A 55,748-nucleotide genomic window follows, 5' to 3' on the forward strand; every position below is an offset into this window, starting at 1 on the left:
CGGAGCTTTTGAAGCGGAACTGCGCGGGCTCACTGAGGCGCTGAACCAGCCGCTGGGGCGGATCTATCAGACGCCCTGCACGGCGGTTCTGGGCGACGGGGCCTGCCAATTCGATCTGGAGACGCCCGGGTATGCCACAGAACTGGAGGCAGTGGAGATTGGCCGCAGTGAGGAGTTTCTCTGGGGCGCGCTGCCGGGGTTTGAGCCGGGCTGGTTTGCCGGCGGGCGCCTGACGGTGCTGAGCGGCGGCGCCCAAGGTCTCTGGTCGGCGGTAAAGGCGGATCAGAGCGATGCCGCCGGGCGCAGGATCACTTTGTGGGAACCGGTCCGCGCTGAAGTGCAGCGGGGCGATTTGGTGCGGCTGGAGGCCGGCTGCGACAAGCGCATGGAAACCTGCCGGCTGAAGTTCAACAACCTTCTGAATTTCCAGGGATTCCCCGACATTCCGGGGGAGGATTGGATCATGGCGGTGCCGCGGCAGTCCGGCATGAACACCGGGGGCAGCCGCAGATGAGCCGGGTGGTCGAGGCTGCGCGGGGCTGGATCGGCACGCCCTATGTGCACCAGGCGTCCTGCAAGGGCGCGGGCTGCGACTGCCTGGGGCTGATCCGGGGCCTGTGGCGCGAGCTTTACGGCTCTGAGCCCGAGGCGCCGCCCGCCTATACGATGGACTGGTCCGAACCGCAGAGCGCCGAGGCGCTTTGGCAGGCCGCGGCACGGTATCTGCTGACGAAACCTTTGGCCGAGGCTGCGCCCGGCGATGTGATCCTGTTCCGGATGCGCCAGGGATCGGTGGCGAAGCATCTGGGAGTGCAATCGGGGGTAACAGGCTTGAGGGCAGCGCCCGGCCCGGTGGAAGTCCCAGCGTTCATCCACGCCTATGCCGGCCACGGGGTTGTCGAAAGCCCGTTGAGCCCGCCCTGGCAGCGCCGAATCGTGGCGCGCTTTCTTTTCCCGAAGGAGCTGATCTGATGGCAACCATACTTCTCTCTGCCGCCGGCGCGGCGGTTGGCGGCGCAATCGGCGGCACCGTGGCGGGGCTGTCCTCGGCGGTGATCGGCCGCGCGGTGGGCGCCACCCTGGGCCGGATGATCGACGAACGGCTTCTCGGTTCCGGCGCCGATCCGGTGGAGACCGGCAAGGTGGACCGCTTCCGCCTGACCCAGGCCAGCGAAGGGGCGCCGGTGGCGCAGGTCTATGGCCGGATGCGGCTGGGCGGGCAGGTGATCTGGTCCTCGCGCTTTCTAGAAACTTCCCAGACCAGCGGCGGCGGCGGCAAGGGGCGGCCAAGCCAGCCGCAGGTGACCAGCTACAGCTATTCGGTGTCCTTGGCGGTGGCGCTGTGCGAGGGCGAGATCGCCAGCGTTTCGCGCGTTTGGGCCGATGGTGAGGAAATGGCGCCGAAGGATCTGAACATGACCGTTTACCGCGGCACCGCGGATCAGCTGCCGGACCCGGTGATGGAGGCGATCGAAGGGCCCGGGCAGGTGCCCGCCTACCGCGGCACCGCCTATGTGGTGATGGAAAATCTCGAGCTGGGACGGTTCGGCAACCGGGTGCCGCAGTTCTCCTTTGATGTACTGCGCCCGGAACAGTCGGCCAGCAGCACCTATGCGCAGGACCTGGGCCAGCTGGTGCAGGGGGTGGCGCTGATGCCCGGCACCGGCGAATACTCCCTTGCCGCGGATGTGGTCCAGTATTCCGGCGGGCCCGGCGATGCCATGGCCGCAAATGAGCATACGCCCAGCGGCCTGAGCGACCTCAAGACCTCGCTGAACGCGCTGGAGGCGGAGCTGCCGGCCTGCGGCGCGGCCTCGCTGATTGTGTCCTGGTTCGGAGATGATCTGCGCTGCGGCAACTGCACGCTGAAGCCCAAGGTGGAGCATAAAGACGCCGAGGGGAACGTGGCCTGGACCGTCAGCGGCGTGACCCGCGCAGGTGCAGAGGAGGTGCTGAAGGCGGACGGCGAACCGCTTTATGGCGGCACCCCGGCGGATGCCTCGGTGATCCAAGCGATCCGCGAAATGCAGGGACGGGGCCTGCGGGTGATGTTCTACCCGTTCATCCTGATGGAGCAGGCCGAAGGCAACGCGCTGCCCGACCCCTGGACCGGCGGCGCCAGCCAGCCGCATCTGCCCTGGCGCGGACGGATCACCCTGTCCGCGGCGCCGGGCCAGCCGGGATCGCCGGATGGGACCGCGGCGGCGGATGCGGAGGTGGCGGCGTTTTTCGGAACCGTCACTGCGGCGGATTTCACTGTGGCTGATGGCACCGTGGCCTATAGCGGCCCGGACGAATGGAGCCTCAGCCGCTTCATCCTGCACAATGCGGCGCTGTGCGCGGCGGCGGGCGGGGTGGAGGCGTTTTGCATCAGCTCCGAGATGCGGGCGCTGACCCAGATCCGCGGCGCCGGCGGTTTCCCTGCTGTTCAAAGGCTGAAGGCGCTGGCGTCGGAGGTGCGGGCGCTGCTGGGTGCGGAGACCAAGATCGGCTATGCCGCCGATTGGTCGGAATACTGGGGGTATCAGTCGCCGGAGGGTGACCGCTACTTCCACCTCGATCCGCTGTGGGCGGATGAAAACATCGACTTCATCGGCATCGACAACTACATGCCTCTGTCCGACTGGCGCGAGGGCGAGGAACACCTGGACGCGCAAGCGGGCGTGCCTGCGGTCTATGACCTCGATTACCTGCGCGGTAATGTCGAGGGCGGCGAGGGGTTTGAGTGGTATTACCATTCCCCTGAAGCGCGGGAGGCGCAGATCAGGACGCCGATCACCGACGGCGCGCATGATGAGGCCTGGGTGTGGCGTTACAAGGATATCCGCAGCTGGTGGATGCAGGAGCACCACGAACGCATCGGCGGGGTTAGGCAGGCCGTGCCGACCGACTGGGTGCCGCAATCGAAGCCGATCTGGTTCACCGAACTGGGCTGCGCCGCGATCGACAGGGGCACAAATCAGCCCAACAAGTTTCTGGATCCGAAAAGCTCTGAATCGAAACTGCCGCGTTATTCCAACGGGTTGCGGGACGATCTGATGCAGATCGCCTATCTGCGCGCCTTTCTGGGATATTGGCGAGAGACCGCCAATAACCCGGTGTCCGAGGAATACGGCGGGCCAATGCTGGATATGTACAACGCCTATGTCTGGGCCTGGGACGCGCGTCCGTTTCCGGTCTTCCCGAGCCGGCTGGAGATCTGGAACGACGGCGAGAATTACCTGCGCGGCCATTGGCTGAACGGGCGCGCCGGGCAGCGCACGCTGGCCTCGGTGGTGGAGGAAATCTGCCGCAGTGCAGGCCTTTATGACATTGATGTCACCGGGCTCTACGGTGTGGTGCATGGGTTTGTGAACCCGGATGTCGCGGATGCCCGTGCGGTGCTGCAGCCGCTGATGCTGCGGTACGGGTTTGACGCGGTGGAACGCGACGGTGTGCTGAGGTTCCGGATGCGCAAGGGGACCGGGGCAGAGGCGCTGAGCCTTGAGCATCTGGCCGACAGCGATGAGTTGGACGGAAGCCTGGAGCTGAGCCGCGCCAGCGAAGCGGAACTGGCGGGCCGGGTGCGGCTGCGGTTCACGGAATGGGGCGGCGACCATGCGGTAGGTTCGGTCGAGGCGGTGCTGCCGGATGAGGAAACGCATAGCGTCAGCCAGAACGAGCTGCCGCTGGCGCTGACCCGGGCCGAGGCGCGCCAGACCGTCGCCCGCTGGCTGGCGGAGGCGCGGATTTCGCGCGACACCGCGCGGTTCATGCTGCCGCCCTCGCTGCTGCATCTTGGGGCGGGGGATGTGGTGTCGCTGCCTGTTGAAGGCAAGGAACAGCTCTACCGCATCGATAGGGTGGAGCAGGCGGAGGCGCAGATGGTGGAGGCGGTCAGGATCGAGCCGGGCACCTATGATCTGGCTGAGGTGGCGGAGGAGCTGCCGGGGGTCAACGCCTTTGCCGCGCCGGGGCCGGTGCTGCCGCTGTTCCTGGATCTGCCCTTGATGCGCGGCGATGAGGTGCCGCACGCGCCGCATCTGGCGCTGACCGCGGCGGCCTGGCCGGGGAGCGTGGCGGTTTACGGTTCCGAGGCGGATGAGAATTACGCGCTGGAACACGTGGTTGCGGCGCGGCAGGTGGTCGGGGTCACGGAAACACCGCTGTTTGCCGCCGGGGCCGGGCGCTGGGACCTGGGCGCGGACCTGCAGGTGAAGCTGATCTCCGGTTCCCTGGAGAGCCGCACGGCGGAGGCGGTGCTGAACGGGGCCAATGCGACTGCCATCGGCGACGGCACGCCGGGCAACTGGGAGCTGTTCCAGTTCCGCGACGCAGAGCTGATTGCGCCGCAGACCTACCTGCTGCGGGGCCGCCTGCGCGGCCAGCAGGGCACCGATGCTCTGATGCCGGATGTCTGGCCTGCGGGCTCATACATGGTGCTGCTGGACGGCACCCCGGTGCAGATGGACCTGGCGCCGGAACAGCGCCGACGCCTGCGGCATTACCGGATCGGCCCGGCCCGGCGGGCGCTGGAGGATCCCTCCTACGTGCATCAGCAGGAGGCGTTCGAGGGCATTGGCCTGCGCCCCTATGCGCCGGCGCATCTGCGGCTGGAGGGGGCTTTGGGCGCGGACATCACAGCCGGCTGGGTGCGGCGCACCCGGATCGAGGGCGACAGCTGGGAGCTGGAAGAGTTGCCTCTGGGCGAGGAGTTTGAATCCTACCGCATCCGGGTGATGCGCGGCTCCACTGTCCTGCGGGAGGAAGCCTCTGCAATGCCGTCCTGGAGCTATCCGGCGGCCGCCCAGGCAGCGGACGCGGTGCAAGCGGGGGATGTGCTGGAAGTGGCGCAGCGCTCGGCCCGTTTCGGCGCCGGGCCAGCGGCGCGGCTGGTGCTGGGATGATCCGCCCGGTGCTGCCCGGCGATGTGTCTGCGGTGGCGCGGGCCTTGCTGGCGGTGCCGGAGGGCGGGCGCCAGCAGCTGTGCCGCCGCATATTCGGCGGTGCCGAGGAGGCAGCGGTGCATTGCCGCCTGTTCGGCCGTCCTCACCCGCACTGGGGCGACGGGAGCTTAAGCGCAGCAGCCCGGCAGTACCTGCTGGCGGTGGAACCGTTTCTGGATGATGCTGAGTATCTCATTTGCACCCGGCTGGTGCTGCGGGAACTGGCGGCAGCGCTTGAGGCGGACGCAGCTTGCCCCGCCCGCTGAACAGAGCCGGGAACCTGTCCATCCAGCAGTTGGGCGTGGTGCCTGCGGCTCGATTCCGGGCAGGGTGCAGTATCAGCCCGAAGCGCAGCTGATGCATTTGAGCGCCGCCGGGTCCAGTTCCAGCCTCTTCAGGGCGATTTCCTCGCCGCAGTCCTCGCAGTAACCGTATTCGCCGTCCGCCATGCGGGCCAGCGCCGCGTGCAGGCGCTGGGTTTCAAGCTGGCGGCGGGCTGCTTGCGCCTTGGCCATCGCCTGCATCTGCAGCGCATCCATGCGCGACAGGCGGCCGACCATCTGCTGGTCCAGCTCCACCACGCCCTGGGCCTCTTCGCCCAAGGCATCTTCTGCCGCCAGTTCCGCCAGTCGGGCGGTGATCTGCACTCGCAGGCGCTGCTGATCCGGGTCATTCATATTGGAAATATACCCCATCACGGGTTTGCGTTTGCCGAAAAAGACCTTAGATGGCTATCTTGAGCGGAGAAAGGATGCATCGCCATGTTCAAAACGCAGCAAGCCGTCGCCTCTCTGGATCCCGTCTGGGACCGGATTACCAAGGAAGCCCAGGAGGCCGTGGACTCGCAGCCGCTGATGGGCGGGCTGATCCATGCCTGTATCCTGCACCACAAGTCGCTGGACAAGGCGCTGTCCTACCGGATTTCGGCCAAGCTGTGCTCGAACGAGATGTCGATGACCATTCTGCGGGAAATCGTCGATGCGGCCTATCAGTCTGATCCCGGCATCGTCGAAGCCTCGCGCGCCGACCTGATGGCGGTGTTTGAGCGCGACCCGGCCTGCCACCGGCTGCTGCAGCCGATCCTCTACTTCAAGGGGTATCAGGCGGTGCAGGCCTACCGCATCGGCCATTGGCTGTGGCAGCAGGGCGACTGGGACCTGGCCTATTTCTTCCAGATGCGGATTTCCGAGATCTTCGGCGTCGATATTCATCCGGCGGCGGTGATCGGCAAGGGGATCATGATCGACCACGCCCATTCCATCGTGATCGGCGAAACCGCGGTGGTAGGCGACAACGTGTCGATGCTGCATTCGGTGACCCTGGGCGGCACCGGCAAGGAGGAAGAGGACCGGCATCCGAAAATCGGCGACGGGGTGCTGATCGGTGCCGGCGCCAAGGTGCTGGGCAATATCAAGGTCGGCCAGTGCAGCCGGATTGCCGCCGGGTCGGTGGTGCTGGCGGAGGTACCGCCGTGCAAGACCGTGGCGGGCATCCCGGCGCGCATCGTCGGCGAAGCGGGCTGCGATCAGCCGTCGGTCAGCATGGACCAGCGGTTTCCCAACGGATCGGAGTGAGGCTCCGGCCCGCTGGTCTTGGGATTTTGAGTATTTCTGCAAAGAAGTAGGGGGCGGCAGCGCCCCCTTTTTTGATGCTTGTCCGGTGCCTCAGGCGGCTTGAGGTGGTGCTTGACGCTGTTCCTCTTGCTGGCTGCTGGGCAGCTGGAAGGCAGCGGCCAGGGTGCGGAGCTCGCCGGCATCGCCGCGCAGCTCGCCGACGGACTGGACGGTCTGCGCAACGATGCCGGTGTTTTCCTGCGTTGTTGCCCCCAGCGCGCTGAGGCTGCGGGACAGCCCCTGCAGGTCCTGCGAGTCGCGAGTGAACCCCTCGGCTGAAGTGCTGACGCGGGCAGAGATCTCGTCCATGCGGGCGATGATCCCGGTCAGCACCGCGCCGGTGTTGTTGACCTCGGACACGCCTTTCTGGATGTGGCGGGCGGCGCTGCTGATCAGCTCCTTGATTTCTGTTGCCGCGTGCGAGCTGCGCTGCGCCAGGGCGCGGACCTCGCTGGCGACCACGGCAAAGCCCTTGCCCGCCTCGCCGGCGCGGGCGGCCTCCACCCCGGCATTCAGCGCCAGCAGGTTGGTCTGGAAGGCGATGTCGTCGATCACCCCGGTGATGGTTTCGATCTGCACCGCGCTCTGCTCGATGCCGGTCATCGCCGCAACGGCGTTTTTCACCACGCTGCCGCTGGCGCCGGCCTCCTGCACCGCGCCGGAGGCCAGCCCGTTCACCTCGCGGACGCCGTCCGCGGCGCGGGTGAGTGAGCCGGTCAGGGTGCTGAGCGCCCGGGACAGGGCTTCCAGCTCCTGCGACTGGCTGGTGATTCGGCGCGAGAGGCCTGCTGATCCGGCCTCGATCCGCTCGCTGCGCGCGAGCACCGCGGAGGCGGTGCCCAGCACCTGCGCCAGCAGCCCGGCGATGCTGGACAGCGCGGAGTTGAAGTCGCGGCGCAGCGGTTCATAGGTTTCAGCCAGCGGGTCGTCCATGCGGTAGGAGAGGTCTCTGCGGGCCAGGGCGCCCAGGCCCGCGCGCAACTGCTCAACCGCTTTGGCCTGCTCTGCCCGGTCCGCCTCGCGGGCTTCAGCGGCGGCGCGGCCCTCTGCCAGGGTGTCCTGCAGCATGGCGATGCGGCGGGCGATGCGGCCGAGCTCATCCTGGCGGGCGGCGGCCTGCAGCGCGGTGCCGTAATCGCCGCCGGTGATCCGTTCCAGCGCCGCGGCCAGTTCCTGCATCGGGCGGCCCAGCAGCCGTTTCAGGATCATCAGGCAGGTGATCATCGAAACGGCCAGGATCAGCGCGCCGAGGGCGGCGTCGCGGCGCAACCCCGCGTTGACGGCGGCCAGCGCCGGGGCCGGGTCCCAGGACATGATCAGGGCGCCGCGCAGCTTGCCCTTTTTCGACAGCACCGGGGTGACCAGCGTGTAGCCGTCGGCTGACTGCCAGGGCTCAGCGGTTCCGATGACCTGCAGCGCGGTTTCGTCCAGCGCTGCGAGGCGGTCCGGGGGCAGGCTGCCGGCCTCGGCCATCACCACGCCGTCGGATTTCACCGCCTTGGCGTAGGCAAAGCTGGCACCGGCGCGTTCGATCACATGCTGGATGCGCTTTTCGACGGTGCCGGAGAAACCGAGCTTCATCGGCTGTTCGATTTCCCTGGCGGTGATGGCGGTGAGTTCCTGCTCCAGCACCCGCAGCGCGTCCAGCGCCTGGGATTGCAGGCGCTGTCCGGCCAGGAAGGCCAGCGGCAGCGCGGTGAGCAGGGAAAAGAGGGTGACAAGCAGCGCAATCCGCAAGTTGAGCGAGCGGAAGCGGCGGCGGGGGGAAGGGTTGGTCAAAGCCATTTTCTGTGTCCGCATGTAATCGTTATGGTTGCAGTACGGGCGTAGAAATAAATGCGCGGTAAACCGCGGACTCTGGGCGGCGGATTGTCATGAAAACTTCATCCGCCTGTTACACCGGGCGGGGGCGGGGCAAAGAAAATCCTCCCGTCCTGAGGGCTGCCGCGGCTTGTCTGTCCGGCTGTGCGGCGGCTGCACAGCCTCTGGTTCCGGTTCCGGGCGGGCTGGGCCGATGGTGGTCCTTAAAGCTTCAGGCTGGGCCCAGGGCTGGCTTGATTGACGGCGCCGCAAGGCGCATATGCTTCTGGAAACACATTGAATTCAGACAGTTGAAAAACGGGGGACAGAACATGATTTACACGACCGAAGGCCGCGGGCGGCTGTTTGGCTCGATTCTGGAGACGGTGGGCAACACGCCCGCAATCCGGCTGAACAACATCGCGCCAAGCCACGTCACCATGTATGTGAAGTTCGAGGCATTCAATCCGGCGGGGTCGGTTAAGGACCGGCTGGCGCTGAACATCATCGAGGCGGCCGAACGCGAGGGGCGGCTGAAGCCGGGCCAGACCGTGGTGGAGGCGACCAGCGGTAACACCGGCATCGGCCTGGCGATGGTGTGCGCCGCCAAGGGCTATCCGCTGGTGATCACCATGCATGACGGCTTCTCGGTCGAGCGGCGGCGGCTGATGCGGATGCTGGGCGCCAAGGTGGTGCTGACCCGCAAGGAGGACAAGGCAGTCGGCATGGTGATGAAGGCCCGCGAACTGGCGGAGCAGAACGGCTGGTTCCTGGCGCATCAGTTCGAGACCAAGGACAACGCCGACATCCACGAGGCCACCACCGCGCGGGAAATCCTGGGCGATTTCGAGGGCGCGCGGCTGGATCATGTGGTTCTGGGTTATGGCACCGGCGGCACCGTCTCGGGCCTGGGGCGGGTGCTGAAGGGCGCGCGGCCTGATCTGAAGATCACCCTCAGCGAGCCGTCCAACGCGGCGCTGGTGCAGTCGGGGCAGGGTCAGGAACGCAACGGTGAGGGCGAGCCGGCGGCGACCCATCCGGCGTTCAACCCGCATCCGATCCAGGGCTGGACCCCGGATTTCATCCCGCTGGTGCTGCAGGAGGCGCTGGACAAGGATTATTTTGATGCGCTGGAGCCGGTGAGCGGTGACGAGAGCATCAAGTGGTCCCGGCGGCTGGCGGCGGAGGAAGGCATCCTGGCGGGGATTTCCAGCGGCGGCAGCCTGGCGGCGGCGATGAAGGTGGCGGAGAGCGCGCCGGAGGGCTCGGTGCTGCTGGCGGTGCTGCCGGATACCGGCGAGCGGTATCTGTCGACACCGCTGTTTGAGGATATTCCTGCCGAAATGGATGAGGCGGAGCAGGCGCTGTCGGCCTCGACCCCCGGCTATCAGTACTGATCTGCGCACCGCCGCTGGCGTTATGCTTGCGGCTTACGTTGCGCAGGCGAGTATTTGGACAAAGAAGAAGGGGGCGCGGTTGTGCTCCCTTTCTCCGGCCGGGTTTTTGGCGCTTGTGGGTTGGGCCCCCGCGTGCCTGTGTGATCGCTGTGCGGAGCTTTGCTGCATTGCACGCCCCTTGCCCTTGTGTCCGGGCTGTTGCACACTTCCATGTACAGGAGGGATGTCTGTTTCACCGCTTGGTCCGTTTGCACGGGGGCCAGAGCAGCGTCGTGCTTTGGGAGGAGTGTGCCATGACATCCAATACTGAAGGGTCTCCATCACCGGACAAGCTGAAGCCGCGGCCGCGGAGCGTTCTTGAGGTCAATAGATTGACTGCGGGCGATATCAGCGCGTCGCTGAAGGCCGGGTTTTCCGATTTTCTGGCGCGCCCCGTCATGAGCGGCTTCTTTGGCGTGTTCTATGCGGTTTTCGGCATTCTGTTTGTGTGGTGCCTGGTCTGGCTGGGCAAGATCTGGATGATCATTCCCGCCGCTGTGGGCTTTCCGCTGGTGGCGCCTTTTGCCGCTGCCGGGCTTTATGAGATGTCGCGGCGGATGCAGGCGGGGGAAAACTTCGGCTGGTCTGAAATCCTCACCGTCATGGCCAGGCAGCGCAACCGCGAAATGGGATGGATGGCCTTTGTCACCCTGTTCATCTTCTGGGTGTGGATGTATCAGGTCCGGCTTTGGCTGGCGATCATCCTGCAGGATGCGTCCTTCTCGGATTTCGATGGGTTCCTGCACACGGTCTTCTTTACTCCGCAGGGCTGGGCCTTTCTTGCGGTTGGCACCTGTGCCGGCGCGTTTCTGTCGGCGGTCTTGTTCACGGTAACCGTTGTGGCCATGCCCATGCTGCTCGACCGGGAAACCAATTTCGTGACGGCCATGCTGACGTCGATCCGCGCGGTTGCGGAAAATCCGGTGGTCATGCTGGGCTGGGCGGCGATCATCTCCGCCGCCATGCTGCTGTCGCTGGTGCCGGCGTTTCTGGGCCTGATCATCACGCTGCCGGTTCTGGGGCACACCACGTGGCATCTGTATCGGCGGGCCGTGCCGTCGGCGGAGGAGGGGTCTTTGCAGCCAGAGTCTTGAGCCGGGACCGCACTGGGTGTGAAGCGGACCCTTGAGGCGGGCGGCTGCATCACAAATGAAAAGCCCCGGTCGTGGACCGGGGCTTTTTAGGTTTCTCATGGCGGCGGCCTATCAGGCCAGCATCACCATCGGGTTTTCCAGGTTGTCGACGATCGCCTTCAAGAGGTCCGCGCCGAGGGCGCCGTCGATGACGCGGTGGTCGACCGACATGGTGACGCTCATCACGGTGGCGACCTTCAGTTCGCCGTCGGAACCCACAACCGGCTTCTTGACGCCGGAGCCGACCGCCAGGATGCCCGCGTGCGGCGGGTTCACGATGGCGTCGAAGTTGTCGATGCCGAACATGCCGAGGTTGGAGATCGCAAAGCTGCCGCCCTGGTATTCATGCGGGGCCAGCTTGCGGTCGCGGGCGCGGGAGGCGAGGTCTTTCATCTCTGCCGAGAGCGCCGAGAGGGATTTGGTGTCGCTGTCCTGCAGGACGGGGGTGAACAGGCCGCCCTCGATGGCGACGGCAACCGCCACGTCGGAAGCTTTCATCTTGAGGACCCGGTCGCCGGCCCAGACCGCGTTGGCATCCGGCACAGCTTGCAACGCCAGCGCAACCGCCTTGATGATGAAGTCGTTGACCGAGAGCTTCACGCCGCGGCCCTCGAGCTGCTTGTTCAGCTCGCCCCGGAATTTCAAGAGCGCGTCGAGCTGGATGTCGCGGCGCAGGTAGAAATGCGGGATGGTCTGCTTGGCCTCGGTCAGGCGGGCGGCGATGGTCTTGCGCATGCCGTCCAGTTTGACTTCTTCGTACTCGCGGCCCTCGTACATGCGGGCGACCATGTCTGCGGAGGGGCCGGCGGGTGCTGCGGCAGGAGCGGCAGCTGCGGCCTCCGCCTTGGGCGCTGCGGCTGCAGCAGCCTGCGGCTTCGCATCCATGACGTCGGCCTTGACGATGCGGCCCTTGGGGCCGGAGCCCTTGATTGCGCTCAGGTCCAGGCCCTTGTCGGCGGCGATGCGGCGGGCCAGCGGGGAGGCGAAGATGCGGTTGCCGTCGGCGCCCTGCGGCGCGGCGGGGGCGGCTTTGGCCTGTTCCTTGGGCGCTTCGGACTTGGCTTCGGCAGGCGCCTCTTCCTTGGCTTCCTTGGCTTCCTTGGCCGGGGCGGCGGCAGCGCCGTTGGCGGTGCCGGAGGACTGGATGTCATCGGCACTTTCGCCGTCGTCCAGCAGCACCGCGATGGGGGTGTTGACCTTCACGCCCTCGGAGCCTTCGGCGATCAGGATCTTGCCGACCACGCCTTCGTCCACGGCTTCAAATTCCATGGTGGCCTTGTCGGTTTCGATCTCGGCGATCAGGTCGCCGGAGGCGACGGTGTCGCCCTCCTTGACCAGCCATTTGGCAAGGGTGCCTTCCTCCATGGTGGGAGAAAGCGCGGGCATCAGGATTTCGGTGGGCATGTCAGCGCTCCTCAATCAGAACAATTTGGTCATAGGGCGCCCTGGGGCGCCGGGTGCCGCGGGCCAGTTGGGTAATCGCGGCTTCGATCTTGTCTTTCTTCTCCGCCATCCAGACGTAGGCTTCCTGATGGGAGGGCCGCGCGCCGATCAGCCTCGTGTCCGCTGCCAGCCGTTCGGGAACCAGTGCAGTGACTGTGCGCCCGTCGACGGTCAGTGTGACGCGGTAGCATTCGGTTTCGGGATCGCGGCCCCTGATCTCCATCTTCGTCCTTAGCGGTAGGTGACTTGCTTCACCGCCTCGACCACCTCATCCGTGGTGATCAGCGCGTGGCGTTCCAGGTTGGCGGCATAGGGCATTGGCACGTCCTTGCCGGTGCAGGTCACAACCGGCGCGTCCAGGTAGTCGAACGCCTCGCGCTGCACTTCGGAGGCGATGTAGCTGCCGACGGAGCCCTGCGGCCAGCCTTCCTCGACGGTGACCAGGCGGTTGGTCTTCTTGACCGATTCAATCACCGTGGGCAGGTCCATGGGCCGGAGCGTCCGCAGGTCGATGACCTCAGCCGCGATGCCGTCCTGGGCCAGCTTGTCGGCGGCTTCCAGCGCGTATTGCATGCCGATGCCGAAGGAGACGATGGTGGCGTCGGAGCCTTCGCGCCAGATCCGGGCCTTGCCGAAGGGGATGGTGAAATCATCGAGCTTGGGCACGTCGAAGGCGCGGCCGTAGAGGATTTCGTTCTCCAGGAAGATCACCGGGTTGGGGTCGCGGATCGCGGTTTTCATCAGGCCTTTGGCGTCGGCGGCGGAGTAGGGCATCACCACCTTGAGGCCCGGGATCTGCATGTACCAGGCGGCATAGTCCTGGCTGTGCTGGGCACCGACACGGGCGGCGGCGCCGTTGGGGCCGCGGAACACCATCGGCGCGCCCATCTGGCCGCCGGACATATACAGCGTCTTGGCTGCTGAGTTGATGATCTGGTCAATCGCCTGCATGGCGAAGTTGAAGGTCATGAACTCGACAATCGGCCGCAGACCGCCAAAGGCCGCGCCGGTGGCGATGCCGGTGAAGCCGTGCTCGGTGATCGGGGTGTCGATCACCCGCTTGGCGCCGAATTCGTCCAGCAGGCCCTGGCTGACCTTGTAGGCGCCCTGGTATTCAGCGACTTCCTCGCCCATCAGGAACACGTCCTCGTCGCGGCGCATTTCCTCGGCCATGGCGTCGCGCAGCGCTTCGCGCACGGTGGTCTGCACCATCTCGGTGCATTCCGGGTAGTCCGGTTCGAGAACCTTGGCCGGCATGGCGGGTTCCTTCTGCGGCGCGGCGGCGGCGGGTTTGTCGGTGGGCGCTTCCTCGGCAGGGGCCTCTTCCTTGGCGCTGCTGGCCTCGTAGTCATCGGCGCTTTCGCCGTCTTCGACCAGCACCGCGATGGGGGTGTTCACCTTGACCCCTTCGGTGCCTTCACCGATCAGGATCTTGCCGACGGTGCCTTCGTCGACGGCCTCAAACTCCATCGTCGCCTTGTCGGTTTCGATCTCGGCGAGGATGTCGCCGGAGTTCACGGTATCGCCTTCCTTGACCAGCCATTTGGCCAGGGTGCCTTCCTCCATGGTCGGCGACAGGGCGGGCATAAGAATTTCAGTTGCCATGTCTTTGTCTTCCCTCTCAGGCGGTTTCCTGCGGCACTTCGTCCGCGTAGATGTCGGTCCAGAGTTCTTCGAGGGCCGGTTCCGGGCTTTCCTTGGCAAACTCGGCGGACTTGTTGACGATCTCCTTGATCTCCTTGTCGATCGCCTTGAGGTCTTCCTCGGTCGCGTGTTTGCCGGTCAGCAGCATCTCGCGGACCTGCTCGATCGGGTCGCGCTCCTCGCGCATTTTCTGGACCTCTTCGCGGGTGCGGTACTTGGCCGGGTCCGACATCGAGTGGCCGCGGTAGCGGTAGGTCTTGACCTCGAGGATATAGGGGCCGTCGCCGCTGCGGCAGTGGGCCACGGCGCGCTCGCCGGCTTCCTTCACTGACAGCACGTTCATGCCGTCGACCGCTTCGCCCGGGATGCCGAAGGCCTTGCCGCGTTCCCAGATCTCGGCGCTGGAGGTGGAGCGCTGCTGCGCGGTGCCCATGGCGTACTGGTTGTTCTCGATCACGAAGACCACCGGCAGCTTCCACAGGGCGGCCATGTTGAAGGTCTCATAGACCTGGCCCTGGTTGGCGGCGCCGTCGCCGAAATAGGCGAAGGTGACGCGCCCGTTGCCCTTGTACTTGTCGGCGAACGCAAGGCCGGCGCCGATCGGCACCTGGGCGCCGACGATGCCGTGGCCGCCATAGAAATGCTTCTCTTTCGAGAACATGTGCATCGAGCCGCCCTTGCCCTTGGAGTAGCCGCCCTCGCGGCCGGTGAGCTCGGCCATGACGCCGTCCGGGTCCATGCCGCAGGCCAGCATATGGCCGTGGTCGCGGTAGGAGGTGACGCGCTTGTCGCCTTCCTCTGCTGCCGCCTCAAGACCGACGACAACCGCTTCCTGGCCGATGTACAGGTGGCAGAAGCCCCCGATCAGGCCCATGCCGTAAAGCTGGCCGGATTTCTCTTCGAATCGGCGGATCAGCAGCATCTCGCGGTAGTGTTTTGTCAGTTCTTCGGCAGAAACGTTTGGTTTCTTTGCGCTTTTTCTAGCGGCCATGGTGGTCAGCTCCCCCTGAAGGCTAGATAGTTTAGTGTTAAACAAATTCATAGCGGGTTTTGCCGCGGCTGAATAGTGCTATTCTGACGCGGGGCGGACGCGGGGTAAAGATCCGCCGACGGACGCGCAAAAATGCAACGCTTGCGGGGCCGGTGAAGGGAGAGCCTGTTTGGTGCTGCCCCGCCGGCCCGGATCTTGCGCCTTCCTTTTCGGGGTGCGCGGCAAGCGCAAGAAACGGGTCGCTGCGCACCGGCTTTCCTTTTTTGCTGATTAACGTGCAAAAAGCGAAAGGCATGACCATGGAACTGAAGGACAAGACAATCATCATTACCGGGGCGAGCAGCGGGATCGGCGCGGCCGCGGCGCTCTTGTTTGCCGCCGAGGGGGCGAATGTGGTGCTGGGCGCGCGCAGGGAGGTACGGCTGAAGGCTATTGCCGGGCAGATCGGGAATAGCAATGGGAACGCCGTTTTCCTGGCCGGGGCTGATTGCGACGCGGCTTATGCCAAGGCGCTAGTTGAATTGGCGGAGGAACGCTTTGGCGGTCTGGACGGCGCGTTTAACAATGCAGGCATGATGGGGGATATGGGCCCCATTGCGGAGATGGAGCCGGGCAATTGGCAATCCGTCCTGACGACCAACCTCACCAGCGCATTTCTCTGTGCTAGGGCGCAGATCCCAGCGCTGCAGCGGCAGGGCGGCGGGTCCATTGTCTTTACCGGGACCTTTGTTGGCGTCAGCAACGGCGGCATGCCGGGCATGGCGGCCTATGCAGCGTCAAAAGCCGGGTTGCTGGGGCTGACCCAATCGCTGGCCTCAGACCATGCGGCGGAGGGGATCCGGGTGAATACGATCCTGCCGGGGGGGGCACCAGGACGGACATGGCTGGCGACGATCCAGCGACGCATGAGTTCATCGCCGGTTTGCACCCGCTCAAGCGGATGGCGGAGCCCAAGGAGATCGCCCAGTCGGCGATGTTTCTGCTGTCGGACAGGGCGAGCTTTGTGACCGGCGCTCCGGTCTCCGTTGATGGCGGTATTTCGGTCCGGCTGCTTTGACGGTCGTGCCGCTGGCTGCGGAGCGGCCGACGGCAATCTCTGCTGAATGGATCAGCGGATCACGATCTCGTCCGCGCGGACGAGACCGAGAACCGTGCGTGCCTGTTCGTCGAGGAGGTCGAGGTCGAGGTAATCGTCGGACAGGCGGCGGGTCAGGTTCTCCATCTCGCTGATGCGGGACTGGAGGCGGCTGAGATCCTGCTGAAGTTCTTCCGCTTCGGCCTGGATCTCAACCCGTCTGAACAGCCCGAAGTCGCCCTGTACCGCCGCAAAGGTGAAATACGCGCTGAGCGCGAATGCGATCGCAAAAAAGGCGATGACGCCGAGGGACGGCCGTGTGCTTCGGGTCACTTTGGAGGTGCCTGTATGTTACTGCTAGTCTTGTATTTTGCGCCGTTTGCCGGCGTCTGGAGGGACTATGCCACAGGCGAATCGACTTGGGAATCCCAAAACTGTCCACAGGCGCAGTTTTTACCCTGAGAACAGGAAATGCCCCGACCGGGGCGGTCGGGGCATCAAAACACGGGCAGGCTTTGGTGCGTCGTTACTGGTCCAGCGCTGCGACGCCGGGCAGCACTTTGCCTTCCATCCATTCCAGGAAGGCGCCGCCGGCGGTGGAGATATAGGTGAAGTCGCCGGCAGCACCCGAGGCGTTCAGCGCCGCCACGGTGTCGCCGCCGCCGGCCACGGAGATCAGCTGGCCGGAGCGGGTCATGGCCGCTGCTTTCAACGCGGCAGAGTTGGTGGCGGCATCAAAAGGCTCCAGCTCAAACGCGCCGAGAGGGCCGTTCCAGATCAGGGTCTTGCTGTTGGCAAACACCTCGATGATGCGGGCGACGCTGTCCGGGCCTGCGTCCAGGATCATGCCGTCCTCGGGGCATTGATCGGCGGGCAGGATTTCATGCGGGGCGTTGGATTCGAACTTTTTGGCGACCACGATGTCGGAGGGCAGGATGATCTCGCAGCCCGCGGCTTCGGCCTTGGCGAGGATCTCGGCTGCGGTGTCCTTCATGATGCGCTCGGCCAGCGAAATGCCGACCGGCAGGCCCTTGGCCACCAGGAAGGTGTTGGCCATGCCGCCGCCGATCACCAGGTGGTCGACCTTCTCGATCAGGTTGCCCAGAAGCTCCAGCTTGGTGGAGACCTTGGCGCCGCCAACCACGGCAGTGACCGGGCGCTGCGGCTGGCCCAGGGCGCTTTCCAGCGCTTCCAGTTCGGCCTGCATCAGGCGGCCGGCGCAGGCGGGCAGCAGGCGGGCCAGCGCCTCGGTCGAGCTGTGGGCGCGGTGGGCGGCGGAGAAGGCGTCGTTGCAGTAGACCTCGCCCAGGCGCGCCATGCCGGCCGCCAGGTCCGGGTCGTTCTTGGTCTCAGCGGCGTGGAAGCGGGTGTTTTCCAAGAGGAGAACTTCGCCGGGCTGCAGGGCATCGGCTGCGGCCTCGGCGCCTGCGCCGACGCAATCGGCAGCAAACAGAACCTTGGTTTCAAAGGCGCGCTCCAGCGTCGGAACCAGCTGGTTTAGCGACAGGTTCTCGCGCCGCTCGCCGCCGGGGCGGCCGAAGTGCGCCAGCAGGATCGGCTTGCCGCCTGCGGCCAGGATATCGTGCACGGTGGGGGCGATGCGGCGGATGCGGGTGGAGTCGGTCACCACGCCGTCGACGATCGGCACGTTGATATCCACGCGCACCAGCACGCGCTTGCCGTTCAGATCCATGTCGTCGAGTGTTTTCCAGCCCATCTTTCGAGACCCCTTATGGTGAAAGTGCAGTCAAATCCGCGGGCTGTTTCGGGGGTTTTTGCGCATCAGTCAATGCTCCCTTGGCATTTCCGGGCTCTGGGCTTAGGTATCTGTGCAAATTTCGACGACAGGAGGGCCAGATGGCCGAGATTAAAGATCCCGAAAACACCATCATCATCGAGCTGAAAGACGGCAATGTGGTGATCGAGCTGCTGCCCGACGTGGCGCCGAAGCATTCCGAGCGGATGAAGGAACTGGCCCGCGGCGGCGAATATGACAACGTCTGCTTCCACCGCGTGATCGACGGTTTCATGGCGCAGACCGGCGACGTGGCCAACGGCGACATGGAAGACGGCTTCAACATCCGCATGGCGGGCACCGGCGGCTCCAGCCTGCCGGATCTGCCGGCCGAGTTCTCCAAGCTGCCGCATGACCGCGGCACCCTGGGCGCGGCGCGGTCGCAGAACCCGAACTCCGCAAACTCGCAGTTCTTCATCAACTTCAAGGACAACCACTTCCTGAACGGCCAGTACACCGTTTACGGCCGTGTCATCGAAGGCATGGAGCATGTGGACGCGATCACCCGCGGCGAGCCGCCTGCGAACCCGGACCGGATGATCTCCGTGAAGGTTGCTGCGGATGCGTAAGGCGCTTTCGCTGGTGGCCCTGCTGGCGGCGGGGCCTGCCTTTGCCTCTGGCCTTGAAATCCAGGTCGAAGGCGAGGCCAATGGCACCATCAAAATCGACCTGTTCGAGGATGTGGCGCCCAAGCATGTGGAGCAGATCACCGCGCTGGCGGCGGAAGGCCAATACGATGGCGTGGTGTTCCACCGCGTGATCGAGGGCTTCATGGCGCAGACCGGCGACGTGGAGTTCGGCAAGCTGGAAGGCGGCGACATGAGCTATGCCGGGCGCGGCGGCTCCAGCCGTCCGGACCTGCCGGCCGAGTTCTCTGACCTGGCGTTTGACCGCGGCGTCGTGGGCATGGCGCGCTCGCAAAGCCCGAACAGCGCCAACTCGCAGTTCTTCATCATGTTCGATGCGGGCCATTTCCTGAACGGCCAGTACACGGTTGTCGGCAAGGTGACCGAGGGCATGGATGTGGTCGATGCGATCAAGCGCGGCGCCGGGCAGAACGGGTCGGTGATCGGCCAGCCCGATGCGATGACCAAGGTGACCGTCACCGATTAAGCCATACCGGATTTCCGGAAGGAGAAGGCCCGCGCCCGGGATTCCGGGGGCGGGCCTTTGCTTTTGCAGGGATGACAGCCGGTCACAAGCGCGTGCCGGCCCCTGTTCCGGGCCTGTCTGCCGCCGTCTAATGAGGCAGGGAGACGTTGGTCATGTTTAAGAGTTTGATGGTGTGTCTGGCGCTGCTGCTGCCGTGGAGCGCTGACGCCGATCCGCAGGTCTGGAAGCGGGAGTGGCCGCAGACCGATTTCAGCCGCACCGCTGTGCCTGAGTGGCGCCAGATCCGCTCCGGCGGGGTGCGCAAGGACGGGATACCGGCGCTGGACGCGCCGAAGTTCGTGGCGGCCTCCGATGCGCGGCGGCTCAAGCCGCGGGAGCCGGTGATCACGCTGGAGATGGAGGGTGCCAAGCCGCGGGCCTATCCGCTGCGTTACCTGACCTGGCATGAGATCGTGAACGACGTGGTGGCGGGGGCGCCGGTTGCGGTCACCTATTGCCCGCTGTGCAACTCAGCGATGACATTCGACCGTCGCACCGCTGCGGGTGTGCTGTCCTTCGGGGTCAGCGGCAAGCTGCGGTTTTCCGACATGGTGATGTATGACCGCGAGAGCCAGAGCTGGTGGCAGCAGGCGACCGGCACTGGAATTGTCGGGCGGATGACCGGCACCCGGCTGAAGACGCTGCCGAGCTGGGTCGAGAGCTGGCAGGAGTTCACCGCCCGCAATCCGGACGGGCTGGTGATGGCTGAGCCGCGGTGGAACCGGGATTACGGGCGCAACCCCTACCGCGGCTATGACACCGCGAAATGGCCGTTCCTGTATGACGGCAGCCCGCCGCCGCACGGGCTGGCGCCGATGCAGCGGGTGGTGCGCGTCGGCAGCCGCGCCTGGCCGCTGGCCCGACTGGCGCGGGAGGAGGAGATCCGCGAGGCCGGTCTGGTGCTGAGCTGGCGGGCGGGGCAGGCCTCGGCGCTGGACACTGGGAGGCTGGCACAGGGGCGCGACATCGGCAGTGTCCGCGTGCGCGATGCGCAGGGGCGGGACGTGGCGCATGACGTGATGTTCGCCTTTGCCTTCCACGCCTTCTGGCCGGACGGCACATGGATGCTGAAATAACAAAAGGCGCGCCGGGCTGGCGCGCCTTTATGCGCCCGTGTCTGGCTGGAGCGCTCAGAACAGGAAGTTGTCCGCGTCCTGCAGTTGCGCCACGGTGATGTCCTCGACCAGGATGGTCACATTGGCAAAGGACACCAGCACATCATCGCCCTGCTGTTCAAAATCCAGCTGGCCCAGGCGCGAGGCGCCGCGGCCGATCTGGATGTGGTCCTGGCCGGCGGTGAAATCGGTGATGGTGTCGTTGCCGTGGCCCTTGTGGAACACAAAGGTATCGGCCCGGCCGCCGCCGGTCAGCAGGTCGTCGCCCTTGTGGCCGATCAGAACGTCGCGGCCGTTGCCGCCGTTCATCGTGTCGCTGCCGGTGCCGCCGGACATCGTGTCATTGCCGCCGCCGCCAATCAGGCGGTCATTGCCGTTGCCGCCCTTCATGTTATCGCTGCCGGTGCCGCCGATAAGCTTGTCTTGTCCGCGGCCGCCATCGAGGAGGTCATCGCCCGAGTGGCCCGAGAGAATGTCGGAATCGTCGCCGCCGAACAGCGAATCCAGGCCGTTGCCGCCGTTCAGCTGGTCGAGGCCGGCCCCGCCTTCGAGCCGGTCGGACCCGTCCTCGCCGATCAGCACGTCATTGCCGGAGAGGCCGCGCAGCGTGTCATTGCCGCCCCCGCCCAGCATCAGGTCATGGGTCACGCCGGAAATGGTGTTCCCCTGCAGGCTGTTGCTGCTGGAGCTGCCCACGGTCACGGCAAGCGTCCGGTTGGTGAATTCGAGAATTTCGATGCCGCTGATGCGGTCCAGGCCGTCGGCGCTGTCGATCAGCAGGGTGCTGTAGCTTGAGGTTGCAGTGGCATTGCCGAAATTGTCGCTGATGATCAGCGTGTCGATGCCGCTGCCGCCGTCCAACGTATCGTTGCCGGTGCCGAATTTGAGGGTGTCGTTACCGCCGTAGGAGCTGAAGTTTTGACCGATGGTAATATTGACGTCGATGTTGTCGTTGCCGCTCAGCAAGGAGGAATCGCTGATATAGTCCAATTCGTAGTAATAGTAATCAAACCAGGAAATGGAGAGCCGGGTTGTGCCGTATTGGCTTACGGAAAGCGAATTGACGGTCCAGTAGTAGTAGGACGAACTGGAGAAGTTTCCGGTCAATGTCATAGTCGCGCCGCTGCTGCCGCCAATTACAATGTGCGTGCTGGATTGGGAAACCAGGGTCGGGTTGTCAAAATATCCGGAGGTCAGGAAATCCAGGCTCCAAGTGCCGGATGGATCGTTGATCGTGAGATTCGTCATATGATGAAAAGTCCCCAGTTAACTGTTCTTTGCCGAGTAATTTGCGAAACTAACAAGTCCTTAACGCCGGCAACTTAGAAGGGCAAGGAAAGGAATTCCGGAAAACCCTGACGGTAGCTGCAAGACGTAAGGGAAGGTGTGCGCAACAGAAAACGCCGCAGGGGTGCCCCTGCGGCGCTTCTGGTCCCTGTCAGACCCGGCGGTGCTGAGGTCCTGCCGTGGCGGCTCAGCTTTCGGTTTTGCGGGCCGCGGTGGCGGCCTGAACGGCAGCCGACGGCGCTGCTGCGGCGGCCGGTGCGGACGCAGGGGCGGCAGCAGCTGCCGCCGGGGCGGACTTGCGGCCGCCCGGGTTTAGCGGGTCGTCCTGACGCTGCACGGAGCCTTCGAAATGGGCGCCGCTTTCGATTGCGATAGTCTTGTGGATGATGTCGCCCTCGACCCGTGCGGTGGAGGTCAGGCGCACCTTGAGGCCGCGCACGCGGCCGACGATACGGCCGTTGATCACAACGTCATCGGCAGTGATTTCGCCCTTGATGGTGGCGGTTTCGCCGACGGTCAGCAGATGCGCGCGGATGTCGCCTTCAACGGTGCCTTCGACCTGGATGTCGCCGGTGGTCTTGACGTTGCCGGTGATGTGCAGGTCCGAGCTCAGCAGCGATGCGGCAGGCTTGGCCTTGGGCATGCTGGAAGAGTAGTCGCTGGCGGCAGGCGCAGCTGCCGGTGCTGCCGCGGGTGCCGGGGTTGCTTCGGCCTGCTTCGGCCCGGGCTCGTTGATTTTGCTCTTAGAAAACATTTCTCGCAGCCTTGATGTAGATCATGGGGTTAACAGCTTGCCCGTTGACCCTGACCTCGTAGTGGAGGTGGGTCCCGGTGGACCGTCCGGTGTTACCCATATCAGCAATGTGATCCCCGCGCGAGACCCTTTGGCCCTTTGTCACGCGGATCCTGGAGTTATGGGCGTATCTGGTTTCGATGCCGAAAGCGTGGCGGATGGTGACCATCTTGCCGTAGCCCGATTGCCAGCCGGCATGGGTGACAACACCGTCGGCGGTGGCAAAGATATCGGTGCCGGTGCTGCCGGCGAAATCGGAGCCCTTGTGCAGGCGGCGGCCGCCTGTTTTCGGGTCGCGGCGGTAGCCGAAGCCGGAGGTCTGGCGCACGTGCCCGAGGTTCACCGGAGTGGCAAAGGGCGCCTGCTGGGCGGCCAGCCGGTAGAGGTTCAGCTGATCGAGCTTGGCGAGAATGGCGTTGGCGCGCAGCGCTTCGGGGCTGGGTTCCTCGCCGCGGGTGGACATGGCCAGCGGTTCCAGCGGGCCGCCCTGGCCGCTGTAGCCGCGGCGCACCTGTTCGAGGATGCGGTCGGGCGGCATGCCGGCATTGCGGAACATCTTGTCGAGCGGGGTGACAGAGACCGCGACCGCCTCTTCAAGCTGGCGGAAGATCTGGCTGTTGCGCTCATTCATCAGCTGCAGTTCCAGCTCCAGCTCGTCGCGCTGCTCCAATGCGCCGCGGGCGTCGGCCAGGATCTGGTCGCGTTCGGTCGCGGTGTCAGCCAGCACATCCGCGAGCAGGCCCATCTGCGCCTCGGCGCTGGCCATCACGGCATGGGGGCTGGCGCCGCCCTCGGTTTCTTCCTTCAGCTGCGCCAGGGCTTTGCGGGCGCCGTCGCGCTGAGTCATGGTGTCGCGCAGGGTCGACTGGATTACCTCGATGCCGGTTTCCAGCTCGCGGCGGCGGGTTTCCGAGGCCAGGAGTTCCGACTGCATAACAGAGATCTGTGACAGCGCGGCGTTGAAGCGCTCCTGCGCGGCCAGCGCCTCTTCGGCGCGGGCGTCGCGTTCATCGGAAATGGAATTCAGCCGGGCGCGGTAGGTCTGCTGGTCGCGCTTGGCCAGCTCGCGGAAGTTGCCGGAGCCGATACTGTCCATCAGCACGATGGCGGTGGCGACAATCGACCAGGCCACAAACAGGGTAACACCGCCCACAGCCACCAGCTGGGTCTCGGAGCGCAGACGGATGAACCGGGTGTCGGTGTCGGACTTGAGGAACACCCGCCGCTCCGGGAAGCGGCGTTCGAGAAAGCTGTGAATTCTGATCGCGAGCCGTGTGCGCAATGTGACTTCCCTGTCTGTCCCGTCGTCCGGTCCGGGATGCGCCGCTGCGGGGAGCGTCCGGGGCCTTGGCCGAAGTCAATAGACAGGGCTGGCCATTTGGGCAAGCCTGTTGACCCATTGCAGCGGGCCGTGGCGGTCTGGGGCAGGGGATCGGCGGGAAATTGCCGAGCCGGGCGAGCCGGATTCCGCGGGTGGGATACTGAGGCAGAGGTTACTGACAGAGGCCGGGGCAAAGCCGGCAGAAGCCGGGAGAGTTGTGCGGCCAGGGCAGGCTTGATAGCAAGCCATGGCATTTCCAAGAAAGATCTTCCCATGCCATCCCTTCCTTCCGTAAATGAACAGATGCAGAAGCCGGAAAACTGCCGGACGGTTTACCGTTACAAGCCCGACCTTGGGGACGCTCGGGACTTTCCAGCGGCGTTTGAACCGGATGTTTGCAGCTACAGCCGAAAACGCGCGGGCTTCAGAACTGATGCACATCTTCTGGCGCTGCCGGGGACACCTGAGAAAGCGATGGTTTACCGCCCATCGGACATGAGCGGTTGTCCGGAGCTGTTTGGAAATGTCCGGCTGGCGCGAGACAGAGTGCCTGAGTTTCTTCCGGACTGCCTGTGAATTTCCGGCAATCCGGTGATTAGTGCTTCGTTCAAAATGGCGATCCAGGCGGCGGACCCGGACGGCGCGCATCAGTTCATCCCCTGCATGATGTACAATGCCAAGGGGCAACGCATTTCGAGCCAGGATTATTACCACTTTGTCTGCGGCCGCACGGTGCTCCTGCTGGATCAGGATAGGCAATACAATTGCCTTCGCGGTGATGTGACGCCCGCCTTGTAAACAAAAATGTTCGACTCGCTGGGACGTGCAAGGTTCCTGTCGCATCTGCCCGTGTGGTGCCACAAGGGCAGCAGCGGGCTGCCAATCTACTTCTCGCAGGAGGCTTTCTGTCACATCCAGGCGGCAAAACTTCGGGGATTTGCGGAATTCACCAAGTACAATGGGCGGGACAAGCAGCCAGACGGAACACCGGCAGAGACGGTTGCCCATATCTGGGTGGACATGGATGGCTGAGGCGCTGCCAGAGGCAGTCTTTGCCATCCTGCCGGCGGGTGATGCGCCGTGCCGGATCGGGGCGGGTCAGCCTTGGCGGTCTTCCTGCGCTTCGCTCCAGCCGCTTTCCCAAGCCTGATGGTCGGCGTTGTCGAAGGCGTAGGGATTGGCGGTGATCGGCTGGCCGGTCATGCCGGCACGGAACCCCTCGTCGAAATGGGCGCCGCGCGGGTCCATGCCGCAAGGCTTGTGCGCGGTGTGGCGAAGGTGTTCGGCAAATTCCGGGTATCGGGCGAGGTCGGTCTGGTCGAGGCCCTCGGGGTGCTGTTCCAGCGCCTGGCGGCCGCGGCGGGTCAGCTGCCAGCTGCCTGTCCCCAAGGGTTCGAGAATGCAGGCGGTTTCGAGATCGGCGAGATGCCCGGCAAGCCGTTCCCGAAGCTCCTCCGGCGGCAGGCCCGGGGTTTCATTGGCCTGGTGAAAAAGCGTTGCGAGAGCGGTTTCGCAATTGGTCAATGTCACCGGACCGCTGCCGGCCTTGTGCATGATCAGCGCGACAAGGCTTGCAGTGCTCAGCAATGGAAAGTCGTTCTCGAACATGGGTTCAGCCGGGTTTTCAGGGCCTCCCAGTCTACGCCTGTACGGTCTCCAGGTAAAGACCGGGCCGGTTCACCAGCCCGGCAGCGGCTTCACCTCGTCGGCCAGCGGCCAGTAGAAATCCGGCGGCAGCCCGGCGTCGGCGCGCTTTTTCTCGTTGAAGGGCGGCTTCAGCGCGCCGCGGAAATACTTGCGCACCAGCGCGTGGAATTCCTCCTTGGGATCCAGGTTGTCCCGCCCGCAAAGGAAGTTGAACCATTTGGAGCCATAGGCGACGTGGCTGACCTCTTCGGCATAGATCAGCTCCAGCGCCTCCACCGCCTGGGGGAGGTTCGCCTTGCGGAAGATGCCGATCATGCCGGGGGTCACGTCGAGGCCGCGGGCCTCCAGCACCATCGGCACTACGGCGAGGCGGCCCATCAGGTCGTCTGCCGTGTCCTCGGCAGCGCGCCACATGCCGGCATGCGCAGGCAGGGCGCCGTAATGGCTGCCCAAAGATTCAAGACAGTCGCACATCAGGTTGAAATGCTTGGATTCCTCATCCGCGGCCTTGACCCAGTCGTCGAAGAAACCCAGCGGCATCGGCACATGCGAGAAGCGGGCGATGATGTCCCAGTGCAGGTCGACGGCGTTGAGCTCGATATGGGCCACCGCGTGTAGCAGGGCGATGCGGCCGGCCTCCGACCCAGGCTTGCGCTTCGGCACGTCGCGCGGGTTCAGCAGGTCAGGCTTTTCGGGCCGCGCGGGATGCATCGGCGGGCTGGCGGTGCCGATGGCGATTTCCGGCGCCTCGCCGTTTCGGTAGGCGAACCACTCGGCGGCATGGCGGCGCGACAAGGCGGTCTTGGCGCGCCCGCCGGCGGTGGTCAGCACCTCGGCGGCGCGTTCGGCAAGCGAAAGGGGCTGATCGGCCATGCGGGTCTCCTGAAGCGGCGTGGTACGACGGGTTCATCTGATTTGAGCGGCAGAGTCCAGAGCGGAAAAGGGAGTGCTCCCGCGCCTGCGGGTGATCAGCAGGCTGATCGCCCTGGCAGCCTTGGGCCAGGCAGCGCGCCTTCCGCGCGCTGCGCGCCGCCCCCGCGGGGCGGCGCCGGGCCCAACAGGGAAGCCTGCGCCCGGCAGGGCGCGGGCGGAGCCGGCGGGAGCGCCCCGCGGCGTCTGGGCGGGGTGGCTCAGAGAGCGCGGACCGCTTCCAGCACTTCCTCGGCGTGGCCGTCCACCTTCACCTTGCGCCAGACGCGGGCGATCCTGCCGTCCGCACCGATCAGGAAGGTGGAGCGCTCAATGCCCCAGTGCTTCTTGCCGTACATGCTCTTTTCCTTCCAGACGCCGTAGTCCTCGCAGACGGTGCTGTCCGCATCCGACAGAAGCGGCGTGGTCAGCCCGTGTTTGGCGGTAAAATTCTCATGCTTCTTGAGACTGTCCTTGGAAATCCCGAAAACGTGAGCGCCGGCATCGGCGAAGGACTGCAAAGCCTCTGAAAAGGCGATGGATTCTTTGGTGCAGCCGGGGGTATTATCGCGGGGGTAGAAGAACAGTACCACGGGCGCGCCCCGGAGGCTGGACAACGTGACCTCTCCGCCGCCGCCGCGGGGCAGGGTAAAGGAAGGGGCGGGATCTGAAACGTCGAGCATTGGCCTGTCTCCTGTCTTTTGCGCAAATCACTGCGCGGCGACCATAACCCATGAGCAGCGAAGGGAAAGCTGAGATCAAACCCGCCGGCGAGAATCACCGCGCCGCCGCCGAGGCGGTGCCGGTTTCCGGTCCCGCGCCGGTAACGGACGCGGCTGTGCGGGCTGTGCCGCGGCGGCGGCGCTGGCGGCTGCTGCGCGGGCTGGTCTGGGTGCTGGCGCTGCTGAGTTTTCTGGCTGCCGGCGCGGTCTATTTCGGGATCGGCACACGGCTGGATGCACCGGATTGGGTCAGGGACCGGGTTGAAGCCCGGATCGAGCGGCATCTGAACGGGTTGCAGGTCGAGTTCGGCGCCATCCAAGTTGTGGTTAACAAGGGCTGGCGGCCGCGGGTGAGCCTGCGGGATGTGGTGTTGCGGCACCCGGATGGCAGCGTCTTTGCCCAGTTGGCCGATGCCCAGGCGAGCCTGGCGATGCGGCCCCTGCWGCAGGGGCGGATCCAGCCCAAGCGGATCGCGCTGAGCGGGCTGTTTGCGGCGCTGCGGCGCAATGAGGACGGCAGTCTGGCGCTGAGTTTCGCCAGCGGTGCGGCACCGACACGGCGGGCGGCCAGCCTGGTGGAGCTGGTCGAGCAATGGGACAGCCAGCTGCAAAAGCCGGTGCTGGCCGCGCTGACCGAGGTCGAAACCAGCGAGCTGACGCTGTCCTACACCGATGACAGGCTGGGCCGCGGCTGGACCCTGGATGGCGGCCGGATCGGTTTGCAGCGCGAAGGCGACTCGGTCTCCTTGTCGGCGGCGTTCTCGGTTCTCAGCGGGCGCGGCGAGGTGGGCACTGTGGAGGCCAGCTATGCCTCGGAAATCGGCACCCATGAGGCTGAGTTCGGGGTGCTGGTGTCGGACATCGCCAGTGAGGACATCGCGGCGCAAAGCCCGGCTTTGGGCTGGCTGGGGGTGATGCAAGCGCCGATCTCGGGCTCCTTGCGCGGCGGTGTGGCGGCGGACGGCTTGGTGCAGCCGGTGCAGGCCAGCTTGCGCATCGGCAAGGGGGTGATCCAGCCGGCGGCGCAAACCCGACCGGTGCCGATCCAGGGCGCGCGCAGCTATTTCACCTATGACCCGGCGCGCCAGCTGCTGGCGTTTTCTGAGCTGAGCATAGAAAGCGGCTGGGGCTCCGGGGTGATGCAGGGGCAGGCGAGCCTCGCCGGGGTGCAGAACGGCCAGCTGGCCGGGCTGGTGGGGCAGCTGCGGTTCTCGGATCTGACGCTGAACCCGCGCCGCCTGTTTGAAACCCCGGTGGAGCTTCCCGCGGTGGATGCGGATTTTGATCTGCGGCTCAACCCCTTCAGGCTGCGGCTGGGTGAAATGCTGGTGCGGGACGGGGCCAGCCGCATTCACTTTGACGGTGTGGTCGGGGCCGGCCCGGAGGGCTGGGACTATGACCTGAACGGCAGCGTCGATCAGGTGCGGGTGAAGCGGGTCAAGGAACTGTGGCCCTCGGTGCTGGCGCCCAAGCCTCGGGACTGGGTGGGCGAAAACCTCCTTGCCGGGCTGGTGCGCGATGTCGGTTTCCACCTGCGCGGGCGCGGCAGCGGCAAGCCGTTTGTCAGCCTGGACCTGGCGTTTGAGGATGCCGAGGTGGTGTTTCAGAAATTCATGCCGCCTGTGCGGGGCGGCTCCGGCCAGCTGAGCCTGTACGGCCAGCGGTTTGTGGTCACGGCCTCCGGCGGTGCGGTGATGGCGGATCAGGGCGGTGCGGTGGAGATCGCCGGCACGTCCTTTATCATCCCGGATGTCTCTGCCAAGGAGGGCACCCCGGGGATTGCCCGGATCAAGGCGAAGGGCTCTGCCACGGCGGCGCTGTCGCTATTGAACCGGGAGCCCTTGCGGGTGATGGACAAGGCCAGCCTGCCGGTGGATCTGGCGGAAGGCCAGGTGGAGGCCGAGGGCACGCTGGCGCTGCCGCTGCAGAAGAAGATCCCGGTGGAGCAGATCCTATACCATTACCGCGGCACCGTGCGTGGCGTGGAATCCGGCAAGCTGGTGCCTGGCCATGTTGCGGCGGCACCGCTGTTGCATATCGAGGGCGATCAGGGGCAGGTGCGGATCAGCGGTGATGGCAGCCTGTCCGGCGTGCCGCTGAGTGCCAGCTGGCAGCAGAAGATCGGCAAGGATGCCGCGCCGGACAGCCGGGTCGAAGGGACAATCGAACTGTCGGCGGCGGCAGTGGAGGCTTTCAAAATCGGCCTGCCGCGCGGGGCTGTCACCGGCACGGCGCAGGGGCGCTATGCGGTGGATCTGAAGCCGGGTGCGCCGCCGCGGCTGGACCTGCAGTCGGATCTGCAGGGCGCAGGCCTGCGGATCCCGGAAATCAGCTGGCGCAAGCCGGAAGGCGCAGCCGGAAAGCTGTCGATGACCGCAACGCTGGCAGAAAGCGCCACGGTGGAGCGGCTGGAACTGGAGGCTCCGGGCCTGTCGGCCACGGGCCGGGTCACGACGCTTAAGACCGGCGGGCTGGATCAGGCAGTGTTCACTTCGGCACGGGCGGGCAACTGGTTCCAGGGCGCGGTAACCTTTACAGGCCGTGGCGCCGCGGCGCCGGCTATCGCGGTCACCGGCGGGCGGCTGGATCTGCACCGCTCCCCGTTCTCGGGTACGGCAAGCGGGGGCGGCAGCAGCCGCGGCGGCGATGTACCAGTGACGCTGCGGCTGCAGAATCTGCAAGTGACCGACAGCATCGGGCTGCAGAATTTCCAGGGCCGGTTTTCCACCCGCGGCGGCATGAACGGGGAGTTCACCGCACGTTTGAACGGTCAGACACCGGTGGCCGGCACGGTGGTGCCGCAGAACGGCGGCACCGCCTCGCGCATCCGGTCCAATGATGCGGGCGGGGTGTTCCGCTCTGCCGGGGTGTTCGGGCATGGACGCGGCGGCAGCTTTGATATGACCCTTGTGCCGGCAGCCGGTGCGCCGGGAGAATATGACGGCAGGGTCGCTGTCCGCAATATCCGGGTTCAAAACGCGCCGTCGATGGCGGCGATCCTGAATGCGATCAGCCTGGTGGGCCTGCTGGATGAGATGACCGGCCAAGGCATCCTGTTCACCAGCATGGAGGGGCGGTTCCGGCTGGGGGCCTCGCATCTGATCCTGCACCAGAGCAGCGCGGTCGGCCCGTCGATGGGGCTGTCGGTGGATGGCAACTACGATCTGAACAGCAGCCGTTTGAACATGCGCGGTGTGATCTCGCCGGTTTACCTTTTGAATGCCATCGGGCGGGTTCTGTCGCCGCGGGATGGCGAAGGGCTGTTCGGCTTCACCTTCACCCTGCGCGGCACTGCCGATGATCCCGTGGTAACCGTCAACCCGCTGGCCGGGCTGGCACCGGGGTTCCTGCGCGAGATCTTCCGCGGGCCGGCGCCGGCGGTGCCTGGCGACAACCGTGCTTTCTCTGCCGAGGGAGAGGTGCTGGAGGAGGGCCAGGAACAGGTGCGCGAACCGAGGAGCAGTGACAAGTAAACCTTGCGGCGGGCAAAAAACGCCATAGATTTTCCCCGCTGCACATCCTATAGCGCGCGCCATGAAACTCAGCGATTTTGACTTCGACCTGCCCGACGATCTGATTGCCACCCGGCCTGCCAATCCGCGCAGCTCGGCCCGCCTGCTGGTGGCCGACGGCGGAGCCCTGCATGACGGCCATGTGACCGACCTGGTCCATTGGCTGCAGCCCGGCGACCGGCTGGTGCTGAATGATACCAAGGTGATACCTGCACGCCTGAGCGGGCTGCGCCACCGCGACAGCGCGCAAGGCCCGGTGGCGGCAAAGATCGAGGCGACCCTGCTGGAGCCGCGCGCCGATGGAAGCTGGTCAGCGCTGCTGAAGCCATTGAAGAAGATCAAGGCGGGGGAGGAGATTGTCTTTTCCGAAGAACTGAGCGCCGCGCTCGAGGCCATCGAGGAAGGCCAGGGGCAGCTGCGCTTCAATCTGAGCGGCACCGACTTCGATACAGCGCTGGCAGAGGCCGGAGCGATGCCGCTGCCGCCCTATATCGCCGCCAAGCGGGCGGCGGATGAGCAGGACAAGACCGACTACCAGACCGTCTGGGCCAAGAATTCAGGTGCGGTTGCGGCGCCGACGGCGTCCCTGCACTTTGACACTCCGCTGCTGGAAGCACTGAAGGCGCGCGGGGTGGAGATTTCCTATGTCACGCTGCACGTGGGCGCCGGCACCTTCCTGCCGGTCAAGGTGGAGGATGTGACCACCCACCGGATGCACGCGGAATGGGGCAAGGTCAGCGAAGAGGCGGCAGCGGAGATTGCTGCCACCAAGGCTGCGGGAAGGCGGGTGATTCCGGTCGGCACCACCGCGCTGCGGCTGATCGAGAGCGCTGCTAAGGACGGGGAGATCCACGCCTGGGAAGGCGATACCGACATCTTCATCTATCCGGGGTTCGAGTTTCAGGTGGCGGATGCGCTGATGACCAATTTCCATCTGCCGAAATCGACGCTTCTGATGCTGGTTTCGGCGCTGATGGGGCAGGAGGAGATCCGCCGCATCTATGCCCATGCGGTGGAACAGCGCTACCGGTTCTTCTCTTACGGAGATGCGTCGCTTTTGATCCCGGCGAAGGCGAATACATCTCAGAAATGCGGCACGGAATCGTAGACAAGCGCCGCAACCAAGGAACCCTGAGAGCGCGCAAAGGGTTCATCAAACTGAAATCGGAATCGGCGATACCGGCCCGGCGGGCTTGATCGCCCGGACATAACAATCAAAGGTGTTGGCAGCCCGTCCCGTTGTGGAGGGCTGCTTTGCTTTCGAAGGAGGCATGAAATGCTGCAGGTGCTGTCGAGCGCATGGGCGCTGTTGCTGGGGGTTTGCTTGCTGATGGTGGGCAACGGACTGCAGGGCACCATGCTGGGTGTGCGCGGCGAGCTTGAGGGCTTTTCCACTTTCCAGATGTCGATCGTGATGGCGGCCTATTTCGTGGGCTTCCTGGGCGGCTCGCGGCTGGCGCCGGAGATGATCCGCCGGGTCGGCCATGTGCGGGTGTTTGCGGCGCTAGCCTCCTTCATCTCTGCGGTGATGATCTTGTACCCGCTGCTGCCCAACACCGTTGCCTGGGCGCTGGGGCGGATGATCATCGGCTTCTGCTTCTCGGGCGTGTATGTGACCGCCGAAAGCTGGCTTAACAACGCCGCCGACAACACCAACCGGGGCAAGGCGCTGTCGCTCTATATGATCGTGCAGACCATCGGCATCATCGCTGCCCAAATGATGATCCAGATCGGCGACCCGGCTGGTTACGAGGCCTTTATCATCGCGTCGATCCTGGTTTCGGTCTCCTTCGGGCCGATCCTGCTGTCGATCTCGCCCACGCCGGCGTTTGACACCACCAAGCCGATGACCCTGCGCAAGCTGTTTGAAACCTCACCGCTGGGCTGTGTCGGCATGTTCCTTTTGGGGGGGGTGTTCTCCGCCCAGTTCGGCATGAGCGCGGTTTACGGCTCTGCCGCCGGGCTGACGCTGTGGCAGCTGTCGGTTTTTGTCTCCACCTTCTATGTCGGTGCGATGCTGCTGCAGTACCCGCTGGGCTGGCTGTCGGACCGCATGGACCGCCGGGTTCTGATCCTGGGCGCTGCGCTGGCAGGCGGCGCCGGCGCGGTGATCGGGTTCCTGTTCGGTTTCGAATTCAAGATGCTGCTGGTGGCGGCTTTCTTCATCGGCGGCCTGTCGAACCCGCTCTATTCGCTGCTGATCGCCTATACCAACGACTATCTGGAACATGACGACATGGCGGCGGCCTCCGGCGGGCTGATCTTCATTAACGGTTTGGGCGCCATCGCCGGGCCGCTGATCACCGGCTGGCTGATGGAGGATGCGGTGTTCGGACCGGCAGGGTTCTTCACCTTCATCGGCGCGCTGATGTTTGCGATGGCAGCCTATGCCGCCTACCGCGCGACGCAGCGGGCCTCGACCCCGGTGGGCGAGACCGGCGCCTATGCGGTGATGTCGCCGGCGGTGTCGCCGGTGGCGGTGGAATTTGCCCAGGAATACGCCATCGAGAGCGAGCTGGAAGAGCAAGAAACTGCTCAAGAAGCAGGCTGATTGCGCTAACCGACCGGAATTGTGAGGATTATTTCACACAGAGGGCTTGTCTGACGCAATTTGTGACCCAAGCTTACTTGTAAACGGTATGTAAATTGGCCTGAAGTTAAGGTCAGGAGAAACTTGGAGTTACGACCGATGGCTGGTCCCGAAGAGATACTTGCATTCTGGCTCGACAAAGTCGGGGAGAAGGGATGGTATCTGCAGGATGACGCGCTGGATCAGGAGATCCGCGAAAAGTTCCAAAGCACCTGGGAGGCAGCCTGCGAGGGCCGGTTCTCCTTCTGGCTCACATACCCGAGCGGCACGCTGGCCTATATCATCCTGATGGACCAGTTCCCGCGCAACATGTTCCGCGGCGATGCCCGGGCCTTTGCTTCCGATCGGGCAGCGCTGTCGGCAGCGAAGATCGCGATCAACAAGAACTGGGACCTGAAGATCGACGAGCCGGCCCGGCAGTTCTTCTACTTGCCGCTGATGCATTCGGAAAACCTCTGCGACCAGGAACGCTGCATCCGGCTGATGATGGAGCGGATGCCGGAGAGCGGCACCGGCAACCTGCTGCACGCGCGCGCTCACCGAGAAGTGATCCGCCAGTTCGGCCGCTTCCCCTACCGCAACGAAGTCCTGAGCCGCGCCAGCACCAGTCCGGAACGGGACTATGTGCAGGCCGGCGGCTATGGCGAGACCGTGCGGCAGATGCAAGCGGCCGGCTGACTCCGGCGATGCCCGAAGATTTGACCGCCGCGCTCTGGAAACGGGCGCGGCGTTTTTTTTGGCGGCCCTTGTGCCGGGGGTGTGTTTGCGGCAGGGAAGCGGTCCCTGATTTCAGACACCCATTTGAGGCCCCTATGACCCTTCCGCCTTTCCCGATGACCGGCAGCTGCCGCTGCGGCGCCACAGAAATCGAAGCCGCCATGCCGCCGCTGCTGACCGCTGCCTGCCATTGCCGCGGCTGCCAGAAGATGAGCGCCAGCGCGTTTTCCCTGACCGCGATGTTCCCGTCAGAGGCGTTCCGCGTTGTGCAGGGCACTCCGGTTGCAGGCGGCGCAAAGGGCGAAGACCTGGCGCACTACTGCTGCCCGGAGTGCCTAACGTGGATGTTCACCCGGATCAGCGGCGTTGAGGCCTTTGTGAACGTGCGCCCGACGATGTTCGCGGACACAAGCTGGTTCACCCCCTTCATCGAAACCTGGACTGCGGCCAAGCATCCCTTTGCCTTCGTTGACGCTGAGCACAGCTTCGAGCACTTCCCCTCGATGGAAGAATTCGGCGGGCTTCTGGAGGCCTATGCTGCCAAGGGCTGACCGCGGATCAGCTTTCGCCTGAACCGCACGCGCTGCCTTCTTTCAGCAGAGGCGCGGCCCGGATGATCCGGCCGGCTAGTTCCGCGGCACCGGCCCGCGCGGCCTCAGCCGCGGCCTGCTGCGGCAGCGCGCGCATTTCCGAGACGCTGGCCTGTAATTGCGCCAAGCGCTCCTCCAGTTTGTCGAACCGGGCGGCAGACGCCGTGCCTTCCGTTAGCGAACCGCGCAAAGCAGCGACCTCCGCCTGCAGGCCTGTCACGGAGGTGCGCAGCGGCGTAACGCGGTCCGCTAGGGCCGCAGCGTTGGCGGTGACGCCTTCGGCAGCGGCCATCAGCTTCCATCCCAGGAACAGGCAGAGCGCGAGCAGGATCAGGGTGGCATTCAAAAGCGTCTTGGTGAGGTCGTAAAGTATTTTGGCCATAAACATCCAGTCCGGGGTTGTGGATTGAAGGAAGCTTACGGCCTATGGTGGCCTGGAGCTGCCCGGGCTGCCAAGCGGAAACCTGCCGGAAAATGCAAGGCCGCTATGCCGCAGCACAGGGTGATTGCAGTGCAGCGAAAACTAGTTTAACGGTAAACTAGTTTTGGAACCTGTTCGAGGGCGAGGGAGCAACATGGCCGCACAATCTTATGACGTGATCGTAATCGGCGCAGGACCGGGGGGCTATGTCGCCGCCATCCGCGCGGCGCAGCTGGGCCTCAAAACCTGCGTGGTCGAGCGCGAGCACCTGGGCGGCATCTGCCTGAACTGGGGCTGTATCCCGACCAAGGCGCTGCTGCGGTCGTCGGAAGTGTTCCACCTGATGGAGCGGGCCAAGGATTTCGGCCTGAAGGCTGAGAATGTCGGCTATGACCTGAATGCGGTGGTCAAACGCTCGCGCGGGGTGGCGAAACAGCTGTCCTCCGGCATCGGCCACCTGATGAAGAAGAACAAGATCGACGTGGTGATGGGCGAAGCGTCCATTCCGGCCAAGGGTAAGGTGTCGGTCAAGACCGACAAGGGCACGCAGGAGCTGACCGCCAAGAACATCGTGCTGGCCACCGGCGCCCGCGCCCGCGAACTGCCGGGGCTGGAAGCGGACGGCGATCTGGTCTGGACCTACAAGCACGCGCTGCAGCCGGTGCGGATGCCCAAGAAGCTGCTGGTGATCGGCTCCGGCGCCATCGGCATCGAATTTGCCAGCTTCTACAATACGCTGGGTGCCGAAACGACAGTGGTTGAGGTGATGGACCGGGTGCTGCCGGTCGAGGACGCGGAAATCTCCGCCTTCGCCAAGAAGGCCTTTGTCAAACAGGGCATGAAGATCATGGAGAAAGCCATGGTCAAGCAGCTGGACCGCGGCAAGGGCAAGGTGACCGCCCATATCGAGGTCGGGGGCAAGGTGGAGAAGCAGGAATTCGACACTGTGATCTCCGCCGTGGGGATCGTCGGCAACGTCGAGGGCCTGGGGCTGGAAGAGCTGGGCGTCAAGGTCGACCGGACCCATGTAATCACCGACGAATTCTGCCGCACCGGCGTCGACGGCCTTTATGCCATCGGCGACATCGCCGGCGCGCCCTGGCTGGCGCATAAGGCATCCCACGAGGGTGTCATGGTGGCCGAGCTGATCGCGGGCAAGCACGCGCACCCGGTGAAGCCCGAAAGCATTGCCGGCTGCACCTACTGCCAGCCGCAGGTCGCCTCTGTCGGCTATACCGAGGCCAAGGCCAAGGAGCTGGGCTACGACATCAAGGTCGGCCGCTTCCCCTTCATCGGCAACGGCAAGGCGATTGCGCTGGGGGAGGCCGAGGGCATGGTCAAGACCATCTTTGATGCCAAGACCGGCGAACTGCTGGGCGCCCACATGGTCGGCGCCGAAGTGACCGAGATGATCCAGGGCTATGTGGTCGGCCGCCAGCTGGAGACCACCGAGGAAGACCTGATGAACACCGTCTTCCCGCACCCGACGCTGAGCGAGATGATGCATGAATCGGTGCTCGACGCCTATGGCCGGGTGATCCATATGTAAGCTGCCGGTGGCAGCAGCGATCCGAAAAGGCGGCCTGCTGAGGACCGCCTTTTCTACGTGGAACTGTTCTCTACAGGGGCGCTGCGTCAGAATATTCCGGCCCTCTGGCCTCTGGCGGAACGCTGGGGTAACCAGGGGCAGAATACGAACAATCAGAGGCAGCGGTCATGATGGCATCCGGGAAAACCCGCTGGGGCGCGATCCTGGCGGTCTGGGCGGCCGGCCTGGGCGCTGCCGCACAATACGGCAAGGTCTCGGTTGTCTTTGAACAGCTTGGCGCGCTGTATCCGGAGGCCGGCGCGGCGCTGAGCCTGAGTGTGTCGATGACCGGCGTGCTGGGCATTGTGATGGGCGCGGTGGCCGGGCTGGTTGTCTCTGCCTTCGGATACCGGCGTGCGCTGGTCTGGGCGCTGTGGACCGGCGCCGCGATGTCGGCGCTACAGGTGCTGCATCTGCCCTACGGGCTGTTTCTGGCCACCCGGGTGGCGGAAGGCCTGTCGCATCTGGGCATCGTGGTGGCCGGTCCGACGCTGATGGCGCTTTTGGCTGATGACAGGCAGCGAGGCACCGCGCTGACGGTGTGGAGCACGTTTTTCGGCGTTGCCTTTGCGCTGCTCAATTGGCTGGGGCTGCCGCTGGTGGCGTCCCACGGGCTGCTGGCGCTGTTTGCTGCCCATGCGGTGCTGATGGCGGCGCTGGCGGTGCTGCTGCACTGGGCGATGCGGGACCTGCCGGTGCCGCCGCGCCAGCCTATGCCGCAGCTGGCAAACCTGCCGGCGCTGCATCTGCGAATCTACCGCTCGCCGTTCAAGCTGGCGCCGGCCGCGGGCTGGCTGTTTTACACCACCTGTTTTGTGGCGCTGCTGACGGTGCTGCCGCCGCATCTGCCGGAGGGGCAGCGGGCCTTTGTGATGGGGGCGTTTCCGCTGATCTCCATTGCCTCTTCGATGGTGATCGGCGTGGCGCTGCTGCGGGTGATGCCGGCGGTGCAGCTGATCCAGTTGGGGTTTGCGCTTTGCGCCGCGGCGGGCCTGTGGCTGTGGATGATGCCGGGGGATTGGCTGGCCTGCTTTGCGCTGGCCGCCGCCTTTGGGCTGGTGCAGAGCGGCAGCTTTGCCTCGGTGCCGCAGCTGAACACCACTGCGGCGGACCAGGCCGAGTCCAATGGTGCCATGTCGCAGGCGGGCAATGCCGGAAATGTGATCGGCACGCCGCTGCTGCTGGCGTCGCTGGGGGTTGCAGGCTACGGCGGCATGATGCTGGTGGTCTGCGTGCTGTTCCTGGCGGGCATCCTGGTGCATCAGCTGCTGGCCACGCGGCGGAGGGCCTGGGCCTAGGCGCCGCTCCCGCCCGTCACCGGTCCCCTTTGGAGACCGTCTTCCGTTGGGCCGGGCGCCGCGGGGGGCGCGGCGCGCCGGAAATCGCACCGGATTCCGGGCAGGCAAACGCGTGTTTTCCGGCTGCTGCCAGCTGCTGTCAGCAAACTTCATCCTGTTCGTGCAATGTTCTCATTTTGCCCTTGGCGTTTTCCACAGCATTCCCTATCTGTAGGGCGGGCGTCCGCCAAGGGTTCGGCGGCGCGGGTACGGGGGCATTATGGCTGAGCTGAAATCCATCGAAGTGCGCGGCGCGCGCGAGCACAATCTGAAGAGCATCGACGTGGATATTCCGCGCGATGAGCTGGTGGTGATCACCGGCCTTTCGGGTTCGGGCAAGTCCTCGCTGGCATTCGATACCATCTATGCCGAGGGCCAGCGCCGCTATGTGGAATCTCTCAGCGCCTATGCGCGCCAGTTCCTCGACATGATGGAAAAGCCGGATGTGGACCATATCAGCGGGTTGTCTCCGGCGATTTCGATCGAGCAGAAGACAACCTCGAAGAACCCGCGCTCCACCGTTGGCACGGTGACGGAGATCTATGACTATCTGCGCCTTTTGTTTGCCCGAGCGGGCACGCCCTATTCCCCGGCCACCGGGCTGCCGATCGAAGCGCAGCAGGTGCAGGACATGGTCGACCGGATCATGGAGATGGAGGAGGGCACCCGCGGCTACCTGCTGGCGCCGATCGTGCGCGACCGCAAGGGCGAGTACAAGAAGGAATTCCTGGAATTGCGCAAGCAGGGCTTTCAGCGGGTGAAGGTGGACGGCGCGTTCTATGAACTGGACGAGCCGCCGGTGCTGGACAAGAAGTTCCGCCATGACATCGACGTGGTGGTCGACCGTCTGGTGGTTCGCGAAGGCATGGAGACGCGGCTGGCCGACAGTTTGCGCACCGCGCTGGACCTCGCCGACGGCATTGCCATTCTGGAAACCGCGCCCAAGGAGGGCGAGCCGGAGCGGATCACCTTCAGCGAAAATTTTGCCTGCCCGGTCAGCGGCTTCACCATCCCGGAGATCGAGCCGCGGCTGTTTTCCTTCAACGCGCCGTTCGGGGCCTGTCCGGAATGCGACGGGCTGGGAGTTGAACTGTTCTTTGACGAACGCCTGGTGGTGCCGGACCAGAGCCTGAAGGTCTATGACGGCGCGCTGGCGCCCTGGCGCAAGGGCAAGTCGCCTTATTTCCTGCAGACCATCGAGGCCATCGCGCGGCACTACGAGTTCGACAAGAACACCGTCTGGAAGGACCTGCCCGAGAAGGTGCAGAAGGTGTTTCTGTACGGTTCCGGCGAGGAGGAGATCCTGTTCCGCTATGACGAGGGCGGGCGGGTCTACCAGGTGGAGCGGACGTTTGAGGGTGTCATCCCGAACATGGAGCGGCGCTACCGCGAAACCGATTCCAACTGGATCCGCGAGGAATTCGAGCGCTACCAGAACAACCGACATTGCCATCACTGCGAGGGCTACCGGCTGCGCGACGAGGCGCTGGCGGTGAAGATTGCCGGCGTGCATGTGGGGCAGGTGGTGCAGCTGTCGATCCGCGAGGCGCTGGCCTGGATCGAAGATGTGCCGAACCACTTGAGCCAGCAGAAGCAGGAAATCGCCCGCGCCATCGTCAAGGAGATCCGCGAGCGGCTTGGTTTCCTGAATAACGTGGGCCTTGAATACCTTACGCTGTCCCGTTCATCCGGCACCCTGTCCGGCGGCGAGAGCCAGCGGATCCGTCTGGCGAGCCAGATCGGCTCTGGCCTGACAGGGGTTCTCTACGTTCTGGACGAGCCGTCGATCGGGTTGCACCAACGCGACAACGATCGGCTGATCGGCACCCTGAAGAACCTGCGCGACCAGGGCAACACGGTGATCGTGGTGGAGCATGACGAGGACATGATCCGCCAGGCGGATTATGTGTTCGACATCGGCCCCGGCGCCGGGGTGCATGGCGGCGAGGTGGTGAGCCACGGCACGCCGCAGATGATTGCCTCTGATGCAGGTTCGATCACCGGCCAGTATCTGGCAGGCACGCGGGAGATCGCGGTGCCCACGAAGCGACGCAAGGGCAACAAGAAGAAGATCAAGGTGGTCAAGGCCACCGGCAACAATCTGAAAGAGGTGACGGCCGAATTCCCGCTGGGCAAGTTCGTCTGCGTGACCGGCGTGTCCGGCGGCGGCAAGTCGACGCTGACCATCGAGACGCTGTTCAAGACCGCCTCGATGCGGCTCAATGGCGCGCGCCAGACGCCTGCGCCTTGCGAGAGCATCAAGGGGCTGGAGCATCTGGACAAGGTGATCGACATCGACCAGCGCCCGATCGGGCGCACGCCGCGGTCGAATCCCGCGACCTACACCGGCGCCTTCACCCCGATCCGCGACTGGTTTGCCGGACTGCCGGAGGCCAAGGCGCGCGGCTACAAGCCCGGGCGGTTCTCCTTCAACGTCAAGGGCGGCCGCTGCGAGGCCTGCCAGGGCGACGGCGTCATCAAGATTGAGATGCATTTCCTGCCCGATGTCTATGTGACCTGCGAGACCTGCAAGGGCGCGCGATACAACCGCGAGACTCTGGAGATCAAGTTCAAGGGCAAGAGCATTGCCGATGTGCTTGATATGACTGTGGAAGATGCGCAGACCTTCTTCCAGGCGGTACCTGCGATCCGCGACAAGATGGACGCGCTGATGCGGGTGGGCCTTGGCTATATCAAGGTGGGCCAGCAGGCGACGACGCTGTCCGGCGGAGAGGCACAGCGGGTGAAACTGTCCAAGGAGCTGTCGAAACGCTCCACCGGGCGGACGCTGTATATTCTGGATGAGCCGACCACCGGCCTGCATTTCGAGGACGTTAAGAAGCTCTTGGAAGTGCTGCATGAGCTGGTGGAGCAGGGCAATTCGGTGGTGGTGATCGAGCACAATCTGGATGTGGTCAAAACTGCCGACTGGATCATCGACATCGGCCCGGAGGGCGGCGACGGCGGCGGCGAGATCGTGGCGGCGGGCACGCCGGAAGCTGTGGCCGATGAGGTGCGCAGCCACACCGGGCGCTATCTGAAGGACATTCTGGCGGCTCGGAAAGTGGCTGCGGAATGAAATTGGCAGGGCTTGCGGCAGGTTTGATACTGATGCTGCAACCTCCATCTGCGAATGCTGAACGTGTTGCCAAGTGCTTCTTCGGGGCAAGGGATCTGTGTGAATGCAGTGCGTTGTTTACTGTGTTGGAGACCGAAGAAACCGCTGAAGGCCGCCGGCAAATTCAAGAGTGGCGTGCGCTGTCGGGGAAGCTTCGGTTTTGGTTCTACCCTGTCATGGGGAAGGAACTTGGGGACCGCCTGACAGACGCCAGAATCTACGAGTGGCGGATCTTGACTTCAACGATTGAGACAAAACGCGAGTTTGCTCAGGTTGTGTCCAGCTGTGCCCGTGTCTGGGACAATACGCTTACGTGTTTGCCAGTCTCCATTGGCCCTTGAGCCGTCAAGCCAGCTGAATTTATCGTTTTAGCGGGCTAGACCCTTGCCGGGGACGGGGCGCGTGTGCCCCCTTTCTTTTGCGATGCGCCGCAGCTAGGCTTGGCTGCTGAGTGAGCTTGCACATTTCCGGGCCGTGCGGGTTCTGGCAGCGCTGCACGCGGGTTACTTGGGTAAATCGCCTGCGGCACCGATCAGGCGCAGCACCTTCTGCGTTTCACGGTTCACCTGATAGACGTAGCCGCCGGCCTGCACATAGGTGCCATAGGGGTCCGGCGCCCAATGGCCCGGCTCGCCGATCCAGGTGTAATCATCCAGGATGTGGTCGCCGCGGCGGTAGAACTTCTTGGCGACCGGCCCGGGCGTGCATTGAGAGGCTTTCATTGCCAGCCCCTGTGGGCATTCCAAAGAGTCCTTTTCCGGACCGCCATTGCCGGCGGCCAGCGGAATCGCCAGCGCGCTGGCGGCGGCAAGTACAGTGATGGGAACAAGGCGGCGTAACATTTACAGCGGGTCCTCTTTGCGCTGCCCTTCAAATAACGGGTCCGGCGGCAAAGCCAAGGGTGCTGAAAACGGGAAGCGGCGGGTTGCCGGTTGCAGGTCAGGCGGTGGCAAGAACCCGCGCTTCAAAGCTGCGAAGCGAGAGCCGGACGGCACTTCCGTAGCCGCGGCTGTTTTCAGCGCAGAGTTCCGGGAACAATTCGCGGATTTCCGCCTGCGTGCCGGCATCAAAGCCGACAGCGGTTTCGGGTCCGGGCTGGTAGCTTTCACTGAGGGCGCCGTTGGCCCAGACGATCTGGTGGCTGCCGAACAGAAGGTGGAAATAGTCTGCTTTCTGCATCTCCAGTGCCGGGCGCACGGTCTTGTCGTTGACCAGATCCTTGGCCTTGACCAGGACTTCCTCCTGGCCGAACAGAAGATCCGCCAGCGGGCCGGACACGACCATCCGGTGCTGCGGGGAAACATAAAGGTCGCGGTCATTGCCGCAGCTGCCCTTGGCAAAACGGATTGGGGCGGTTTCGGCCGTGCACGCCGTGCTGCGGCTGCCGGTCCATTGCAGCACCTGCGGGCCGTTGTCGTAGGTCAGAACTTCCATGCCCGGGCGCAGGTCCTCGACTGTGATCTCGCCGTCAGGGGTCCGGATCAGCGTGCCGCGAAGGAAGCAGGGCACGGTCTGATTGATCTCCACCAGGCCGGTATCCGAGTTCCCTTCGCCGTTGTCTGCGGTGTAGTTGAAGTAGACGGTTTCCAGGTCGCCGTCAGTGACCACAGTCAGGGTTCCGTCGGCATTCAGGGTGATCTGCTGGCCGGTGGCCAGCGTAACGGTGTCCCCGGCTGAGACCGCCTGATCGTTGATATGGGTGATGGTCAGCGTGCCGGAAGTGGTTGTGTCGTTATCCAGAACGTCAATCACCCTGGTCTTGTTGATTGCGATGTCTTCCTGGTCGTCCTGGGCAACCATGGCGGTCTGTACCGAGCCGCCGGCTATCAGCAGGTTGGTGTCATAGCTGCTGTCGGAGGTATCGGCGACACCGATCTTCAATGAGTTGATTTCACCGGCGTTAACAGGTGCAACAAAAGTCAGGGTGATGGTGAAGCCATCCATCTCCGTGTTGTACTGGTCGCCGGTATTGTCGACATAGACGTTCTCGGTGCCGTCATTGATGTTGCCGATCGAGGCGGTGCCGTCGCCTATGGAAACCTGTGCCTCGACCCCGTTTACCCAGACCCCAATGACGTCGTTGTATTGGGAATTGGCGAACTCCGGATATTCCTCGGAGGAGAGCACGAAGTCGATGGTCAGCGTGTCGCCGTCCGGGACAAAGTCGATCTCCAGGAAGGACGCATCATAGGTGCTTGCGCCTGCCAAGGAGTCAAAATCTGAATCCCCGTTGACGCCGCTGGTGTTGGTGGACGTGTTGGTATTCTGGTTGGTGTTGGTGGACCCGTCGCTGTTGGTGAAGTCGCGGGCATGGCCGGTGGACAGGATGACGCCTGAATCCGCAGGTGCAACGCCCGGGGTTGTCGTGTCGGCGCCCGAATAGATGCCGGAGGACAGGGTATCACCGCTGTAGGAGGCGCTGGTAACCGTGACGCCGTCGCCAAAAATTTCCTCTGCCATCTGGGCGGCAGTGGCATTTGTGTCGATGTTCAGCTCGGTTGCAGTCGCCATGCGTACAGTCTCGGTCCAGGAACAGGAAAAACGTCCGGCTTCCGGAATGGAGCTGAAATGAGACCGAAATGTGGCCGGGTGGCGTCTAAATCCGGGAGTTTAGTCGAATTTAAGCGGAATTGTCCGAAAGCCCGCAAAACCTAGGCCGGCCCCGTTCGGGACCGGCCTTGCGCAGTGGTAATTGGGCGCTGGCTGCGCAGGCGCGTCTCAGCCCTTGCGGCTGCGCTTTTCGAACCGGGGCAGCATGGCGGAGAAATCCATGCCCTTGCCGTCTTCGTCTTCGACGAATTTCTTGTAGAGCGCCATTGCCAGTTCACCCATCGGGGTGTCTGCATCGGCGCTCTCAGCCGCCTGCTGGCTGAGGCCCAGATCCTTGAGCATCAGCTCCGCCGCAAAACCGGGCTGGTAGTTGTTGTCGGCGGGCGACTGCGGGCCAACGCCGGGGGCCGGGCAATAGGCGTTCATGGTCCAGCTGTAGCCGGAGGAGGTGGAGACCACGTCGAACATCTTCTGCCGGTCGAGGCCCAGCTTGTCTGCCAGCGCAAAGGCTTCGCAGGTGGCGATCATGGTGACGCCGAGGATCATGTTGTTGCAGATCTTGGCCGCCTGGCCGGCGCCGGCCTCGCCGCAATGCACGGCCTTCTGGCCCATGATATCGAACAGCGGTTCCGCCGCGGCAAATGCCTCTGCCGAGCCGCCGGCCATGAAGGTGAGGGTGCCGCCGGCCGCGCCGCCGATGCCGCCGGAGACCGGAGCGTCAACAGACAGAAGGCCTGCAGCCTCGGCCTGTTCGGCCACAGCACGGGCGGAATCGACATCGACGGTGGAGCAGTCGATGAAGGCGGCGCCCCTGGCCATAGCCGGGATCACCTCTGCCGCGACAAGGCGCAGGATGGCGCCGTTGGGCAGCATGGTGATGACCGCATCAGCGCCTGCGGCGGCCTCAGGACCGGAGGCGGCCATGGTCACGCCCTCGATGCTGACGTCGGCCATGTCGAAGCCGGTGACTTCATGGCCTGCCTTGGCGAGGTTGGCGGCCATCGGCCCGCCCATGTTGCCCAGTCCGATAAATCCGATCTTCATTGCATGTCCTCCTCAAATGTCAGCGCATCAGCGCCCAGGGGCGCCAGCATGTCGTCAACCGCCTGCACAGGCACGGCCTGGCCCGCATATTGCCATTGCGGATTGCGGTCCTTGTCAATGATCTGGGCCCGGATTCCCTCCAGAAAATCGCTTTGTTCCATGGCGCGGTAGGTATAGCGGTATTCCAGGTCCAGCGCCCGGCGGATTGCGGGGCCATCGGTGCGCAGGCGGCGCAGCATCTCCAGCGTGCAGGCCATAGACAACGGCGAGTTGCGTTTCAGCGATTTCAGCGCACCCGCGGCAAACTCGCTGCCTTCAGCTTCTAGCCCCGAAAGGATATCTTCCAGGCTGTCCTTGCCAAAATGCCTGGCGGTGTCCGCGCGAAGCGTGCGCAGTTTACCCTCTGGCGCGGGCTGAGCGCTCTCCTCCACCAGCTTGGCGCTGCCGGATTCCTGCAGGGCAGCGATCAGCGCGGGCCATTGCTCCTGCGGGACGAAGTAATCGGCAAAGCCTGCAAGGATTGCATCATCGGCGCCCATCCGCGCGGCCGTCATGCCGAGGTATTCGCCCAGGTGATCCGGCGCCAGCGCCAGCATCAGCGAGCCGCCCACATCCGGCACCAGACCGATGCCGACCTCCGGCATAGCGATCTGGCTGCTTTCGCTTACCACCCGGTGGGTACCATGGCAGCCGATGCCGACGCCGCCGCCCATGGTGAAGCCCTGCATGAAGCTGATCACCGGTTTCTTGTATTCGAAGATCCGCGCGTTCAGCCGGTATTCATCGCGCCAGAAAGTGCGGCCATAGGAATAGTCGCCCTTGGTGCCGGTGTCATAGAGCTCGGCAATGTCGCCGCCGGCGCAGAAGGCCTTGTCGCCCTCGGCGTCAATCACCACCAGCTTGACGGTGTCGTCGCTGGCCCATTCGCGCATGGCGGCGTCGATCGCCATGCACATGCCGTAGCTAATCGCGTTCAGCGCCTTGGGGCGGGTGAAGGTGATGCGGCCGGCGTGGCCGGCTTTGCGGATATGGATGTCACTCATCTTGTGTGCTCCATCAGTATTTCTTGCCATGCATTCTGGAGCAGGGCGGGTCAGCCTGCAATCAGCTGGCGCGCGATAATCAGGCGCATGATCTCATTGGTGCCTTCCAGGATCTGGTGCACCCGCAGGTCGCGCACGATCTTCTCGACGCCGTAGTCGGCCAGATAGCCGTAGCCGCCGTGCAGCTGCAGGCAGCCGTTGGCGACGTCAAAGGCGGTGTCGGTGACCATCAGCTTGGCCATGGCGCAGAACTTGGTGGCGTCATGGGCGCCGGTGTCCAGCTTCCACGCCGCCTGGCGCAGGAAGGTGCGGGCGGCTTGCAGGCGGGTTTCATATTCCGCCAGCCGGAACTGCAGCGCCTGGAACTGATTGATGGATTTGCCGAAGGCCTTGCGCTCGGACATGTATTGCACGGTCTGGTCCAGCGCCGCCTGGGCGCCGCCCAGAGCGCCGGCGGAGATATTCAGGCGGCCGCCGTCAAGGCCGGCCATCGCATAGGAGAAACCCTTGCCTTCTTCGCCGATCAGGTTGTCCGCCGGGATGGCGCAATCGTCGAATTGCACCTGAGAAGTCGGCTGGGCCTTCCAGCCCATCTTGTCCTCCAGAGCGCCGAAGGAGAGGCCGGGGGTGCCGTCCTCGACCACCACGGTGGAGATCCCCTTGGGGCCGTCTTCACCGGTGCGGCACATCACGACATAGGCGTCGGAGTAGGAACCGCCGGAGATGAAAGCCTTGGTTCCGTTCAGCACATAGCCCTCATTGCTGCGCTCGGCGCGGGTTTTGAGCGCCGCCGCATCGGAGCCGGAGCCGGGTTCGGTCAGGCAGTAGGAGAAGATCTTCCCCATGGTGCACAGGCTCGGCAGCCATTTCTGCTTGGTCTCCTCGGAGCCGAACTTGTCGATCATGCCGCCGCACATGTTGTGGATCGACAGGAAGGAGCCGACTGCAGGGTCGGCCATCGCCAGCGCTTCGAACACCAGGGTGGCGTCCAGACGCGTAAGGCCGGAGCCGCCGTATTCCTCAGAGACATAAAGCCCGCCAAAACCCAGCTCCGCCAGTTTCGGCCACAGCGATTTGGGGATGGTGCCTGCTTTTTCCCATTCACGGGAATGCGGTGCGATGTTTTCCTGGCCGAATGCATGGGCCATGTCGAAAATGGCCTGCTGTTCCTCTGTCAGTGCGAAATCCATGCGCCGCTCCTCCCGTCGATCAGATGAATTGAACAGTTGTTTATTTAATACCCGCCGGCGGACGCTGAGGCAAGCTGCGCGAATGCAAAGCCGCCGTGCAGCAATGCCGCGGCTTCCCGCCCCGGGGTCAGGAGAAAATTAAGAAACTTCGGCGAAACTCTGTCTCAAACCGGTCAAGTGCAGGCGAACCCTGCACCATGCATTCCAAAAGGAGCAGGCGACGTGTCAAATTCAGGGGCGCAGCACTTTCTGGCATCCAACCTCAGCGGGTCCGCTAAGGGAGGTGGCAAAACACCGGATTTCCCGGCGGCTGTGGCCAGCAATGAACGGGCGAATTTCACAATGGCCATGCGCCACGGCCTGCTGAAATCAAGCGACGTTCCGGTCCGTGAACAAGTGGTGCGCCTGATGAAACTGTCGCGCCGCAAGGCGGTGGAGCGCAGCTTCAAGGATGCGGTCTATCTGATGGAGCAGGCGATGGAACTGGATCCCAAGAACCGGTCGATCCATACCGCGCTGGGTGAGATCTATGAACTGATGGAGAAGCGCGACAAGGCGATTCTCTGCCATGTCGAGGCGCTGCGGCTGGAGCCGCAGAACCCGGAATGCCTGGCCTATATCGGCAGCTACCTGATGCGGATCGGGCAGGATGAGGAAGCCATCAACTACTTCCAGGACTGCCTGAAGTTCGCGCCGTCGAACGAAGTTGTCTTTGCCCGCATGATGCACCTGAAGCGGCGCAAATGCGACTGGTCCGAATTCGGCAAGGCCCGCAAGAAGATCAAGAACTTCTCCAAGGTCATGAAAGCGATCGACCCGTTCTCCTTCCTGAGTGTGGTGGACGATCCGGAGATGCAGAAACAGTATTCCGTGCTTGCCGCCAATGCCAACAAGGTCTGCAAGGAAGAGACCGCCAGCTTTACTGCGCCGCTGGCAAAGAAAGACAAGATCCGGATCGGGTATTTCTCCTGCGACTTCCTGGATCACGCGACAATGTACCTGATCGGCCGGATGTTCGAACTGCATGACCGGGACAGGTTCGAGATCTACATCTACGACTACGGCGCCATGAACCAGCAGCAGGGACGCCTGCGGGCGGAACAATCCGCGGATGTCTACCGGCAGGTCGGCGGCGTCGCCAGCGAGACAATTGTCGAGCAGGTGCGGGCGGACGGGCTGGACATTGCCATCGACCTGAAGGGGCACACCAAGGGCAACCGGATCAACCTGTTCGACCACCGGATGGCGCCGGTTCAGATTTCCTATCTCGGCTATCCCGGCACCTCTGGTGTGGACGCGATCGACTACATGGTTGCCGACCCGGTTGTGGTGCCGCCGAAGTACCGCAAGCACTACACCGAAAAAGTCCTCTATATGCCGGACTGCTACCAGTCGAACGACGACAGCCGCAAGGCCTCCGAGGATGTGCCCACGCGGGCGGAGGTGGGCCTGCCGGAAGATGCGCTGGTGTTCTGCTCTTTCAACAGCCCCTACAAGGTGTCGCCGGAGGAATTCGACATCTGGATGAAGCTGATGAAACTGGTGCCGGACAGTGTGCTGTGGTTCTACGCTGCCCATGACGACATCCGCGGAAACATCCGCGCCGAAGCCAAGCGGCGGGGCGTCAGCCCGGAGCGGATCGTCTTTGCCGGTTTCGCCCAGCAGGCGGAGCACCTGGCTCGTCTGCCGCTGGCGGACGTTTTCCTCGACACCTTCGCGGTCAACGCCCACACCACCGCGAGTGATGCGCTGTGGGCAGGTGTTCCCGTCGTCACCAAGGTTGGCAAGCAGTTTGCGGCGCGGGTTGCCGCAAGCCTGCTGCATTCCATCGGAATGGATGAGCTGACCACCACAACACCGCAGCAGTATCAGGCGCTGGCCCTGAAGCTGGCCCGCGACAAGGAATATCTTGCGGATGTGAAGGCGCGGGTGCGTCAGGGGATCGAGACCGGCCCGCTTTATGATACGGAGAAGTTCACCCGCAACTTCGAGGCGCTGCTGGAGAAGACGCTGGAACGGTTCAATGCCGGGCTGAAACCGGACCACATCAGCCTGAGCTGACGCAATGGCATACCGAAAAAGGGCGCGGGAAATTCCCGCGCCCTATTCATTTGGGGCCATCCGCTGCCGGCAGCCGGATCAGAGCAGCCGCACCTGGGTGCCGATCTGCACCAGTTCGTACAGCTCTTCTACGTGCTGGTTATAGAGGCCGATGCAGCCGGAGGAGCTTTGCCGCCCGATTTTTCGGGTGTCATGGGTGCCGTGCACCAGGTAGGCCGGCCAGTCCAGATACATCGCGCGGGTGCCCAAGGGGTTGTTCGGAACGCCGCCTTCGATGCGTTCCGGCAGCGTGGGATCACGTTCCCGCATCGAGGCGGTCGGGGTCCAGCTGGGGTTCTCCGCCTTGCGAACGATCTCGCTGTAACCGCGTTTGGTCAGGTCTTCGGTCATCGGCACCGAGGAGGGGAACAGCCGGTAGGTTTCACCATCCGGTCCCCAGTAATGCAGCGCGCGGGAGCTGATATCCGCCAGCAGGCAGCCCGCGCCCAGGGTCTCGAAATGGTCCTGCCAGTTCTGCTGGGTGAATGCGGAAGTATTGCGCTGCACCGGCACTTCCTCGCGAATCGCCGGTTCGTTCTGCGGGAAGGCGTCGGTCGACTGCGCGCGCAGAAGGGTCGGGGTGGCCAGGGTGGCACCGAGGCCCATCAGGGTTGCGCGGCGGGTGATGCGGGGTTTGGTCATGTTGCCTCTACCGTGCTGCTCGAAAACTCCGCCGCAAGATAATCATGGCTGCGGTTTTTCCTAGGGTCGGCATAGCGGAAACTCCGCTGCTCACAAGGTTGTGTTTTCCCAGGTGGCAGAAGATTGCCGCCCGGAACCTGTTTACAGGTCAGGCCGGAAGGCTGCGGGCCTGGGAGAAGGACAATAGGCGCTTGCTGTCCTCGTCCCACAGATGCAGCCGGGCGTTGGTCAGGCTTTCACGGATGGTCATCCGGTTGCCTTCGGCCAGCTCCGCATGGTCTCGCAGCACTTCGGGCAGCCGGTAGAACGGGATCCGGCTGTACAGGTGGTGCACATGGTGGATACCGATATTGGCGCTGAGCCATTGCAGTACTGGGGGCAGCACATAGTGAGAGCTGCCATGAAGTGCGGCGTCATGCAGCTGCCAATCCTCTTCCCGTTCCCACTGAGTGGTTTCGAACTGGTGCTGGACATAGAACAGCCACAGGCCGGCGGTGGCGGCGATCAGGGTGGCTGGCAGGAAGATCAGCAGCAGCGGCATCAGACCACCGAAGTACCAGATCAGCCCCAGCGCGGCCAGGATCGCCGCGTTGGTGCCCATCGCGCTGATCCAGTAGCGGGCCTGGCCCGTCAGCCCGTAGGGGATGCGGTTCTGCAGGAAAAACAGGTAACCGGGGCCGAGGCCGAACAGGGTCACCGGGTGGCGGTAGAGGCGGTAGACCAGCCGGTCCCAGCGGCTTGCGGCCCGGTATTCGGCCACGGTCATGGTGTGAATGTCGCCCATGCCGCGCTTGCCCAGGTTGCCGTGGGTGCTGTGATGGATCGAATGGGTGCGGCGCCAGACGTCATACGGGGTCAGGGTCAGCACCCCGATGATCCGGCCCACCCAGTCGCTGACGTGGCGGTTGTTGAAGAAAGATCCGTGGCCGCAGTCGTGCTGGATGGTGAACAGGCGCAGCAGGAACGCAGCGATCAGCACGGAAATGGCCAGCGTCAGCCAGTAGCTGACCGACAGCGACCACCAGGCCAGCGCCCAAAGCAGCAGGAAGGGCACCACCGTCACCGCGAGCTCAAAGCTGCTGCGCACGGAATTGGGTTCGCGGTATTGGGCCAGGATCTTGACCCAGTCACGGGCGGTTCGTGCAGCCGCCTGCGGCTGGTTCCGGTCTTGTGTCTTGCTCATGCGCCTGCCGTTTATCTTTCAGTTCAGGACCGGATAGACGACCGGCAGCGGGGAGCAAGTAAAAATTGGCTGGAAACCTTATTTATACTGTTGCCGTGCCGCGAAAGACGCCCCGGGTCAAGGCGCACAGATTGGCAAAGACTGCCGCCAAAGAAAAAGGCCCCGGAATATCCGGGGCCTTTTCCTGTTAAGGGGCAGGAGGTTAGTCCATTGCCTTGAAGTTGAACTCGCCGCCTTCCTTGATGCCCGAGGGCCAGCGGGAGGTCACGGTCTTGGTGCGGGTGTAGAACTTGAAGCTATCCGGGCCGTGCTGGTTCAGGTCACCGAACATCGACTTCTTCCAGCCGCCGAAGGTGTGGTAGGCCAGCGGCACCGGGATCGGCACGTTGATGCCCACCATGCCGATGTTCACACGGGATGCGAAGTCGCGCGCGGTGTCGCCGTCACGGGTGAAGATCGCGGTGCCGTTGCCGTACTCGTGGTCCATCGCCAGCTTCAGCGCTTCCTCGTAAGTGCCTGCACGCACAGTGGAAAGCACCGGGCCGAAGATCTCCTGCTTGTAGATGTCCATGTCGGGGGTGACATGGTCGAACAGGTGGGCGCCGACAAAGAAGCCGTCCTCGTAGCCCTGCAGTTTGAAGTCGCGGTTGTCGACCACCAGCTTGGCGCCCTGATCAACGCCGGACTGGATCAGGCCCAGGATGCGCTCCTTGGACGCCGCGGTCACAACCGGGCCCAAGTCGACGTCGTCGCCGGCGGTGTAGGGGCCGACCTTCAGGGTTTCGATGCGCGGGATCAGTTTTTCGATCAGCTTGTCGGCGGTTTCCTCACCGACCGGCACCGCAACCGAGATCGCCATGCAGCGTTCGCCGGCCGCGCCGAAGCCTGCACCGACCAGCGCGTCAGCGGCCTGGTCCAGATCGGCATCGGGCATGATGATCATGTGGTTCTTGGCACCGCCGAAGCACTGGGCGCGCTTGCCGTTGGCGGTGGCGCGGGAATAGATGTACTGCGCGATCGGGGTGGAGCCTACGAAGGAGACGCCCTGGATGATTTCGCTGTCCAAGATGGTGTCGACGGCTTCCTTGTCGCCGTTCACGACCTGGAACACGCCTTCGGGCAGGCCGGCTTCGATGAACAGCTCGGCCAGCATCAGCGGCACGGAGGGGTCGCGCTCGGAGGGTTTCAGCACCACGGCGTTGCCGCAGGCCAGCGCCGGGCCGACGTGCCACAGCGGCATCATGGCGGGGAAGTTGAACGGCATGATCGAGCCGACAACACCCAGCGGCTGGCGCATGGAGTACATGTCGATGCCGGGGCCTGCGCTGTCGGTGAATTCACCTTTCAGCATCTGCGGCGCGCCGACGCAGTATTCGATCACTTCCAGGCCGCGCTGCAGGTCGCCCTTGGCGTCCGGGATGGTCTTGCCGTGCTCGCGGCTCAGCGCTTCTGCCAGCTTGTCCATGTCGCGGTTCATCAGGCCGACCATCGCCATCATCACGCGGGCGCGTTTCTGCGGGTTGGTCGCGCCCCATGCGGGCTGCGCCGCGGCGGCCTTTTCGATCGCATCGGTGGTCTCTGCAGCGCTGGCCATCGGGCACTGGTACTGCACTTCACCGGTTGCGGGGTTGAAAACATCGTCAAAGCGGCCCGAGGTGCCGGAGACCAGTTTGCCGTTGATAAAGTGGCCGAGTTCTTTCATCGGATCCTCCTCTGTTCATCTTGCCTCCATCGTAGGCTTGCAAAAAACATCGGAAAAGAGGAAACATTTCAAAGAGGCTTTGCAGGAACGCAAAAGGTTAACGCCAGGTTAGCAGCAGAACGGAGGGCCCGGGGCCAATGGATCCGCAGTGGGATGATATGAAAGTGTTTTTGGCGGTGGCGCGGGAGGCGAGCCTGTCGGGCGCTGGCCGCATTCTGAAAATGGACCCCGCCACCGTCGGCCGCCGCATTGCCCGGTTCGAGGCGGCACTGGAAACCCCGCTGTTCGTGAAATCGCCGCAAGGCTATGCCCTCAGCGCCGCCGGAGACCGTCTGCTGGTCCATGCCGAGGCGGCAGAGCAGGCAATGCGGGCCGGCACCGAAGCGCTGAGCGGCCCCAGCGACACTATGTCCGGGCAGATCCGCATCGGCGCCCCGGATGGCAGTGCCAACTACATATTGCCGCAGGTCTGTGCTCAGATTGCTGAAGAGAACCCGGATCTGGACATCCAGATCGTGGCGCTGCCGCGGGTGATCAACCTGAGCCGCCGCGAGGCCGACATGGCGGTCACCGTCAGCGCGCCCACAGCGGGCAAGCTGCTGGTTCAGAAGATCTGCGACTATAAGCTGCACCTGGTCGCCTCGCGCCATTACCTGAAGGAGCATCCACCGATCGAAAAGCTGGAGGACCTGAAGGGCCACAAGATGATCGGCTATATTCCCGACATGATCTTTGACAAGGAACTGGACTATCTGAACGACATCGGCGTGGAGCGGGTGGCGCTGGCGTCCAACTCTGTCTCGGTCCAGATCAAGATGGCGGCGCAGGGCACCGCAGTTTGTGTGGCGCACGATTTCAGCCTGCCGGCCCACCGGATGCTGCGCAAGATCCTGACTGACAAGGTGAGCCTGACGCGCAGTTTTCACCTGGTGCGCCATCAGGGCGACCAGCGCAGTGAGCGGCTGAACCGCTTTGCCCAAGCGTTGTCGAAGGGCATCCGCGACGAGGTGGCCCGGCTCGAAGCCTTGACTTAAAGCTGCGTTGCGGCAAACTTCAGAATTACGCAATTTTATTTCGGAGGTGCGTGCAGAATGCTTGTTCAGGAGATTTTGAAGTCCAAGGCTGGAACCGGTGTGGTTACCGTTTCGCTTTTTGCAAGCGTTGCTGAGGCCGCCAAAGTCATGTCGGACAACCGTTTTGGCACTGTCGTGGTTTCCGCGGATGGCGATTACCCAGACGGCATTCTGTCTGAGCGCGATATCGTTCGGGAGCTGGCCAAATCCGGTTCAGGCTGTCTGGATCAACCTGTCAGCAACTATATGACTAAGGAGCTGGTCACCTGCACCAGCCATTCCAACGTCGGCGAAGTCCTGCAGCAGATGACAGACGGCCGGTTCCGCCATATGCCGGTGGTGGAGGATGATGGAAAGCTCATCGGGATTATCACCCTGGGGGATGCCGTGAAGGCGCAGCTTGCCCAGGTTGCGATGGAGAAGGACGCGCTGCAGGACATGATCATGGGACACTGAGCCGCAGGCGGGGCCATCCGTATTTCTGCCCCCTTGCAATGGCGGCGGCAAATATGTTTGCGTGTGCAGAAATTCTGACAAGGCAGGAGGCCGCCCATGCGCGTTGGTCTGTATCCCGGCACCTTCGACCCGATCACCATCGGGCATATCGACATCATCCGCCGTGCCAGCGCACTGGTGGACAAGCTGGTGATCGGCGTTGCCATCAACCGCGACAAGGGGCCGCTGTTCCCGCTGGAGGAGCGGGTGGCGATGATCGAGGCGGAATGCGCCAAGCTGAGTGAAGAGACCGGCACCGAGATCATTGCGCATCCGTTCGAGAATCTGCTGATCGACTGTGCACGCGATGTCGGGGCTCAGATCATTGTGCGCGGGCTGCGGGCGGTCGCCGATTTCGAATATGAATTCCAGATGGTCGGCATGAACCGGGCGCTGGACAGCTCGATCGAGACCGTGTTCCTGATGGCGGAAGCGCGGCATCAGGCAATTGCCTCGAAGCTGGTCAAGGAAATCGCACGGCTGGACGGTGACGTGTCGAAGTTTGTCACCCCGCTGGTCAAGGATAAGCTGATGGAGAGGCTGGGCAAAACCGGCTAGAGGCCGCCGCAGGGGCAGTGAAGTGAAGCCGGGCAGGGTGCCCGGCTTTTTTTGCTTCTTTTGTGTTGCGGGCACTGGTTAGCGCCAGAAAGCGGCCCAGTCGATCAGCGCAAACAGCTTCTTGCCAAGGAAAATCATGTGCCGGTCGCCGAACAGGGCAATGTCGATCACGGCGGCAGCAATCAGGAAAAGCCCGAGGTAAATGGCAATCCGGTTGGTCATGAAAGCTCCGCCGCAAAGGAAAACGCCCGCCCAGATAACCTGAGCGGGCGCTAATTCTCAAGCCGTTAGGCCTTGATCAGCCAAGTTTGCCCATCGCCACGGCGACGTCGGCCATGCGCACCGAGAAGCCCCATTCGTTGTCGTACCAGGCCAGCACGCGCACCATGCGGTCCTCGACCACGCGGGTTTGGTCGGGAGCGAAGATCGAGCTCTCCGGGGTGTGGTTGAAGTCGGTGGAGACCAGCGGTGCCGGCTCATAGCCCAGCACGCCCTTCATCGGGCCTTCAGCGGCTTCCTTGACGGCGGCGTTGACCTGCTCGGCGGTCACGTCGCGGCCGGCGCGGAAAGTCAGGTCGACGGCAGAGACATTCGGGGTCGGCACGCGGATTGCGGAGCCGTCCAGACGGCCCTTCAGGTTCGGCAGAACTTCACCCAGGGCTTTCGCGGCGCCGGTCGAGGTCGGGATCATCGACATGGCGGCAGCGCGGGCGCGGTACAGGTCCTTGTGGCGGCGGTCCAGGGTCGGCTGGTCACCGGTGTAGGCGTGGATGGTGGTCATGATGCCGTGCTCAATGCCGAACGCCTCGTCCAGCACCTTGGCCAGCGGCGCCAGGCAGTTGGTGGTGCAGGAGCCGTTGGAGATCATGGTGTCGCCAGCTTCCAGCTGATCGTCGTTGACGCCGAACACGATGGTCTTGTCGACGTTCTTGCCGGGGGCGGACAGCAGCACTTTCTTGGCGCCGCGCTCCAGGTGCGCCTTCGCCTTCTCGCCGTCGTTGAACTTGCCGGTGCATTCCAGAACCACGTCGCAGCCCGACCAGTCCAGCTCAGCCATGTCGTAGGTGGAGAACATCTGCATGTCACCGCGGCCCAGGTTCATGGTGCCGTCGCCGATGTTCACTTCACCCGGGAAACGGCCATGCACAGAGTCGTATTTGATCAGATGCGCCGCGGTTTCCAGCGGGCCGGTGGCGTTCACCTTGATCACTTCGATGTCGTCGCGGCCAGAGGCGGCGATGTGCGACAGGGTGCAGCGGCCGATGCGGCCAAAACCGTTGATCCCGACTTTGATGGTCATGAGTACGTCTCCAAGCGAGCAAAACCTTTGGCCGCCATATAGACCGGGGCGGATGTGGTCTAAAGGGGTAAAAGCGTCATTAAATGAAACTGTTAGCGCAAAAAGCGCACGGTTGCGCTAACGGTATGCGGCGGTGGCGGTAACGGAAAACCGGCCCCGGGCACGGTGGCGCTAACGCTTGTGCTGCGGCGCGG

49 protein-coding genes and 1 pseudogene (1 of these 50 cut by a window edge) are annotated in these 55,748 nt (G+C 64.1%); 25 read left to right on the forward strand and 25 right to left on the reverse strand.

From position 1 onward, the window contains the following. The 4 genes in view from GKC28_RS01425 to GKC28_RS01440 are tightly spaced (each overlapping or abutting the next) and all read left to right on the forward strand, a layout consistent with a single transcriptional unit that may run on beyond the window. A protein-coding gene (locus tag GKC28_RS01425; protein ID WP_174144752.1) for a DUF2163 domain-containing protein crosses the window boundary here: on the forward strand, positions 1–514 show its 3' portion. It extends 374 nt beyond the left edge of the window; 514 of the gene's 888 nt are visible here — the last part of the coding sequence; its start codon lies off the left edge, out of view; its stop codon occupies positions 512–514. Beyond that, positions 511–972: an NlpC/P60 family protein gene (locus GKC28_RS01430; RefSeq protein WP_174144753.1), complete on the forward strand. Its 462-nt coding sequence runs from the start codon at positions 511–513 to the stop codon at positions 970–972. Before GKC28_RS01425 ends, GKC28_RS01430 begins: the two co-directional genes overlap by 4 nt. After that, positions 972–4,886 (forward strand): glycoside hydrolase/phage tail family protein, encoded by a 3,915-nt coding sequence (locus tag GKC28_RS01435; RefSeq protein WP_174144754.1) that lies wholly within the window; start codon positions 972–974, stop codon positions 4,884–4,886. Before GKC28_RS01430 ends, GKC28_RS01435 begins: the two co-directional genes overlap by 1 nt. Then, entirely contained in the window at positions 4,883–5,191 is a 309-nt protein-coding gene (locus GKC28_RS01440; RefSeq protein ID WP_174144755.1) for a hypothetical protein, read from the forward strand. Before GKC28_RS01435 ends, GKC28_RS01440 begins: the two co-directional genes overlap by 4 nt. Before the next feature lie 72 nt (positions 5,192–5,263). On the opposite strand, the gene GKC28_RS01445 is transcribed toward GKC28_RS01440, so the two are convergent. Then, positions 5,264–5,620: a TraR/DksA C4-type zinc finger protein gene (locus GKC28_RS01445; RefSeq protein WP_254604112.1), complete on the reverse strand. Its 357-nt coding sequence runs from the start codon at positions 5,618–5,620 to the stop codon at positions 5,264–5,266. A 66-nt stretch (positions 5,621–5,686) separates the two neighbouring features. On the opposite strand from GKC28_RS01445, the gene cysE reads away from it, so the two are divergent. After that, positions 5,687–6,499: a serine O-acetyltransferase gene (gene cysE / locus GKC28_RS01450; protein ID WP_174144756.1), complete on the forward strand. Its 813-nt coding sequence runs from the start codon at positions 5,687–5,689 to the stop codon at positions 6,497–6,499. A gap of 90 nt (positions 6,500–6,589) precedes the next feature. Here the strand turns inward: cysE and GKC28_RS01455 are convergent, their stop codons facing one another. After that, positions 6,590–8,323: a methyl-accepting chemotaxis protein gene (locus GKC28_RS01455; RefSeq protein WP_217433941.1), complete on the reverse strand. Its 1,734-nt coding sequence runs from the start codon at positions 8,321–8,323 to the stop codon at positions 6,590–6,592. Between the two features lie 347 nt (positions 8,324–8,670). Between GKC28_RS01455 and cysK the strand changes: the two genes are divergently transcribed. Both cysK and GKC28_RS01465 read left to right on the forward strand, forming a co-directional pair. Then, positions 8,671–9,735, forward strand: a complete 1,065-nt coding sequence (gene cysK, locus GKC28_RS01460) for a cysteine synthase A (protein ID WP_174144757.1) — start codon at positions 8,671–8,673, stop codon at positions 9,733–9,735. Between the two features lie 293 nt (positions 9,736–10,028). Next, entirely contained in the window at positions 10,029–10,868 is an 840-nt protein-coding gene (locus tag GKC28_RS01465; protein ID WP_174144758.1) for a DUF2189 domain-containing protein, read from the forward strand. 111 nt (positions 10,869–10,979) lie between these two features. Here GKC28_RS01465 and GKC28_RS01470 read toward each other — a convergent pair whose 3' ends face one another. From GKC28_RS01470 to pdhA, 4 genes are read right to left on the reverse strand one after another with little or no spacing between them, the layout of a single operon-like run. Further along, entirely contained in the window at positions 10,980–12,311 is a 1,332-nt protein-coding gene (locus tag GKC28_RS01470; RefSeq protein ID WP_174144759.1) for a pyruvate dehydrogenase complex dihydrolipoamide acetyltransferase, read from the reverse strand. A gap of 1 nt (position 12,312) precedes the next feature. Beyond that, a complete protein-coding gene (locus GKC28_RS01475; RefSeq protein WP_174144760.1) occupies positions 12,313–12,573 on the reverse strand; it encodes a hypothetical protein in 261 nt (86 codons plus the stop codon). Between the two features lie 8 nt (positions 12,574–12,581). Continuing rightward, positions 12,582–13,955: a pyruvate dehydrogenase complex E1 component subunit beta gene (locus GKC28_RS01480; RefSeq protein WP_174144761.1), complete on the reverse strand. Its 1,374-nt coding sequence runs from the start codon at positions 13,953–13,955 to the stop codon at positions 12,582–12,584. A gap of 16 nt (positions 13,956–13,971) precedes the next feature. Continuing rightward, positions 13,972–14,985: a pyruvate dehydrogenase (acetyl-transferring) E1 component subunit alpha gene (gene pdhA / locus GKC28_RS01485; RefSeq protein WP_174144762.1), complete on the reverse strand. Its 1,014-nt coding sequence runs from the start codon at positions 14,983–14,985 to the stop codon at positions 13,972–13,974. Between the two features lie 299 nt (positions 14,986–15,284). Between pdhA and GKC28_RS01490 the strand changes: the two are divergent. Then, positions 15,285–16,042 (forward strand): annotated as a pseudogene (locus GKC28_RS01490) (SDR family oxidoreductase). Between the two features lie 51 nt (positions 16,043–16,093). Here the strand turns inward: GKC28_RS01490 and GKC28_RS01495 are convergent. Next, entirely contained in the window at positions 16,094–16,393 is a 300-nt protein-coding gene (locus tag GKC28_RS01495) for a septum formation initiator family protein (RefSeq protein WP_174144763.1), read from the reverse strand. 193 nt (positions 16,394–16,586) lie between these two features. Continuing rightward, on the reverse strand, positions 16,587–17,777 hold the full coding sequence (pgk, locus tag GKC28_RS01500) for a phosphoglycerate kinase (RefSeq protein WP_174144764.1): 1,191 nt from the start codon (positions 17,775–17,777) through the stop codon (positions 16,587–16,589). A 140-nt stretch (positions 17,778–17,917) separates the two neighbouring features. Between pgk and GKC28_RS01505 the strand changes: the two genes are divergently transcribed. The 3 genes from GKC28_RS01505 to GKC28_RS01515 all read left to right on the forward strand — a co-directional run bounded on the left by GKC28_RS01505 (position 17,918) and on the right by GKC28_RS01515 (position 20,083). Next, a complete protein-coding gene (locus tag GKC28_RS01505; RefSeq protein ID WP_019296866.1) occupies positions 17,918–18,424 on the forward strand; it encodes a peptidylprolyl isomerase in 507 nt (168 codons plus the stop codon). Further along, positions 18,417–18,968 (forward strand): peptidylprolyl isomerase, encoded by a 552-nt coding sequence (locus GKC28_RS01510; protein ID WP_174144765.1) that lies wholly within the window; start codon positions 18,417–18,419, stop codon positions 18,966–18,968. The genes GKC28_RS01505 and GKC28_RS01510 overlap by 8 nt, the downstream gene beginning before the upstream one ends. Before the next feature lie 152 nt (positions 18,969–19,120). Further along, the gene (locus GKC28_RS01515; protein ID WP_174144766.1) at positions 19,121–20,083 is read left to right on the forward strand and encodes a DUF3179 domain-containing protein; all 963 of its coding nucleotides are present in this window, start codon (positions 19,121–19,123) and stop codon (positions 20,081–20,083) included. 54 nt (positions 20,084–20,137) lie between these two features. Here GKC28_RS01515 and GKC28_RS01520 read toward each other — a convergent pair whose 3' ends face one another. The 3 genes from GKC28_RS01520 to GKC28_RS01530 all read right to left on the reverse strand — a co-directional run bounded on the left by GKC28_RS01520 (position 20,138) and on the right by GKC28_RS01530 (position 23,484). Next, positions 20,138–21,370, reverse strand: a complete 1,233-nt coding sequence (locus GKC28_RS01520; RefSeq protein WP_174144767.1) for a calcium-binding protein — start codon at positions 21,368–21,370, stop codon at positions 20,138–20,140. A gap of 226 nt (positions 21,371–21,596) precedes the next feature. Continuing rightward, the gene (locus GKC28_RS01525) at positions 21,597–22,163 is read right to left on the reverse strand and encodes a polymer-forming cytoskeletal protein (protein WP_174144768.1); all 567 of its coding nucleotides are present in this window, start codon (positions 22,161–22,163) and stop codon (positions 21,597–21,599) included. Further along, the gene (locus tag GKC28_RS01530) at positions 22,153–23,484 is read right to left on the reverse strand and encodes a M23 family metallopeptidase (protein WP_174144769.1); all 1,332 of its coding nucleotides are present in this window, start codon (positions 23,482–23,484) and stop codon (positions 22,153–22,155) included. Before GKC28_RS01530 ends, GKC28_RS01525 begins: the two co-directional genes overlap by 11 nt. Before the next feature lie 651 nt (positions 23,485–24,135). On the opposite strand from GKC28_RS01530, the gene GKC28_RS01535 reads away from it, so the two are divergent. Beyond that, positions 24,136–24,321, forward strand: a complete 186-nt coding sequence (locus GKC28_RS01535; protein ID WP_174144770.1) for a hypothetical protein — start codon at positions 24,136–24,138, stop codon at positions 24,319–24,321. Between the two features lie 6 nt (positions 24,322–24,327). Beyond that, the gene (locus GKC28_RS01540) at positions 24,328–24,555 is read left to right on the forward strand and encodes a hypothetical protein (RefSeq protein WP_174144771.1); all 228 of its coding nucleotides are present in this window, start codon (positions 24,328–24,330) and stop codon (positions 24,553–24,555) included. A gap of 66 nt (positions 24,556–24,621) precedes the next feature. Here GKC28_RS01540 and GKC28_RS01545 read toward each other — a convergent pair whose 3' ends face one another. The 3 genes from GKC28_RS01545 to GKC28_RS01555 form a co-directional block, all read right to left on the reverse strand. Then, positions 24,622–25,131 carry a hypothetical protein gene (locus GKC28_RS01545; RefSeq protein ID WP_174144772.1) on the reverse strand — a complete coding sequence of 170 codons (510 nt, stop codon included), beginning with the start codon at positions 25,129–25,131 and terminating at the stop codon, positions 24,622–24,624. A gap of 69 nt (positions 25,132–25,200) precedes the next feature. Continuing rightward, positions 25,201–26,043, reverse strand: a complete 843-nt coding sequence (locus GKC28_RS01550; RefSeq protein ID WP_174144773.1) for a ferritin-like domain-containing protein — start codon at positions 26,041–26,043, stop codon at positions 25,201–25,203. Between the two features lie 257 nt (positions 26,044–26,300). After that, positions 26,301–26,762 (reverse strand): peroxiredoxin, encoded by a 462-nt coding sequence (locus GKC28_RS01555; RefSeq protein WP_174144774.1) that lies wholly within the window; start codon positions 26,760–26,762, stop codon positions 26,301–26,303. A 50-nt stretch (positions 26,763–26,812) separates the two neighbouring features. Between GKC28_RS01555 and GKC28_RS01560 the strand changes: the two genes are divergently transcribed. From GKC28_RS01560 to GKC28_RS01580, 5 genes are all read left to right on the forward strand, one after another. Beyond that, the gene (locus GKC28_RS01560) at positions 26,813–30,274 is read left to right on the forward strand and encodes an AsmA-like C-terminal region-containing protein (RefSeq protein ID WP_174144775.1); all 3,462 of its coding nucleotides are present in this window, start codon (positions 26,813–26,815) and stop codon (positions 30,272–30,274) included. A 61-nt stretch (positions 30,275–30,335) separates the two neighbouring features. Beyond that, positions 30,336–31,421 carry a tRNA preQ1(34) S-adenosylmethionine ribosyltransferase-isomerase QueA gene (gene queA, locus GKC28_RS01565; protein WP_174144776.1) on the forward strand — a complete coding sequence of 362 codons (1,086 nt, stop codon included), beginning with the start codon at positions 30,336–30,338 and terminating at the stop codon, positions 31,419–31,421. A gap of 168 nt (positions 31,422–31,589) precedes the next feature. Beyond that, entirely contained in the window at positions 31,590–32,864 is a 1,275-nt protein-coding gene (locus GKC28_RS01570; protein WP_174144777.1) for an MFS transporter, read from the forward strand. Positions 32,865–33,002: 138 nt separating this feature from the next. Continuing rightward, positions 33,003–33,581: a DUF924 family protein gene (locus tag GKC28_RS01575; protein ID WP_174144778.1), complete on the forward strand. Its 579-nt coding sequence runs from the start codon at positions 33,003–33,005 to the stop codon at positions 33,579–33,581. Positions 33,582–33,715: 134 nt separating this feature from the next. After that, the gene (locus tag GKC28_RS01580) at positions 33,716–34,171 is read left to right on the forward strand and encodes a GFA family protein (RefSeq protein ID WP_174144779.1); all 456 of its coding nucleotides are present in this window, start codon (positions 33,716–33,718) and stop codon (positions 34,169–34,171) included. Between the two features lie 7 nt (positions 34,172–34,178). Here the strand turns inward: GKC28_RS01580 and GKC28_RS01585 are convergent, their stop codons facing one another. Then, a complete protein-coding gene (locus tag GKC28_RS01585) occupies positions 34,179–34,592 on the reverse strand; it encodes a hypothetical protein (protein ID WP_174144780.1) in 414 nt (137 codons plus the stop codon). Between the two features lie 193 nt (positions 34,593–34,785). Here GKC28_RS01585 and lpdA point away from each other — a divergent pair, with 193 nt between their 5' ends. The 3 genes from lpdA (at position 34,786) to uvrA (ending at position 40,635) form a co-directional block, all read left to right on the forward strand. Beyond that, positions 34,786–36,180 (forward strand): dihydrolipoyl dehydrogenase, encoded by a 1,395-nt coding sequence (gene lpdA, locus GKC28_RS01590; RefSeq protein WP_174144781.1) that lies wholly within the window; start codon positions 34,786–34,788, stop codon positions 36,178–36,180. Between the two features lie 167 nt (positions 36,181–36,347). Beyond that, positions 36,348–37,517, forward strand: coding sequence for an MFS transporter (locus GKC28_RS01595; protein ID WP_174144782.1), 1,170 nt, complete (start codon positions 36,348–36,350; stop codon positions 37,515–37,517). A 259-nt stretch (positions 37,518–37,776) separates the two neighbouring features. Further along, entirely contained in the window at positions 37,777–40,635 is a 2,859-nt protein-coding gene (uvrA, locus tag GKC28_RS01600) for an excinuclease ABC subunit UvrA (protein ID WP_174144783.1), read from the forward strand. A 542-nt stretch (positions 40,636–41,177) separates the two neighbouring features. On the opposite strand, the gene GKC28_RS01605 is transcribed toward uvrA, so the two are convergent. The 5 genes from GKC28_RS01605 to GKC28_RS01625 all read right to left on the reverse strand — a co-directional run bounded on the left by GKC28_RS01605 (position 41,178) and on the right by GKC28_RS01625 (position 46,501). After that, entirely contained in the window at positions 41,178–41,516 is a 339-nt protein-coding gene (locus tag GKC28_RS01605; RefSeq protein ID WP_254604113.1) for a hypothetical protein, read from the reverse strand. A 97-nt stretch (positions 41,517–41,613) separates the two neighbouring features. Beyond that, positions 41,614–43,185 (reverse strand): choice-of-anchor L domain-containing protein, encoded by a 1,572-nt coding sequence (locus GKC28_RS01610; RefSeq protein ID WP_174144784.1) that lies wholly within the window; start codon positions 43,183–43,185, stop codon positions 41,614–41,616. A gap of 207 nt (positions 43,186–43,392) precedes the next feature. Next, entirely contained in the window at positions 43,393–44,268 is an 876-nt protein-coding gene (gene mmsB, locus GKC28_RS01615) for a 3-hydroxyisobutyrate dehydrogenase (protein WP_174144785.1), read from the reverse strand. Further along, positions 44,265–45,311: an enoyl-CoA hydratase/isomerase family protein gene (locus GKC28_RS01620; protein WP_174144786.1), complete on the reverse strand. Its 1,047-nt coding sequence runs from the start codon at positions 45,309–45,311 to the stop codon at positions 44,265–44,267. Before GKC28_RS01620 ends, mmsB begins: the two co-directional genes overlap by 4 nt. A gap of 50 nt (positions 45,312–45,361) precedes the next feature. Then, complete coding sequence (locus tag GKC28_RS01625; protein WP_174144787.1) at positions 45,362–46,501, reverse strand: acyl-CoA dehydrogenase family protein; 1,140 nt, start codon at positions 46,499–46,501, stop codon at positions 45,362–45,364. 342 nt (positions 46,502–46,843) lie between these two features. Here GKC28_RS01625 and GKC28_RS01630 point away from each other — a divergent pair, with 342 nt between their 5' ends. Further along, on the forward strand, positions 46,844–48,562 hold the full coding sequence (locus GKC28_RS01630; protein WP_174144788.1) for a UDP-N-acetylglucosamine-peptide N-acetylglucosaminyltransferase: 1,719 nt from the start codon (positions 46,844–46,846) through the stop codon (positions 48,560–48,562). Between the two features lie 78 nt (positions 48,563–48,640). Here the strand turns inward: GKC28_RS01630 and GKC28_RS01635 are convergent, their stop codons facing one another. The 3 genes from GKC28_RS01635 to GKC28_RS01645 form a co-directional block, all read right to left on the reverse strand. Continuing rightward, positions 48,641–49,243: a L,D-transpeptidase gene (locus GKC28_RS01635; protein WP_174144789.1), complete on the reverse strand. Its 603-nt coding sequence runs from the start codon at positions 49,241–49,243 to the stop codon at positions 48,641–48,643. A gap of 148 nt (positions 49,244–49,391) precedes the next feature. Then, complete coding sequence (locus GKC28_RS01640) at positions 49,392–50,426, reverse strand: fatty acid desaturase (RefSeq protein ID WP_174144790.1); 1,035 nt, start codon at positions 50,424–50,426, stop codon at positions 49,392–49,394. 202 nt (positions 50,427–50,628) lie between these two features. Continuing rightward, a complete protein-coding gene (locus GKC28_RS01645; protein WP_174144791.1) occupies positions 50,629–52,128 on the reverse strand; it encodes a CoA-acylating methylmalonate-semialdehyde dehydrogenase in 1,500 nt (499 codons plus the stop codon). 137 nt (positions 52,129–52,265) lie between these two features. Here GKC28_RS01645 and GKC28_RS01650 point away from each other — a divergent pair, with 137 nt between their 5' ends. The 3 genes from GKC28_RS01650 to coaD all read left to right on the forward strand — a co-directional run bounded on the left by GKC28_RS01650 (position 52,266) and on the right by coaD (position 54,254). After that, positions 52,266–53,162: a LysR family transcriptional regulator gene (locus GKC28_RS01650; protein ID WP_065267135.1), complete on the forward strand. Its 897-nt coding sequence runs from the start codon at positions 52,266–52,268 to the stop codon at positions 53,160–53,162. Between the two features lie 57 nt (positions 53,163–53,219). Beyond that, positions 53,220–53,657, forward strand: a complete 438-nt coding sequence (locus tag GKC28_RS01655; protein WP_174144792.1) for a CBS domain-containing protein — start codon at positions 53,220–53,222, stop codon at positions 53,655–53,657. A gap of 96 nt (positions 53,658–53,753) precedes the next feature. Continuing rightward, a complete protein-coding gene (gene coaD, locus GKC28_RS01660; RefSeq protein ID WP_174144793.1) occupies positions 53,754–54,254 on the forward strand; it encodes a pantetheine-phosphate adenylyltransferase in 501 nt (166 codons plus the stop codon). Positions 54,255–54,332: 78 nt separating this feature from the next. Here coaD and GKC28_RS01665 read toward each other — a convergent pair whose 3' ends face one another. Both GKC28_RS01665 and gap read right to left on the reverse strand, forming a co-directional pair. Then, the gene (locus tag GKC28_RS01665) at positions 54,333–54,476 is read right to left on the reverse strand and encodes a hypothetical protein (protein ID WP_174144794.1); all 144 of its coding nucleotides are present in this window, start codon (positions 54,474–54,476) and stop codon (positions 54,333–54,335) included. A gap of 76 nt (positions 54,477–54,552) precedes the next feature. Then, entirely contained in the window at positions 54,553–55,554 is a 1,002-nt protein-coding gene (gene gap / locus GKC28_RS01670; RefSeq protein ID WP_174144795.1) for a type I glyceraldehyde-3-phosphate dehydrogenase, read from the reverse strand. Between the last annotated feature and the right edge of the window lie 194 nt (positions 55,555–55,748).

Origin of the sequence: Leisingera sp. ANG59 (assembly GCF_013317235.1) — a bacterium.
In the GTDB taxonomy this organism is placed as follows: Bacteria; Pseudomonadota; Alphaproteobacteria; order Rhodobacterales; family Rhodobacteraceae; genus Leisingera.

What these genes read in the sequence shown, in the direction of transcription:
- GKC28_RS01640 (WP_174144790.1), bottom strand. Translation starts at nt 50,426, where the DNA reads ATGAGCAAGACACAAGACCGGAACCAGCCGCAGGCGGCTGCACGAACC.
- GKC28_RS01465 (WP_174144758.1), top strand. Translation starts at nt 10,029, where the DNA reads ATGACATCCAATACTGAAGGGTCTCCATCACCGGACAAGCTGAAGCCG.
- GKC28_RS01540 (WP_174144771.1), top strand. Translation starts at nt 24,328, where the DNA reads ATGTTCGACTCGCTGGGACGTGCAAGGTTCCTGTCGCATCTGCCCGTG.
- GKC28_RS01580 (WP_174144779.1), top strand. Translation starts at nt 33,716, where the DNA reads ATGACCCTTCCGCCTTTCCCGATGACCGGCAGCTGCCGCTGCGGCGCC.
- cysE (WP_174144756.1), top strand. Translation starts at nt 5,687, where the DNA reads ATGTTCAAAACGCAGCAAGCCGTCGCCTCTCTGGATCCCGTCTGGGAC.
- GKC28_RS01475 (WP_174144760.1), bottom strand. Translation starts at nt 12,573, where the DNA reads ATGGAGATCAGGGGCCGCGATCCCGAAACCGAATGCTACCGCGTCACA.
- GKC28_RS01635 (WP_174144789.1), bottom strand. Translation starts at nt 49,243, where the DNA reads ATGACCAAACCCCGCATCACCCGCCGCGCAACCCTGATGGGCCTCGGT.
- queA (WP_174144776.1), top strand. Translation starts at nt 30,336, where the DNA reads ATGAAACTCAGCGATTTTGACTTCGACCTGCCCGACGATCTGATTGCC.
- GKC28_RS01525 (WP_174144768.1), bottom strand. Translation starts at nt 22,163, where the DNA reads ATGTTTTCTAAGAGCAAAATCAACGAGCCCGGGCCGAAGCAGGCCGAA.
- GKC28_RS01645 (WP_174144791.1), bottom strand. Translation starts at nt 52,128, where the DNA reads ATGAAAGAACTCGGCCACTTTATCAACGGCAAACTGGTCTCCGGCACC.
- uvrA (WP_174144783.1), top strand. Translation starts at nt 37,777, where the DNA reads ATGGCTGAGCTGAAATCCATCGAAGTGCGCGGCGCGCGCGAGCACAAT.
- GKC28_RS01455 (WP_217433941.1), bottom strand. Translation starts at nt 8,323, where the DNA reads ATGGCTTTGACCAACCCTTCCCCCCGCCGCCGCTTCCGCTCGCTCAAC.
- GKC28_RS01665 (WP_174144794.1), bottom strand. Translation starts at nt 54,476, where the DNA reads ATGACCAACCGGATTGCCATTTACCTCGGGCTTTTCCTGATTGCTGCC.
- GKC28_RS01480 (WP_174144761.1), bottom strand. Translation starts at nt 13,955, where the DNA reads ATGGCAACTGAAATTCTTATGCCCGCCCTGTCGCCGACCATGGAGGAA.
- GKC28_RS01620 (WP_174144786.1), bottom strand. Translation starts at nt 45,311, where the DNA reads ATGAGTGACATCCATATCCGCAAAGCCGGCCACGCCGGCCGCATCACC.
- GKC28_RS01545 (WP_174144772.1), bottom strand. Translation starts at nt 25,131, where the DNA reads ATGTTCGAGAACGACTTTCCATTGCTGAGCACTGCAAGCCTTGTCGCG.
- GKC28_RS01550 (WP_174144773.1), bottom strand. Translation starts at nt 26,043, where the DNA reads ATGGCCGATCAGCCCCTTTCGCTTGCCGAACGCGCCGCCGAGGTGCTG.
- GKC28_RS01570 (WP_174144777.1), top strand. Translation starts at nt 31,590, where the DNA reads ATGCTGCAGGTGCTGTCGAGCGCATGGGCGCTGTTGCTGGGGGTTTGC.
- GKC28_RS01520 (WP_174144767.1), bottom strand. Translation starts at nt 21,370, where the DNA reads ATGACGAATCTCACGATCAACGATCCATCCGGCACTTGGAGCCTGGAT.
- GKC28_RS01470 (WP_174144759.1), bottom strand. Translation starts at nt 12,311, where the DNA reads ATGCCCACCGAAATCCTGATGCCCGCGCTTTCTCCCACCATGGAGGAA.
- coaD (WP_174144793.1), top strand. Translation starts at nt 53,754, where the DNA reads ATGCGCGTTGGTCTGTATCCCGGCACCTTCGACCCGATCACCATCGGG.
- GKC28_RS01585 (WP_174144780.1), bottom strand. Translation starts at nt 34,592, where the DNA reads ATGGCCAAAATACTTTACGACCTCACCAAGACGCTTTTGAATGCCACC.
- GKC28_RS01610 (WP_174144784.1), bottom strand. Translation starts at nt 43,185, where the DNA reads ATGGCGACTGCAACCGAGCTGAACATCGACACAAATGCCACTGCCGCC.
- GKC28_RS01430 (WP_174144753.1), top strand. Translation starts at nt 511, where the DNA reads ATGAGCCGGGTGGTCGAGGCTGCGCGGGGCTGGATCGGCACGCCCTAT.
- GKC28_RS01445 (WP_254604112.1), bottom strand. Translation starts at nt 5,620, where the DNA reads ATGGGGTATATTTCCAATATGAATGACCCGGATCAGCAGCGCCTGCGA.
- GKC28_RS01535 (WP_174144770.1), top strand. Translation starts at nt 24,136, where the DNA reads ATGGCGATCCAGGCGGCGGACCCGGACGGCGCGCATCAGTTCATCCCC.
- GKC28_RS01575 (WP_174144778.1), top strand. Translation starts at nt 33,003, where the DNA reads ATGGCTGGTCCCGAAGAGATACTTGCATTCTGGCTCGACAAAGTCGGG.
- GKC28_RS01440 (WP_174144755.1), top strand. Translation starts at nt 4,883, where the DNA reads ATGATCCGCCCGGTGCTGCCCGGCGATGTGTCTGCGGTGGCGCGGGCC.
- GKC28_RS01605 (WP_254604113.1), bottom strand. Translation starts at nt 41,516, where the DNA reads ATGTTACGCCGCCTTGTTCCCATCACTGTACTTGCCGCCGCCAGCGCG.
- pgk (WP_174144764.1), bottom strand. Translation starts at nt 17,777, where the DNA reads ATGGGCTGGAAAACACTCGACGACATGGATCTGAACGGCAAGCGCGTG.
- GKC28_RS01595 (WP_174144782.1), top strand. Translation starts at nt 36,348, where the DNA reads ATGATGGCATCCGGGAAAACCCGCTGGGGCGCGATCCTGGCGGTCTGG.
- GKC28_RS01505 (WP_019296866.1), top strand. Translation starts at nt 17,918, where the DNA reads ATGGCCGAGATTAAAGATCCCGAAAACACCATCATCATCGAGCTGAAA.
- GKC28_RS01655 (WP_174144792.1), top strand. Translation starts at nt 53,220, where the DNA reads ATGCTTGTTCAGGAGATTTTGAAGTCCAAGGCTGGAACCGGTGTGGTT.
- cysK (WP_174144757.1), top strand. Translation starts at nt 8,671, where the DNA reads ATGATTTACACGACCGAAGGCCGCGGGCGGCTGTTTGGCTCGATTCTG.
- lpdA (WP_174144781.1), top strand. Translation starts at nt 34,786, where the DNA reads ATGGCCGCACAATCTTATGACGTGATCGTAATCGGCGCAGGACCGGGG.
- gap (WP_174144795.1), bottom strand. Translation starts at nt 55,554, where the DNA reads ATGACCATCAAAGTCGGGATCAACGGTTTTGGCCGCATCGGCCGCTGC.
- GKC28_RS01650 (WP_065267135.1), top strand. Translation starts at nt 52,266, where the DNA reads ATGGATCCGCAGTGGGATGATATGAAAGTGTTTTTGGCGGTGGCGCGG.
- GKC28_RS01625 (WP_174144787.1), bottom strand. Translation starts at nt 46,501, where the DNA reads ATGGATTTCGCACTGACAGAGGAACAGCAGGCCATTTTCGACATGGCC.
- mmsB (WP_174144785.1), bottom strand. Translation starts at nt 44,268, where the DNA reads ATGAAGATCGGATTTATCGGACTGGGCAACATGGGCGGGCCGATGGCC.
- GKC28_RS01555 (WP_174144774.1), bottom strand. Translation starts at nt 26,762, where the DNA reads ATGCTCGACGTTTCAGATCCCGCCCCTTCCTTTACCCTGCCCCGCGGC.
- GKC28_RS01510 (WP_174144765.1), top strand. Translation starts at nt 18,417, where the DNA reads ATGCGTAAGGCGCTTTCGCTGGTGGCCCTGCTGGCGGCGGGGCCTGCC.
- pdhA (WP_174144762.1), bottom strand. Translation starts at nt 14,985, where the DNA reads ATGGCCGCTAGAAAAAGCGCAAAGAAACCAAACGTTTCTGCCGAAGAA.
- GKC28_RS01515 (WP_174144766.1), top strand. Translation starts at nt 19,121, where the DNA reads ATGTTTAAGAGTTTGATGGTGTGTCTGGCGCTGCTGCTGCCGTGGAGC.
- GKC28_RS01630 (WP_174144788.1), top strand. Translation starts at nt 46,844, where the DNA reads ATGGCCATGCGCCACGGCCTGCTGAAATCAAGCGACGTTCCGGTCCGT.
- GKC28_RS01435 (WP_174144754.1), top strand. Translation starts at nt 972, where the DNA reads ATGGCAACCATACTTCTCTCTGCCGCCGGCGCGGCGGTTGGCGGCGCA.